A 55,132-nucleotide genomic window follows, 5' to 3' on the forward strand; every position below is an offset into this window, starting at 1 on the left:
GGCCTGCTGGAAGTGTTCATCCTGCGCGTCGGGCGTCTCGTCAGCAAGGACCAGCTCGTCGATCACCTGTGCGGCTGGGGCGAGGAAGTCTCCAGCAACGCCATCGAGGTCTATGTCCACCGCCTGCGCAAGAAGCTCGAAGACAGCGGCGTGCGCATCGTGACGGTGCGCGGCCTGGGGTACTGCCTGGAAACGGTGGATGCTGGCCAGGCGGCGAAAGCCTGACAAGTCCGCCGGGGGCGGGCGGGCGTCGACGCAGCCGAATTCGCTGTTCGGCGAGATCCTCGACTGGATGCTCGCGCCGCTGCTGTTCCTGTGGCCGATCTCCATCATCGCCACGCACAACGTCGCGGACAACATCGCCAACCAGCCCTACGACCGCGCGCTCGCCGACAGCGTGCGGGCGCTGGCGCGCCTGGTGTCGGTGGAGGAGAGCAGGGTCGCGGTGCACTTTCCCGCGCCGCCGCGGGCGCTGTTCCGCGCCGACCAGGACGACGTCGTCTACTACCAGGTGGCGCACGAGAGCGGCGAGCTCGTCACCGGCGACCGCGAAATCGGCTGGACGCCGGCGCCCCCAACCCTCGTCCCCGAAGAGGTGCTCTACCGCGACGACGTCATCCACGGCGAGGAGGTGCGCATTGCCTACCAGTTCCTGCGCCCCTGGCCGGAACCGGCCAGTCCGCTCGTGCTCGTGCAGGTCGCGGAAACGCGCAACAAGCGCAGCGACCTCGCGTCGCGTGTCGTCACCGGCGTGCTGCTGCCGCAGTTCGCGATCATTCCGCTCGCGGTGGTGCTGGTATGGGTGGGACTGTCGCGTGGCATCGCGCCGCTCAAGCGCCTGCAGAGCCTGATCCGCCGGCGCCGCCCGACCGACCTGTCGCCGATCGCCGCCGCGAGCGTGCCCGAGGAAGTGCGCCCGCTGATCGTCGCGTTCAACGACATGATGGCGCGCCTCGAGGAAAACCTGCACGCGCAGCAGCGCTTCATCGCCGACGCCGCGCACCAGATGCGCACGCCGCTCACGGGACTGCGCATGCAGACCGAGCTCGCACTGCAGGAAGCCGATCCCGTCGCGCTGCGCGAATCGCTGTCGCGCATCGCGCTGAGCACGGAGCGCGCGAGCCACCTGATCAACCAGTTGCTCTCGCTTGCCCGGGCCGAGGCAAGCTTCGAGAAGCTCTACACGGTCGAAACGATGGACCTGCGCGCGCACGTGCGTGACGTCGCGCTCGACCTGTTCCCGCGCGCGCAGGCGAAGAACATCGATCTCGGCGTCGAGGGCGGTTCCGACCCGCTGCCGATCGAGGGCAACGCGGTGCTGCTGCGTGAAATGGTCAAGAACCTCATCGACAACGCGATCAAATACACGCCGCCCGGGGGCAGCGTCACGGCGCGCACTCGCTATGCCGGGGCGCCGATCCTGGAAGTCGAGGACACTGGCGCCGGCATTCCCGAAGCCGACCGCGAACGCGTGTTCGAGCGCTTCTACCGCGTGCTGGGCAGCGGCGAGGATGGTTCCGGCCTGGGCTTGCCCATCGTGCGCGAGATCGCCGAGCTGCACCGCGCGACGGTGACGCTGAATCCCAACCCCGGCGGTCGCGGCACCATCGTCCAGGTCGTCTTCCCACGCGGCGCCGTTCCGCCGCCGGTGCCGGTGCGCGGGGACTTCCCCCTCGCCTGAAGTCGCTCGCCGGTATGCAGGCGGCCGTAAGCGCGTCGTAAGTCTCCGCCATTATGGTTACGGTAACCGGGAGAGGAATCCCGGTCTGACCACCGCTAGAAAGGAGGGAGACATGCAAAACGATATGGTGACAAAAATCGTCGCCAACCCGAAGTACCAGCGACTGGTGAGCACCCGCTCGTCGTACGGCTGGGTGCTGACGGCGATCATGATGGTCGTCTATTACGGCTACATCGCGATCATCGCGTTCGACAAGGGGCTGTTCGCCCAGAAGCTCGGTGCCGGCGTCATGACCGTCGGCATTCCCGTCGGTTTCGGCGTGATCGTGTTCACGGTCATCATCACCGGCTTGTACGTGCGTCGCGCGAACTCCGAGTTCGACGCGCTGACCCAGGAAATCGTCAAGGAGAGCAGCAAATGAGCAGCCGCTACCTGAAAATCGGCGGCGGGCTGCTGCTCGCGCTCGCATCGGGCTCCGCCCTCGCGGCGGGTGCCGATCTCGGCCAGGCCGAGAAGCAGCCGACCAACTGGACCGCGATCACGATGTTCGCGGCCTTTGTCCTGTTCACGCTGTACATCACCAAGTGGGCCGCGGCCAAGACCAAGTCGGCGGCGGACTTCTACACTGCCGGCGGCGGTATCACCGGCTTCCAGAACGGCCTCGCGATTGCGGGCGACTACATGTCGGCCGCGTCCTTCCTGGGGATCTCCGCGGCGGTGATGGCCAACGGCTACGACGGCCTGATCTACTCGATCGGCTTCCTCGTCGGCTGGCCGGTGATCACCTTCCTGATGGCTGAAAAGCTGCGCAACCTCGGCAAGTTCACCTTCGCCGACGTCGCTGCCTACCGCTTCAAGCAGACCCCGATCCGCACCTTCGCGGCGTCCGGTACGCTGGTCGTCGTCGCGTTCTACCTGATCGCGCAGATGGTCGGTGCCGGCCAGCTGATCAAGCTGCTGTTCGGCCTCGAGTACTGGATCGCGGTCGTCATCGTCGGCGCGCTGATGATGGTGTACGTGCTGTTCGGCGGCATGACCGCGACCACCTGGGTGCAGATCATCAAGGCCTGCCTGCTGCTCGCCGGCGCGTCCTTCATGGCCTTCATGGTGATGTGGAAGTACGGCTTCTCGCCCGAGCAGCTGTTCGCAGCGTCGGTCAAGGTCAAGGAAGGCGTGGCGCTGGCTGGCGGCAAGACCGCGGAAGAGGCCGGCATCATCGGCCAGGCGATCATGGGGCCGGGGTCCTTCATCAAGGACCCGATCTCGGCGATCTCCTTCGGCATGGCGCTGATGTTCGGTACTGCCGGCCTGCCGCACATCCTGATGCGCTTCTTCACCGTGCCGGATGCCAAGGAAGCGCGCAAGTCGGTGTTCTGGGCGACCACCTGGATCGGCTACTTCTACATCCTGACCTTCATCATCGGCTTCGGCGCGATCGTGCTGGTGTCGACCAACCCGCAGTTCCTCGACGCCAAGGGCGCCCTGCTGGGCGGCGGCAACATGGCGGCCATCCACCTCGCCAACGCGGTCGGCGGCAACGTGTTCCTCGGCTTCATCTCCGCAGTCGCGTTCGCGACCATCCTCGCGGTGGTGGCTGGCCTGACGCTGTCGGGCGCGTCGGCGGTGTCGCACGACCTGTATGCGACCGTGTTCAAGAAGGGCAATGCCGACTCGGCCTCGGAACTGCGCGTCTCGCGCATGACCACGATCGCCCTGGGCATCATCGCGGTCATCCTCGGCATCGCGTTCGAGAAGCAGAACATCGCGTTCATGGTCTCCCTGGCCTTCGCGATCGCCGCTTCGGCCAACTTCCCGGTGCTGTTCATGTCGGTGCTGTGGAAGGACTGCACGACGCGCGGCGCGATGATCGGCGGCTTCCTCGGCCTGATCACCGCGGTGGTGCTGACGATCGTGTCGCCGTCGGTGTGGGAAGCTACGCTCGGCAACCCGAAGGGATCGGCGCTGTTCCCCTACACCTCGCCGGCGCTCTTCTCGATGGCAGCGGGCTTCATCGGCATCTGGCTGTTCTCGATCCTCGACAACAGCGCCCGTGCCGCGGAAGACCGTGCAGGTTACCTCGCGCAGAAGGTGCGTTCGGAAACCGGTATCGGCGCGGAAGCCGCTTCCGGCCACTAAGATGCACCACCTCCGCCGGCCTTCGGGCCGGCGGTTGCAGGAAAACGAACATGGGGCGGCCGACGGCTGCCCCATGTTTTTTGCGTAGGCGCGATATTTCAGCGTCGTGACGAAAATATGTTTGACTCGTCGCCGATACCCGCTATAATGCGCGTCTTCACCGGCCAGGTAGCTCAGTTGGTAGAGCAGCGGATTGAAAATCCGCGTGTCGGCGGTTCGATTCCGTCCCTGGCCACCAGAATTCAAGCCGGTTCCAGCCTTAGTGCTCGAACCGGCTTTTCTACAAATAAACCCCGCGTTTCTACAATTCTCACCGCAGCGGCTTCACGCGCTCGCCCTTTCGTGCACGCGTGTAGTGCTCTGTCATGTCCCGTTTGGTGTGGCCGAGAAGCTTCTGAGCGTGACCGAGGTCGCCCGTGTCGGTCGCAGCCTTAGCCCGAATGTCCCGGAATTGGAAGGTCGCGCCGGCTGCTTTCCTGGCTTCGTCGAATCGGTTCCGCAGCATCCAGTAGGTCAGGGGCTGGCCGTTTTCGTCTTGAACGAGCCAAGCGCCTTTCACCTTTGCCGGGCGACTCGTAATGCGTTCGATGACCGCCGCCAACTCGCCAACGATCTCGATCGCAAGCTTCTTCCCGGTCTTGTTCTGCTTCACGTGCAGACTGCCATCCCGGATGTCGGCGCGGGTCAGCTTGAGCACATCCGCGGGGCGCTGCCCGGTGAGCAGTGCCAGGTCCATCGCGTCTTGCAGCGTGTAGTGACCTTTCGCCCGAACCGCGGCGAACTCATCGTCCTCGACATATCGGTCGCGGCCGGTTTCCTTGTGACCTTTCACGCCGGCGCAGGGGTTCGGGGCATCCGTGTAGCCCCATTCCCGCGCCTTGTTGAAGACGTGCGACAGCAGGGCCTTTTCCCGGTTGGCGCGCGTCTTCGCCTGCTGGCCGCGAAGATCGAGGTAAGTGCGCACGTCCTGCGGTCGAATGCTGTCGATCGACACCGATCCGAACACGGCGACCAGCTTTGCGAGTTCGGCCTGGTTGTCCCGCTGGGTCCGGATTGCCTTCGTGGGAATGACCTCGCGTTCATATCGCCGGGCGATGATTGCGAAGGTCTTGTCATCGGGATTCGCCGCTTCGCCTTCCAACTCGGCCCAGCGCAGCCGCGCCTGGTTCAAATCCTTCCCCAGCTTGATCCACTGCCGCGGCACCGTGGAGGTGACGTAGTAGAACGTTTCCCCCTTCCGGTGCATCCGAGGCGGCAGGTTCAGGTCTCGAGTACGACGACGGCCCATGTTCAGCGCCCTCGCAGCGCGGCAAAGTTCGGACGCCCGCCGCCCTGGACGGGCGCCGCCGCGTCGCCGCCCCCGAGGCGGCTTTTCGCATAGCTGCGGCCAATGACCGGGCGGTTGTTTCGGTTCTGCTCGAACACCCAGCCGCGATCCTTCAGCCAACGGCATTGCAGGGCTGGCACCTTGTAGCCGGTCAGCTCGATTACCTCGTCCTTGGAAAGGAACATCGGTTCCATTCGAGTGATCTCCGATCAATGCGCGCACTGCATGCGCTGGCGAGCTTTCAGCCGGCGCGCCTTGTTCCGCGAGGGGCGAAAACCCGAAACGGTCTTTCGCAGTCTCCCGAGCAGACGGGCGTAGTTGATCGCGAGAGTAAGATGCTCGGCCGGATACTGAATTGCCGTGACATCGCGAATCGGTTTCATGCGGTTGCTACCTTGCGTTGCGGCTGGGGGACTGAGTTGGCGTGGGGAAAGTCCATGATTCGGGCGGTTGCAATACGCCCGAGCAGATCGTTCAGGCGGTCTTGCATTCCGCGCAGCTCGTCTGTAATCCCGTCGGTGAGGTAGAGCGTTCGGAGGCGCGCATTCTCCGCTTGTGCTTCTTCCAGTTCCTTCCGCAGGCGGTCGGCTTCCCATTTGTGGTTGTCGCGCTCCGCGTAGAGCCGGGGCAGGGCGTTGAGCTCAGCCGGAAGCAGGGCGAGCCTGCCCACGTCGGGGGAGATCAAGGCGCCGGTTTGGCGGTTGATGAACCATCCGTCCCAGGTTTCATGCGAGAGCCGAAAGGCCGCGCTTTCCGAGAGAAGGCGAAGGGTCTCGACGGCAGCGAAGGGAACGGCTACCGCATCGGTCTCCCAGGCGGCAACGGTGCGCGCGCTTACGCGCAGGTAAGTTGCGGCCTGCGCGCGTGTCAATCCGACGACGTGCTCCCGAAGGAAACGGAAGCCGGCGCCAGTTGCCTCGCGTGCAGGATTCGACGCGATGAGCCAAGCCGGATGCTTGCGGCCGAACACCTGTGTAATGCGATCGACGCCGGCAGCATCATCGATGTCGGGATTCATGCCGTTCATGAAATAGGACCAGCGGGAGCGATCTCCTACCGACTGGACAGGCTTTGTGCTCCGCTTGGTCGTGGATGCGGGTTTAGACGTGCGTTTCATCGAAATGAGGTCCCGTAAAAGGTGGACGAGCAGTCAAATCTGATGGGAGCTGCCAGTCGGAATGGCTTCGCCCTGACAAGTCCGGCCAGTGGTGGCCGTGGTTTGATGGGAAAGGGGCTTCTCGGCGGCCGTCAGGGGCGGGCGGCTGCGTACAGTTATTCAAACGAGTCCAAGGGGTCCGGGCTCGCCGCTTGATTTCCCACTCCCGGCGCAGCGAGCGGACCAGGCGCCGCGGGTCGGCAGCGAGATAGAGGCCGCAAGGCTTCGGGGGCTGGGGCTCCATGTAGCGGCCCAGTCGGCCGGCGTCTTCCTTGGCGAGCTTGATGCGGTGGAATTTGCGCGGCGTGGTGACCCCGCCGATTGCTTCGCAGAAGGCGCCGAAGTCGGCACGGTCACCCGCTTCGGTGCGGCGATGCACAGCCTTGCACGCCTCACGGATCGCCTCGGGCGCTTCGTGCAGGGCCTCGGGAGGTACGCGGCGCGCTTCGCGCCACAGCCCGACCGGCGCGGCCCGCCATTGCTGGAACTGCCGGATTCCATGCGTAGCTGCCCAGGCCCGGACGCGTTTCGCCGCGGTGGGGGCGTCCTGGCCGTGCTCGGCGTCGTTCAGTCCGAAGCCATCAACATTCTTGGCGACATACTTTGCGACGTAGCCGACTGCCGTGCCGCGCTCCCAGTCGATCCGTTCGAATTTGCACCGCGCGCTTCGTGCGCCGCGCTCGTCCGGGGAATCCTGCATCGCGTAGTGAGTAAAGACCGCCTGAAGCTTTTCGGCTGCCGACTCCGGGCAGAAGGCCAGCAGATGCCAATGCGGCGTGCCGTCGTGGTGCGGTTCGGCCACGCGTAGGCCGTAATACTCGATGCCGTCGCGATCGAGCTTCGAGCGGATGCGAGCACCGATCTTGCACAGATAGGCTTGAGCTTCGCTTGGTGTCGTTCCGTCGAAGGCGGGGTTTCGGTTGCCGCTGGCGTGGTGAATTGCATGCATGCGGCTGGGGCAAGTGAGGGTAGCGAACAGGGCCACGTCGCAGCGCTTACGGGCTTGCTCTTCCATGCCGCGAACGCGCGTCATCAATTCCGCGCGGCGCTTATCCGGAGAAGCGACGCCAAGCGCCGACAGATCTTCCAAGGTGAAGACCTCTCCATCGTCATTGATCGCCTCGAATCCGGCGAGGAACGCAGCATTCGCGCGCTGCCGTCGTGTAAAGCGCTCGAAGCCTGGATCGCTGACATACAGCCCGCGCCGTGCCGAAACTAGGCCCAGCTCGCGCGCCAGCTCTTCGAGATTGCGGCTTGCCGTCGTGCGAAGTTGCCGAATCCACCATTGATGATCGGTCAGGCGAGCGATCAGGCCTGCCAGGTGATCCGCTTTCGGCGGTTGGGCGCCGAGGTGCCGACAGACCTTCTCGACCTGCATGCGCATTGCGTCCTGCGATCCTTCCGCAAGCGCTTGCCGCAGTTCGGCCGGTGATAGCCCATTGCGCTCGCACCACTCGCGGCCCGCCGTTGTCAGCAGCTCCGGCGCGCGGATTGCGGAGAGTTCCGCAAGCAACGTGGCGCAGCGCTTTGCCTTTCGTTCGGCAGCCGCGCCGATGTCGTCTTCTGATGCGTTGAATGGAATGTCATGCGCGCGATACCGGCCAAGGAAGCCGAGCAGCCACCGGTTTCCGTCTGCCATGTCTTCCGCCTGGCGCGCTCGCAACTCGCGAAGGACTTCCTTTCTGATGCCCCGTGGAAGGCCGTCTAGTTGTTCCTTTTCCCAGGCGTCTTGCTGCCGTTCGCGGCAGGCCTGTGCCTCAAGGGCATTAAGCTGCGCCCTCGTAGGCAAGGCTTCGGCCGGAATGTCGTGGAGGTTCATCGCGGGCCGCGCTTAGGCCTCGACGGGAACGCGTTCGAAGCGTTCGCCGTAGAAGCGTTCAGCCAGCGCGGCGACGTCGGCGGCTGCATGCTCGCAGAACGTGTCCGGCTTCATCACGTCGCCGAACATCAAGAAGGGCATGCCATCGGGCGACATGCAAACGAAGTCGCCCGATACCACCCCGCGCAGGGTGTAGAGGGTTGCGCACATGGCGTGCCTCAGCGCGGGACGGGCGTTTGAGTCGGTTTGGTGTGCTGGCTGAGATAGACCGCAAGGCCAATCAGCACAGCGAGGACGAAGCCGCCGGACTTCGAAGCAACTCCGCACATGGGGAATGCGGACAGAGGAATCGGGCCGCTCATGCTTCGCCCCCCTCTTCGGACTGCTCCTCGATCAAGCCAGCCCTGACGAAGGACTCGCGGGCTTGCTCAATCATGGCGCCAGCAATGGTGTTGTCCGCGAGTCCGATGCTATCGGCGTTCAAGCCCACTTCGGGCCACCCAGTTACGGAGCGGAGAAGCAGGTAGTTTGCGGCCAGTAGGCTATAGGCTTCGCCGATCGCGTGCTGTGTATCCGCCGACAATTCGCCGTCACCAAAGAAACTTTCATTGCGCTGCAACTCGTTGTTGAGCAGCGCCACGAGGCGAATGTCGTTGCTCTTGATGGCTTCCTTGGTTGCAGCCAGAGCTTCTTTTGATACCGACTCGACCGCGCGGAACATCAAACCGTCATCGGTGTAGCTGCGGATTTCGGGAACTTCTGTCGTGGTGATCTCGGCTTCGGCGAAGCTGAGTTCCACTTCGTCACCATTGGCCCGGGCTTCTTCGGCCTTGGCCTCGTAGAGGTCGCGCAGCTTGCGGAGTTGAGCCTTGGTGAGGCGGGTCAGATGCCCATTCTCGAAATCCGAGAGATAGGCGCGGTTGATGCTGAGTGAGGTTGCTACGTCAGCTTGCGAAAGGCCCAACTCCCGGCGTGCGTCGCGGGACCGGGAAGGGGTGATAGTAGTTTGCTGCATATTTTCTCCAATCGGATACGAAATGTTCCGTAAGGAGAATACTGAGCCGCATCGCTACTCGCTGTCAATCATTTCTGATAAAAAATTATCCGATCGGATGATTTTTCTCTACGAGGGCTCTTTTTTTTCTTTTACCTGGCCCATCTTGATGCCGTGGGCGAAGTCCCTGTTCGCACTTCGGTTGGGAAGGCGTTCGCGTGCCGTTGCGGTTCCGAGCAATGCCAGGAGCTTCCGTCCAATGTCTGCATCCTCTTGGAGGTCGGAGTCCCATTCATGTCCCAAGATCAGCCAATTCGGCGAAACGTTAAGGGAATCGGAGAGCAGTCTGAGTTCCCGAGCGCCCGGCAGCCGGTCCCCCTTTTCGTACCGGTAGAGTGTTGGAACGGAGATGCCTTCTGCTGAAGCGTATTCAAACTTGCTTGTTAGCACCGAGAGTTCTTCAACACTGAGGTCCAACTCCTTCCGTCGTTGCCGGAGGCGCTCGGCGATGCCGCGCTCGGGCTCCTGTAGAAGGTTGGCGAGTTCCTGCTTTTCGTCGTTGTTCATGCAAATGTCACTGATATACAGCGGTTGTTCAACTTTCGAAAACCCGCATGCTTCCTTGGTCTTGCAGCGGTTATCCGCCCACTACGCCAACCCCTGAAATGCTAGCGGCCGCTCTCATTGGTTCATCTTTTGTCGCAATCGGAAGTTGAAGCCGCAAGGCCAATTCCAAGTAGGCGGCGTCGTAGCTGCTCAAGTTGTACCGCAAGGCGAGTGCCAACAATTCAGACGGCCCCGGCGTGCCGGTATCGATCTCGATAGGCAGGCTGCAAATCTGCTCGATGATCTGTTGCGCGTGGGCGGCGACTAGTCGCTGCTTTCGGCACGCTGTCCGCAGGACATTGGCGAACTCCAGTTGCCACAGCGCCGGAACGATTGCCCTGTCGTCTTCGAGTAGCGCGCTGATCGCTTCAGTGTAGGGCGTCGCTTGGTCTTCCAGGAACCAGCCTGTGACGACCGAGTTATCGAGGATGAACGGCATCAGTCGCGGCCGTCCTCGATCGCCTCACGAACGTCCATGCCAAGGGTGACGCCCTGGCGAAGAGCGCGCAGCCTCGCGAAGGTGCCCGCGACTCGCTCACGTTGGGTCTGCAAGGTTGCCGAAGCAGGTTCGGCAGCGACGATCCGGGCGACCGGCCGGCCACGCCGGGTGATGGTAACTTGCTCCCCGTGCTCGACGGCCGCGAGCAGTTCGGAGAACTTGGTCTTCGCCTCGTAGATGGGAACGGTCTTCATGGTCTGGCGCCTGAACGAGTTGGTTGGCCAGATTATAGGCGGATGCGCCGTGCCGCGTGCTGACAGGCGCTCGCCATGCTTCTACAATCCGCTTCCGCGTCCATGAATGGCGAGGGTTGTAGCCCGACAGAAAGCCGGGGTTTGTAGAAGCATTTTCCCGTAAACCGCTGATATTTGGCGACATGCAGATAGATTGAAAATCCGCGTGTCGGCGGTTCGATTCCGTCCCTGGCCACCAATATTCAAACCCCAACCACTCTCGGTTGGGGTTTTTTCTTATCTGCTCCCGCCAGACCCGCGAACACGCGCGAAACGCTGAGTAGGTTTGCGGACTTCGCCAGTCTGGCTGGCTACCCATCTGTGGCCACATAGCGCTCTCTCCGGGCCATTTCTCTCCCTTTCCTCTCGGCCAAAAAACCGCCCGAAGTCCGCAGGCGTCACGCCATAGGTCCATGTAAATCAACAGGTTGCGCGTTAATTGATCAATCGGTTGTTTTTTGGCATTGGTAAGCAATCGGTGATTTCGTCTTTGGCTGGCACGTTCAGGCAATCATCTGTCGTTTGCGGTTTGTCAGAAGTAAATATACACTTCTGACAAACGGAGTCCGACCATGAGCCATCTTGCTGAAACGATCTTGTCCGCTGCGCAAGCCCTGCCCGAGGGTGGCTTGCTGTCGGCCAAAGAGTTCCTGCATCTGGCCTCCAGAGCTGCGGTGGATCAGACCCTCACCCGTTTGACGCGCGAAGGCAAGCTGATGCGCGTTGGACGCGGCGCCTACGTTGCACCGGTGGTCAGCCGCTTTGGGACACGCCCTCCCTCGACCGAAGCCGTGGTCAAGGCCATTGAGTCGGCCAGCGGCGAGGTGATCGTTGCCAACGGAGCCACTGAAGCCAACGCACTTGGTTTGACCACCCAGGTGCCCACCCGTGAGGTATTCCTGACCTCGGGGCGCTCACGCAAATTACAGCTCGGCAACCGAACCGTCGAACTCAAGCATGGCAATCGGTGGCAGCTGGTGCTGGGTGCGCGTCCGGCTGGCATGGCGATCCGTGCCCTTTCCTGGTTAGGGCCTGAGCAAGCATCCTCGGCACTGAAAGTGCTCCAGACCAAACTACCCCCGGCAGAATGGGCTGCCATGCGCTCTGCCCGAGCCGTCCTGCCCAGCTGGATGGCGCGTGCAGTAAGCGAAGTCACTGATGGGTTTTTGGTCGACTCATCAACGTAGCAAAGCTACGGAAACTTGGAAGTCGTTGACCTGGACGAGAAGGACTTGTCCTGACGACGTCCGGACGTATACAATAACGACATGAATAACTTGGAGGGCAAGTCATGAGCGCTGCCAATCTCTCAAAAACCGAACGCATCGACGTTCGTGCAAGCACGCTGATCAAGCAGTTGTTGCAGGATGCTGCACGTGCCAGCCACAAGAATGTCAGCGAGTTTCTGCTTGATGCAGGGGTGACGGCAGCCGCGCAGACGCTGGCGGATCGTCGCCAGTTCGTGCTCGACGAGACGCAGTGGCAGGCGTTCCAGGAAGCGCTGGATCGGCCGGTGCAAAGCAAGCCGCGCCTGAAGAAGTTGTTGCGTGAGCCCGGGGTGCTGGGTTGAGCGATGGCTACTCACCCGTTCGCAAGCTGCTTGCGACGGATCAGGTCGATGCTTTTGACTGCGGCCAGGCTGCGCTGAACCAGTTCCTGCAGCGCTACGCGCTCGTCAACCAGAAGGCCAACAGCGCGCAGACCTACGTCTGCTGCCAGAGCGAGGTGGTGGTCGGCTTCTACAGCCTCGCCGTCGGCAGCGTCGATCCGGAGGCGGCGCCGTCAAGAGTGATTAAGGGGCTCGCGCGTCACCCGGTGCCGGTCATGATCCTCGCCCGGCTCGCGGTAGACAAGGCGCATCATCGCCAAGGCCTAGGCCAGGCCTTACTCAAGGATGCTCTGCTGCGCACCGCACAGGCCGCCGACATCGCCGGCATTCGTTGCCTGCTGGTCCATGCTAAGGACGATGCGGCACGGCAGTGGTACGAATCCTGGGAATTCGAGCCCAGCCCGACCGATCCGTACCATCTGTTCCTGATGCTCAAGGATCTCAAGAATTTGCTGAGCTGATCCCAATCAGCGCCCGCTGCTCTGTCCGCGCGCGTTGAATTTTGACCCCCCGTGTGCACCGAATTCTGACCCCGGGGGTTTAGCCGTTCATCATTGATTGGCTGTATTGAAGTGTAGTCGTATCGACCGAGGGGGAGGAAGCGGCGAAGGGCGTAGCCCGCAGCCGCTTCCTCCCCCTCGGCTCAGAATGGCGCGTCCGGCTCCGCGGTCACATCCAGGGACTCGACGGGCCGCGTCGCCCGGCTCGCCTCGCGCGCCCGGACGCGCGCCTTGGCCGTCTGACTGCTTTGCTGGAAACGGAAGGATTCGTTGCCCGTTTCCACGATGTGGCAGTGGTGCGTGAGACGGTCGAGGAGCGCAGTCGTCATCTTCGCGTCGCCGAACACGGAGGGCCATTCGGCAAAGGTCAGGTTCGTCGTGATGATCACGCTGGTGCGCTCGTAGAGCTTGGAGATCAGGTGGAAGAGCAAGGCGCCGCCGGCCTGGCTGAAGGGCAGATAGCCCAGCTCGTCGAGGATCACGAGGTCGACGTGCATCAGCGCGTGCGCGAGCCGCCCCTGTTTGCCGGCGGCCTTCTCCAGTTCCAGACTGTTGGCGAGCTCGACGGTGGAGAAGAAGCGCACCCGCTTGCCGTGCTCGGTGATCGCCTTCACACCCAAGGCGGTCGCGAGATGCGTCTTGCCGGTCCCGGTTCCGCCGATGAACACGACGTTGGCGGCGGCGTCGGTGAAGGCCGCGGTGGCGAGTTCATCGATCAATTTTGCATCGACTTTCGACTTGTCGAAGTCGAAGCCGGCCAGATCGCGGTGCATGGGGAAACGCGCCGCCCCCATCTGATAGCGGATCGAACGCACATGGCGGTCGGTGACTTCAGCCTCGAGCAGACACTGCATGAGCCAGCCGGCACTCTGGATGCCGACGCCGCCTTCCGCGAGCAATTCCTCGTAACGCTGGGCCATGCCGTGCAACCGCAGCGATTTCAGTTCGGCGACGATCTCACGCATGATCGTTCTCCGCGTGCAGACGGTCGTAGCGGCCGGCGTCGGCAAGCGGTGCCTCGGTCACCGCGAGTGCCGTCTCGAGGGGGGCCGGTGGGGGTGCCTGGCGCAGGCGGGCGAGCACATTCTTGACGTGCTCGGCGCTGGGCGAGCCGGATTCGAGGATCACTTCGACCGCCACCAGCACGTTCTCCAGGCCATGCCGGGGGACGTGCGCCAGAATGTCGGCCATCAGGCGGTCGCCGCCCGGGCGTTTGACGAGCAGCGCCCGCAGTTGCTGCAGCGGCGCCGGCAAGCCCTCGAAGGGTGCTCCGTTGCGCAACGCGCCCGGCTTGCGTTCGAGCAGCGGCAGGTAGTGCTGCCAGTCGTAGATGACCTGGCCACGCTCGAAGCTACGCGCATGGGTGGCGACGAGACCGTCCTCGGCATGGATCTCGATCCGCTCGGGGTACAGCCGCAGGCTCACCTTCTGGTTGGCGAAGGCGCACGGGACCGAGTAGCGATTGCGCTCGTTCGTCACGAGACTGGTACTGGACACCGGTACGATCGCCTCCACGTAGCCATCGAAGCTCGGCACCATCGGCATCAAGGCATCGCGCTCAAGCGTGAGGGCGTCGGCGATGGTGAGGTGCTCGGCGTCCGGGTACGCCAGTTCCGACCACAGCGCCTGGCAGCGCACCTCAAGCCAGGCGTTCAGTTCGGTGAAACTGCCGAAGCGCCGTTGTAGCGCCTCCTGCCACAGGCGCCGCCGGCTGTCCTGCACGTTCTTCTCGACGACCCCTTTCTCCCAGCCGCTGGCAACGTTGCAGAAGTCCGGATCGAACAGGTAGTGCGCCGCCATCGCCGCGAAGCGCGTATTGACGATGCGCCGCTTGCCCACGCCAACCTTGTCGACGGCGGTCTTCATGTTGTCGTAGATGCCACGCCGGGGAATGCCGCCGAACACCCGGAACGCACGCGTGTGCGCATCGAACAGCATCTCATGGCTCTGCGTCGGGTAGGCCGCGAGCATGAAGGCGCGGCTCGCACAGAGCTTCGTATGGGCGAGCAGCACCTTGCGATGGAAGCCGCCGATCACCAGCGATTCCTCGCTCCAGTCAAACTGGAAGGCCTCGCCGAATTCGAATTTGAGCGGGATGAAGCTCGATTTCGCAGGCTTCCCACCGGCCTCGCGCCAGCGTCGCACGTACTCGCTCACCCGCGAGTAGCTGCCCGTGAAGCCCAACTCCTTCAACTGCCGAAACAGCACCAGCGCCGTGCGCCGCTCCCGCTTCGCCCGTCGGGCGTCCGCCTCGAGCCACTGCACGAGCCGCGTCTCGAAGGGCGCCAGTACCGTCTCCCGCGCCGTTCGCCGGTACTTCGGTTCGGCTCCCTCGCCAGCCCTCAGCCATTGCCGCACGGTGTTGCGTGCCAGCCCCGTGCGCCGGCAGATCTCCTTGATCGACAGACCGTCGCGAAAGTGCAACCGCCGAATCTTGCCCAGCATGTTCATGGTGATCATCTCCTCGAACCCTGCTCAAACATCGAGCAGGCAGGTTAATCACCAGGGTCAATTTTCAGCGCGCACAACCCGCGAAAGGGGGTCAATTTTCAATGCGTAGCAACACAGCATCACAAGCACATGAAGAGCACCAACATGCTCGAACGGCTCAACGAATGAAATGGACTCCCCCTGCACCTGGGGCATCGGTGTGCCAGATTGGGATTGCGAAAGTCTCAATCACGGTGAGGAGGAGTCGAAATGAACGTTACCACTGTCGGTATCGACCTGGCGAAGAATGTATTCAGTGTGCATGGGGTCGGGAGGGATGGCAAGGTGCTGCTCAGGCGAAGTGTCGGACGGGCCGATCTGCTGCCGATGTTCGCGCAGATGCCGCCGTGCCTGATCGGTATGGAAGCGTGTTCGGGGGCGCATCATTTCGCACGCGAGCTGCGCCGGCTCGGCCACGACGCGCGGATCATGGCCCCGCGCTTTGTCGCCCCGTACCGTAAGAGCGGGAAGAACGACGGCAACGACGCCGAGGCGATCTGCGAAGCGGTCGCGCGGCCAAACATGCGCTTCGTCGCGGTGAAATCGGTCGAGCAGCAGGCCATCTTGGCGCTGCATCGCGTGCGCAAGGAAGTGTCCGACCAGCGCACGGCGCTCATCAACCAGCTGCGCGGAATGCTGTGCGAATTCGGCATGGTGTTGCCGCGCGGCCGCTACAGTTTCCGCCACAAACTGCCGCCAGTGCTTGAAGACACCGGCAACGGCATCCCCGAGCTCGCGCGCCGCCTGTTCCGCGAGGTCAATGAACGCATTGGCGCGCTCGATGCGCAAATTCTCGCCTACGACCGCGAGATTGAAGCATTGGCCCGCCACAGCGAAGCGGCGCAGCGCCTAATGGAAATGCCCGGCGTTGGATCGATCACCGCCACCGCGATCGTCGCGAGCGTCGCCGACATGAAGGTCTTCAAGAGCGGGCGCGAATTCGCCGCCTGGCTCGGTTTGGTCCCGCGTCAATATTCGACCGGCGGCAAGGTGCGCCTGGGGCGCATCACCAAACAGGGCGACGTCTATCTACGAACGCTGCTGATCCACGGCACCCGCGCGGTGCTCGCAGCACTGGGTACCAAAAATGACCGGCTGAGCCTTTGGATCCGCTTGCTGATCGAACGGCGCGGCTACCGCAAGGCCACTGTTGCGCTGGCCGCCAAACATGCACGCATGATCTGGGCGATCCCCGCCAAGGGCGACGCGTATCGGCGCCCGGCCGCTGTGTAGTCTGCAAGGAAGAAAGAAGCGTCTCACTCCCTCACGCTGCGAGGACATTTCGTTGATGCGATGACGGTTCAAACCGACGCGGGCGACCCTGGTTAACTCCAAGGCGGCAAAGCCAGACCGGCTAACGAATGAGGGCCCCGCGCGGCGCATTGTCATCAGGGCCAGAGCGCATGTCGCTCACCAACAGGCCGCATGTAGAGCTGCAGTTTGTCCTTCACCGGATCGACGAAACCCCATGAGCGCGAGATCGGAGGAGTCGGTATTGAATGACGGCCTAGAAAAAGCCCCTTGAAAATCGGGGGAGTCCATGTAGAGGAGATCAAGCGGCGCACCCACGTCGTGCGCATCTTCCCCAATACCGATTCGTGCCTGCGCCTGATCCGCGCGCTGTGCGTCGAAACGCACGAGAGCTGGCTCGAGGACAACCGCTATCTGAACATGACTCTGCTCGCCCAGCAGAAGAAGGAGGCCCTGCGGCTGGCCGCGTGAGGCCGCACCCGCTTTTAGCGCCGCTTCGGGCTACGCCCTCCGCGGCGCCGAAAGCGAAATGACATCAACCAAGCCGTGCTCAACCCAAATTGCACAACTTGACGCACACAACTTCATGCGGACGCCCAAGGTCCATGCCTCGGAACTACGGGCGCCTGTTGAAATGTGAAATTTGCTCCCAAGTCTTGTGCATCAAAGGCTTGTTGAACCAAGCTGGTTTTGCGGTAGGATGGCAAACGGCCAAAGTTTTCGCATCGGCACGTAAGGGCAGACATAATCTGTTTTACGTACGTTCATGCTGCTGTGGGTGGCGGGCGAGTCTCCCACCACCAAGGGATTTTCAAGCACTTAGCCCAGCCATCGCGCTGGGCTAAGTGCTTTTGGCGTCTGGCATTTATCGACGCGTCGGGCATGTCGCCATTTCATGCGGATGACGTGATTTCCGTGGTGCGTGCGACGATCCGGGGTGGTCTGATCCGGCTGATCGAACCGCGGCGCAGTCGAGGGAGCGTTTTCCGTGCTCCCTCGACCGGCCGCCTCACCGCGAATCGGTGAGCCGCTGAACCAGATGAGATACCGTGTCCTGCAGGGACGCTTGCCTGGTATCGACGATCAGGTTCGGATGTTCCGGCGGCTCGTACGGGCTGTTGATGCCGGTCATGTTCGGTAGCTGCCCGCTGCGCGCCTTCTTGTAGAGCCCTTTCGGATCGCGCTGTTCGCACAGTTCCAGCGGCGTATCGACAAAGACCTCGACGAAGTGGTCCTGGCCGATGAGCTCGCGTGCCATCTCGCGTTCGGCGCGGAAGGGGCTGATGAAGGCGGTCATCACGATCAGGCCTGCGTCCATCATCAGCCTGGCGACCTCCGCGACGCGACGGATGTTTTCCACGCGGTCGGCATCGGTGAAGCCGAGGTCCTTGTTGAGCCCCTGGCGGACATTGTCGCCATCCAGAATGTAGGTGCGCTTGCCCTGGGCGTGGAGCTCCTTTTCCAGCGCATTGGCGATGGTGGATTTGCCCGAGCCGGACAGGCCCGTGAACCAGATGACCTTGCCCTGGTGGCCGTTGAGCCGTTCCCGGTCCGCGCGGCTGATGCTCAATGCCTGGCGGTGCACGTTCTGCGCGCGGCGCAGGTTGTGGCGGATCATGCCGGTCGCCACCGTCGCGTGGGTGAACTTGTCCACGAGGATGAAGCCGCCGAGCGTGTGCGACTGCTCGTAGGTGTCGAACACCAGCGGCTTGCTCAGCGCGAGGTTGACCACGGCAATGTCGTTCAGCCCCAGCTTCCGGCACGACTCGTGCGCCTGGGTGTTGACGTCCACGCGATACTTCAGCGCCGTGATGCTGGCGGTCGCCCATTGGTTGGCGAGCTTCAGCTCGTAGGCGCGGCCGACGAGGCCGGCGTCGTCCTGCATCCAGACCAGGGTTGCCTCGAACTGGTCGGTCATCTCGAGCGGCTGATCGGCGCGCGCCAGCACGTCCCCCCTGGAGCTATCGACTTCGCGATCCAGCACGAGGGTCACGGCGTCGCCGGCGTTGGCGGCAGCGAGGTCGCCGTCCGCGGTCACGATGCGTGCCACGCGGGCGACTTGGCCGGATGCCGTGACCCGCACTTCGTCGCCCACTGCGAGTTCGCCCGAGGCCAGGGTGCCGCTGAAGCCGCGGAAGTCGGCATGCGGCCGGTTGACCCACTGAACGGGGAAGGCGACCTTGGCATGTGCGGGCGGTTTGATCTCGATCGTCTCGAGGCGCGCCAGGAGGGTCGGGCCCTGGTACCAGGGCGTCAGCGCCGACCGCGCAGTGATGTTGTCACCCTTGAGTGCCGAGACCGGGATGGCTGTGACGCTGTCGAACCCCAGCGCCGCGGCCATGTCCTTGAACGAGGCCTGGATCGCGTCGAAAACCTGCCGATCGTATGCCGCCAGATCCATCTTGTTGATGGCGAGGATCACGTGCCGGATGCCGACCAGCGAGACGAGATAGGCGTGCCGGCGAGTCTGGGTCAGCACGCCGTGTCGGGCGTCGACGAGGAGCACCGCGACGTCGGCGGTGGAGGCGCCGGTGACCATGTTGCGCGTGTATTGCTCGTGGCCCGGGGTGTCGGCGACGATGAACTTGCGCCGTGGCGTGGAAAAGAAGCGGTAGGCGACGTCGATCGTGATGCCTTGCTCGCGTTCGGCGGCCAGGCCGTCGACCAGCAGGGCCAGGTCGATCTGGTCACCCTGGGTGCCGTGGCGCTTCGAATCCGCCGCAAGTGCCGCCAGCTGGTCATCGAAGATCTGTTGCGATTCCCACAGCACGCGGCCGATCAGGGTGCTCTTGCCGTCATCCACGCTGCCGCAGGTGATGAAGCGCAACGTGTCCTGATGGGCTTGCCGGGCCAGCCACTCGGCAACGCTCAGCGCTTCCTGCCTGGCTTGGGCGGTCTCGCCCGATTTCTTGATGCGTGCCATCAGAAATAGCCCTCCTGCTTCTTCTTTTCCATGGAGCCGGCGCTGTCGGTGTCGATCCTGCGGCCCTCGCGTTCCGACTGGCGGGCGTGGATGACTTCCAGCAGGACATCTTCCAGCGTTTCGGCTTCGGACTCGACCGCCCCGGTCAGCGGGTAGCAGCCGAGGGTGCGGAAGCGCACCTTGCGGATCTGGATCTCTTCGCCGGGCAGCAGCCTGCAGCGCTCGTCATCGACCATCATGATCATCCCGGGCCGCAGCACCACGGGCCGTGGCCGGGCGAAGTACAGCGGCACGACCGGGATGTTCTCCTGGTAGATGTACTGCCAGATGTCGAGTTCGGTCCAGTTCGACAGGGGAAACACGCGGATGCTTTCGCCCGGGTTCTTGCGCGTGTTGTAGAGATTCCAGAGCTCGGGGCGCTGATTCTTCGGTTCCCAGCGGTGGGTGGCGGTGCGAAACGAGAATACCCGCTCCTTGGCGCGCGATTTCTCCTCGTCGCGGCGGGCTCCGCCGAAGACCACGTCGAACTGGTAGTGGTCCAGCGCCTGCTTCAGCCCCTCGGTCTTCGTGATGTCGGTGTGCAGGGCGGAGCCGTGGTCGAAGGGGTTGATGTTCTTCTCGATGGCTTCCGGGTTGGTGTGCACCAGCAGGTCCATGCCGCACTCGCGTGCCATGAAGTCGCGGAACAGGTACATCTCCTGGAATTTCCAGCGCGTGTCCACGTGCAGCAGCGGAAACGGCGGGGGCGCCGGGTAGAAGGCCTTGCGCGCCAGATGCAGCATGACGCCGCTGTCCTTGCCGATGGAGTACAGCATCACCGGGTTCCGGGCTTCGGCCACGGCTTCGCGGATGATGTGGATGCTCTCGGCCTCGAGGCGCTTCAGGTGGTGCGAAACGCCGGTGCGGCCCCTGGCCGCATCCTGCCTTGGTTGCGCCTCGAGTACGGGGCGGTACGCCTGTGGACAGGTGCCGATCCGCGCGAGGTCGGGCATATCCCGCAGCTGGCCGACCAGGGCGCCATGTGGAAATGCAGCGATGGGTTTTCCGATGTGTCGCTGCAGTTCGCCGAGTGCCCGCCGGACGTGAGCGGCATCCGCGGCCGCCAGCGGCACCCAGAAGCGCGCGCCGCGGGCGTCGTTGGCGTGCAGGCAGGGCTTGCCGTTCGGTAGCGGGTGCAACTGGACGAACAGCACGCGGTCGCGCCGCTTGCGCGCCTGTTCAATCGCCCAGTCGAGCACCAGGCGATTGGGGGGGCGGTCGAGCTCGTCCAGCAGCTGATTTTCCGTGAGCTCTTGAGGAAGCACCCCGAGTGACTGCAAGCGACGTTCCGCGGTGCGCTTGGTGTCCGCCTGGCCGGTGTGCTTGAGATGCTCGTAGGCCAGTTCGGTGTCCCAGACCTGTTCCGCATCGAGCCCGAACAGGGGGTGATCAGTGCTTGTCGCGGTTTGCATTATTTGAGAATTTTATTTCAATGAAGCTAATGCTACCATGCAAAAAGTGTTTTAATTGCGAGTAATTCACAAAATGCGACATATTGATTTGGCGCCCTTGGCCGCTGCGTCGATGCTGGTCCCTCGCGCGGATGTCGTCCGCCCCGGTTTCATTGCGACGCGTCACGGCGTGTCGATCGCCGCATGATCGCCGGCGAATACACGCTGGCCGGCGCGCTGACCGGTTTCGTCATCGGCCTGACCGGCGTGGGCGGCGGCGCCTTGATGACCCCGATCCTGTTGCTGATCTTCGGGGTGTCGCCGACCACCGCCATTGCGACCGACCTGTGGTTCGCGGCCGTCACGAAGATCGTCGGCGCACGCGTTCATCACGCCAACGGCCAGGTCGACTGGCAGGTCGTCAGGCGTCTTTGGCTGGGCAGTCTGCCGATGGCCCTGTTGATCGTCGTGCTGGTGAGCCTCGGGGCGCAGGTGACGAGGGTGGGCTTCCTCTCCAGGGCGATCGGCGTGGTGATCCTGGTCACGGCGGTCGGGTTGCTGGCCGCCCCGAAACTGCTTGCGTCGGCCAGAGGCCGGCGAATCGGTCAGCCGGAGCGTTTCAAGGCCGTGCAGCCCGCGCTGACCGTGACCTCCGGCGCGATCCTGGGGCTGTGCGTGGCTCTGACATCCGTAGGGGCCGGCGCCTTGGGCAGCGTGATGCTGCTCTACCTCTATCCGCTGCGCATGACACCCCACCGCCTGGTCGCGACCGACATCGTGCATGCCATTCCGCTGGCAGTCGTCGCGGGTACCGGTTACCTGTTTGCGGGCATGGTGGACTGGTGGATGCTGGCAAGCCTGCTGATCGGGTCGATACCCGCGGTCGTCGTGGGCAGCACGCTCGCCGGCAAGGTGGCGGGGCGCGGCATTCAGGTCGCCCTGGCGACGGTGCTGATGGCCGCCGGGGTGAAGGTCCTGGTGTGACGCATGGGAAAAAGTGAGGCAGTCAGCGGGCCGCCGGATGCCGGCGCGTATCCGTTTGCGTTGCGATATCGGCAACAGAATTGACTGATTCCGCGCAATATAGGGTCGATTCCTGCGGTGCTATAATCCGCGAGATCAAGCCTCCCATTTGCGATCGCGCATGCAACTTTATGCTCTTGGTCTGAATCATCACACCGCACCGCTCAATATCCGGGAGCGTGTGGCGTTTCAGCCCGAACGGCTGGATGATGCCCTGCACGATCTGACGAATGCGCGCACGGTGCGCGAGGCCGCCATCCTGTCGACCTGCAACCGCACCGAGCTGTATTTCGCCACCGAGCAGCCGCAACACGCCGCCGACTGGTTGGCGCGCTTCCATCAGGTTTCCTTGAAGGATGTGTCGCCCTACCTCTACACCTATCCGCAGCGCGACGCCATCCGACACGTGTTCCGCGTCGCCAGCGGCCTCGACTCGATGGTGATCGGCGAGCCGCAGATCCTCGGTCAGGTCAAGGACGCGGCGCGGCGGGCGGAAGAGGCGGGGACCATGGGGACCCTGCTGCACAAGCTGTTCCAGAACACCTTCGCGGTGGCCAAGGAGGTGCGTTCGACGACGGCGATCGGCGCCAACATCGTGTCGATGGCCGCCGCCGCCGTGCATCTGTCGGAACGCATCTTCGAGCGCATTTCGGACCAGCGCGTGCTGTTCATCGGCGCCGGCGAGATGATCGAGCTGTGCGCGGCGCATTTCGCGGGCGCCACGCCGAAGGAGATGGTCGTCGCGAACCGCACCGAGGCCCGCGCCCAGGTCGTGGCGAGCCGCTTCGGCGCCAGCGTGATGCGCCTCGACGGGATCGGCGACGTGTTGCCGCAATTCGACATCGTGGTGTCCTGTACGGCCGCGCCGCTGCCCATCGTCGGCCTCGGCATGGTCGAGCGCGCGATCAAGGCCCGCCGGCACAAGCCGATGGTGATGGTGGACCTCGCCGTGCCGCGGGACATCGAGCCCGAGGTCGCCGAACTCGACGATGTCTTCCTGTACACCGTCGATGACCTCGCGCAGGTCGTCGACGCTGGGCTCGAGTCGCGCCAGCAGGCCGTGCTCGAGGCCGAGGAGATCATCAATACGCGCGTGGATGGTTTCCTGCACTGGATGCAGGCGCGCGATGCCGTGCCGACGATCAAGGCGCTGCGCCAGCACGCGGAGATGTTGCGGACCGTGGAAGTCGAGCGCGCCAGCAGGCTGCTCGCGAAAGGCGAGGATCCGCAGAAGGTGCTCGACGCGCTGAGCCATGGCCTGATCAACAAGCTGATGCACGGGCCGACCCGATTCCTGAACCAGTCCGACGGCGAGCAGCAGGTCGACGTGGCGCGGCTGGTGCAGCAACTCTTCAATCTCAACGCGCACGACTAGGCGCGTCGGCGCCGGCTGTCGGCGCGACGCCCGTCCTTGCGTTCTCCGGTCATTTCCCGATGAAGCAGAGCATCCGCGAAAAGCTCGATTTCCTGAGCAGTCGACTCGTCGAACTGGATCGCGAGCTCGCGTCCGAGGATGCGGCGCGCGACATGGATGCCTTCCGCGCGCTGGGGCGCGAGCGTGCCGAGATCGAGCCCGTGGTGGCCCTGTACGAGGCGTGGCGCCAGACGGAGAGCGATGCCGCCAGCGCGCGCGAGATGCTCGTCGATGCGGAGATGCGCGAACTGGCCGAGCTGGAGCTCGCGGCGTGCGCGGAACGCAGCGGCGCGCTGGAGGACGAACTGCAGTGTGCGCTGCTGCCGCGCGACCCCGACGACGAGCGCAACCTGTTCCTCGAAGTGCGCGCCGGCACCGGCGGCGACGAGGCGGCGCTGTTCGCGGGTGACCTGCTGCGCATGTACACGCGCTACGCCGAGCGGCAGCGCTGGAAGGTCGAGATCGTGTCGGCCAGCGAATCCGATCTCGGCGGCTACAAGGAAGTGATCGCGCGCGTCGTCGGCAGCGGCGCATACTCCCGGCTCAAGTTCGAATCCGGCGGGCACCGCGTGCAGCGGGTGCCGGCGACCGAGACGCAGGGGCGCATCCATACGTCGGCCTGCACGGTCGCCGTGATGCCTGAGGCGGACGAGCTGGAGGCGGTGAACATCAATCCGGCCGACCTGCGCATCGACACCTTCCGCGCGAGCGGGGCGGGCGGCCAGCACATCAACAAAACCGACTCGGCCGTGCGCATCACGCACCTGCCCACCGGCATCGTCGTGGAGTGCCAGGACGACCGCTCGCAGCACCGCAACAAGGCGCAGGCGATGTCGGTACTGGTCGCGCGCATCCACGACGTGCAGCTGCGCGAGCAGCAGGCGCGTGAGGCCGCCACGCGCAAGAGCCTCGTCGGCAGCGGCGACCGCTCGGAGCGCATCCGCACCTACAATTTCCCGCAGGGGCGCATCACCGACCATCGCATCAATCTCACCCTGTACAAGCTGGACGCGGTGATGGACGGGGAGCTCGACGACCTGATCGCCGCGCTCACGGCCGAACACCAGGCCGAGCAGCTGGCGGCGCTCGCGGGTGAATGACGTGAGCGCGCCTGCGCGAAGCCTATGCTCGTCCGGGCCGCGTTGCGCAGGGATGGCCCGGCTGCGGACATCGGGCCGGGTGTGGCGATGACGGAGACGCCGGAATTTGCACCGGACATTGCCGGAGCGCTGAACTGGGCGCGTGCGCGCATCGCGGTTATCGATGCGCGCATCCTGCTGCGCCACGTGCTGCAATGTTCGGCGGCCCGCCTCGCGGCCTACCCCGAAGCGCAGCTCGAGGAGCGTGAGTGGGGCGAATTCCGCAGCCTCGTCGAGCGCCGCGAGGCCGGGGAGCCGGTGGCCTACCTGATCGGCGAGCGCGAATTCTACGGCCGCTCGTTCATGGTCGGGCCCGCGGTGCTGATTCCGCGCCCGGACACCGAGCTCCTGATCGAGCTGGCGCTCGCGCATTTCGGCGACAAGCCGAGGACGCGGGTGCTCGACCTGGGCACGGGCAGCGGTGCGCTGGCGGTGACGCTGGCGCTCGAGCTGGCCGATGCGGACGTGACCGCGGTGGACCGTTCGCGCGAGGCCCTGCTGGTCGCGATGGCCAACGCCGCACGTCTCAAGGCGAGCGTGTCCTTCGTGCTCGGCGACTGGTTCTCGCAGCTCGGCGGCGACCGCTACCAGCTGATCGTCGCGAACCCCCCATACGTCGCGGCGGACGACCTGCACCTGAGCGAGGGCGACGTGCGCTTCGAACCGGGGACCGCGCTGGCCGCGGGGCCGCAGGGGCTGGACGACCTCGCGGCGATCGCCGCCGAGGCGCCGCGCCATCTCGAAGCGGGCGGCTGGCTCTTCATGGAGCACGGCTACGACCAGGCGGCGGCGGTGCGCGGCCTGCTGACCGATGCGGGGTTCTCGTCGATCGCGTCGTGGAAGGATCTCGGCGGGATCGAACGGGTGTCGGGCGGCCAGTGGCAGGGACGCGGCGAACCGCGCTGAATGCAAGTGGGCGGCAGGGCTATTGACGCGAGGGATGGCAGTCCCTAGAATTTTCCGAGTTAATTACTCAACTTTTGGAACGCGCAACATGGATATCCAGAACGTCATCCGCGAACAGGTCACCGGCAACCCGGTCGTGCTGTACATGAAGGGCACGCCCCAGTTCCCGATGTGCGGTTTCTCCGCCACCGCGGTGCAGATCCTGAAGAACCTGGGCGTCACCAACCTGTACTCGGTGAACGTGCTGGAGAACGAGGAGATCCGCAGCGGCATCAAGGAATTCGCCAACTGGCCGACGATTCCGCAGCTCTACGTCAACGGCGAGTTCGTCGGCGGCTGTGACATCATGCGCGAGATGTACGAGAACGGCGAGCTGAAGACGATGCTCGCCGAAGCCGGCGTCAAGTAATCCCCCGTCCGCGCGGCGCCTGGCCGCGCAGGAACCGGTATCAGGCCCGCCCGTCGACGGCGGGCTTGTCTTTTTTTGGGCCGCGCCACGTGCGCGCGGCGCCTGCCGCCGGGCCGGTTTCAGACGCCCGCGAGGCGCGAATTGGCGAGCGACAGGCGGCTCGCCAGGACCTCGAGGAATCCCTGATAGAAGTGCATGCGGGTCGCGTCGGAGGCCCGGTGCAGCGCCTGCGCGTCGATGCGGATCGTTTCGAGCGCCGTGGTCGCCTCGACCGAGGCCGAACGCACCGAGCCGCCGGCGGCGAACAGGGACATTTCGCCGAAGCATTCCCCTTCGCCGAGGAGGTTGAGCAGCCGGCCGCGTTTCCTGACACGTGCCTCGCCCGTGGCGAGGAAACAGAAGTGGTCACCCGGCTCCCCTTCCCGGATGACGACCGTGCCCGGTTGCACCCGGCTCCAGTGCGCCAGGCCGATCACTTCCCACAGCTCCACGTCGCTGAAGTTGCGGAAGAAGGTGAGGCGGCGCAGGGTCTGGAACTTTTCCGCGTCGGGGATGGGCGAGTGGATCGAAGCGGCGGCGCGATTGCGGAAGGCGCACGCGAGATCATGTGCGAAGTCCGGCCAGTCGCGGTAGCGACGATCGAGATCCCGGTCGATCGCGCGCCGGACGATGGCGTCCAGCGTGTCGGGGATGTCGGGCCGGAGCGACGCGGGAGCGGGCGCCTCGTCGTGCGCGATGCTGTACAGCAGGCTGAACTGGTTGTCGGCTTCGAAGGGCAGGCGGCCGGTGAGCAACTGATACATGACGACCCCGAGCGAATAGATGTCCGTCTGCTGATCCAGCGGCAGCTGGCGCACCTGCTGCGGCGACATGTATGACGGCGAACCGACCGAGGCGATCTGCGTCGCATCGCTGCCGGCGTCGAAGGCGGAGCCGAAGTCGGAAATCTTGATGTCCTGGCCGTCGCGGTCGGTCAGCAGGATGTTGGCCGGCTTGATGTCGCGATGGGTGATCCCGCGGCGAAAGGCGTAGTCGAGCGCCCGGGTGCATTTGAAGATGATTTCGATCAGGCGATCGAAGGGGAGCAGTGCCTCGGGCGTGCAGAAATCGGCGAGTGTGCCGCCGCCGACGTACTCCATGACGATCCAGGCATCCTCGTCGTCGACGTGCGCATCGAAGGTGCCGACGATGTGCGGGTGGACAAGCTTGCCGGCGAGCGCCGCCTCGTTCATCAGCAGGTGGCGGTAAACATGTCCGCGCCGCGGATCGCGCAGGATCTCGGGGTGGATGCGCTTGATCGCGACCTCGCGGCCGGCGAAGGGATCCCACGCGAGATGAACGGAGCTGGTGGCGCCCGCACCGAGCGGGCGCCTGATTTCGTATTTGCCGATCCGTTCCATCGGCAACCGGGCGTCAGGCCAGCGTGCTGCGCGCCCGCGCGATCGCCGCGCGGACCTGCTCGGGGGCCGTGCCGCCGACGTGCTTGCGCGAGGCGAGCGAGCCTTCGACGGTGAGCACGCCGAAGACGTCGTCCTTCACGCGTTCGGCCGCGCCTGGCACATGCGCCATCGCGGCGCGCAGCTCGTCGAGCGAGAACTGCGGCAGGTCGCAGCCCTTCACGTCGGCGGCGCGCACGGCGAGCGCGACCGCTTCGTGCGCGTCGCGGAAGGGCAGGCCGTTCTTGACCAGGTAGTCGGCGAGGTCGGTCGCGGTGGCGTAGCCCTGCTTGAGTGCGTCGCGCATCGCGTCGGCCTTCACGCGGATGCCGGTGATCATGTCGGCGTAGATGCGCAGCGTGTCGATCACCGTGTCGGCGGTGTCGAACAAGGGCTCCTTGTCTTCCTGGTTGTCCTTGTTGTACGCGAGCGGCTGGCCTTTCATCAGCGTCAGCAGCGCGATCAGGCTGCCGTTCACGCGGCCGGTCTTGCCGCGCACGAGCTCGGGGACGTCCGGGTTCTTCTTCTGCGGCATGATCGAGCTGCCGGTGCAGAAGCGGTCGGCGAGGTCGATGAAGCCCACGCGCGGGCTCATCCACATGATCAGCTCCTCGGAGAAGCGCGACAGGTGGGTCATCAGCAGCGCCGAAGCCGCGCAGAACTCGATCGCGAAGTCGCGGTCGCTGACGGCGTCGAGCGAGTTGTAGCAGACCTCGTCGAAGCCGAGCTCCCGGGCGACGAACTCGCGGTCGATCGGGTAGCTCGTGCCGGCGAGCGCGGCGGCGCCGAGCGGCAGGCGGTTCACGCGGCGGCGCGCGTCGGCGAAGCGTTCGGCGTCGCGGCGGCTCATCTCGTAGTAGGCCATCAGGTGATGGCCGAAGGTCACCGGCTGGGCGACCTGCAGGTGCGTGAAGCCGGGCATCGCCGTCGCGGCGTTGGCTTCGGCGACGTCGAGCAGGTTCTTCTGGAAGTCGCCGATCAGCGCGAGGATCTGGTCGATCGCGTCGCGCAGCCACAGGCGGATGTCGGTCGCGACCTGGTCGTTGCGGCTGCGGCCGGTGTGGAGACGCTTGCCGGCGTCGCCGACGAGCGCGGTGAGGCGCTTTTCGATGTTGAGATGCACGTCCTCGTCGTCGAGGTTCCACGCGAACTCGCCGCGTTCGATCTCGCCCGCGATCTGCGCCATGCCGCGCTCGATGTCGGCGAGGTCCTGCGCGCCGATGATGCCCTGGCGCGCGAGCATCTTCGCGTGTGCGAGCGAACCGCGGATGTCCTGGCGCGCCATGCGCTGGTCGAAGAACACCGAGGCGGTGTAGCGTTTCACGAGATCCGAGACCGGCTCGGTGAAGCGGCCCGACCAGGCCTTGGCCGGCTGCGAGGAGGTGGTGTCTGTCATAATGTCCGTCAGTGGTGTGGCGCGGCCGGATGCGGCCCTTGGGTGGCGAGGTACCCGGCGACGGGATCTCCCCGCGCAAACAGGCCAAAAGTATAAAGCAAAAGCCCCGCTCGCCTTTCCCGCCGGATCGCGGGGTGCAGGCAGGGCGCGCGGCGGCGGGGAGGGCGAACGAGATGTCGGTACAGGCTCTGCGGGTGTTGATCGTCGATGACGAGGCGCCGGCCCGGGCGCGCCTGCGCGATCTGCTGGCCGACGTCGCGCCGGATCAGCCGACCCTGCTGGTGGGCGTGGCGGCAAACGGCATCGAGGCGCTGCGCCTGATCGAGCAGGAGCCGGCGGACGTCGTGCTCGCGGACATCCGCATGCCGGTGATGGATGGCGTCGAACTGGCGCGCCACCTCGGCCGCCTCGAGAACCCGCCGGTAGTGATCTTCACCACGGCCTACGACGGCTATGCCGTGCAGGCCTTCGAGCTTTCCGCCGTCGACTACCTGCTCAAGCCCGTCAGGCCGCAGCGCCTCGCGGACGCACTGGCCAAGGCGCGGCGCCGCCTGCCGCTGCCGGACGCTGCGCTGGCGGCGATCGCGCCGGGCGTGCGCCAGCATTTCAGCGTCAACGAGCGCGGCCGCATCCTGCTCGTGCCGGTGGCGGACGTGCTGTGCCTGCGCGCCGAACTGAAGTACGTGACAGCGCGCACGGCCGAGCGTGAATACCTGCTCGACGAATCGCTGGTGCAACTGGAGCAGGAGTTCGCGGCCCGCTTCCTGCGCATCCACCGCAACTGCCTCGTCGCGCGCGCCGCGGTTGTCGGCGTCGAGCGTGCGGGCGAGCAGGAGGGCGAGCCGCACTGGGACATCCTGCTCGCCGGGCTGCCCGAAGGCCTGCCGGTGAGCCGCCGGCAGTGGCCAGCGGTGAAGCAGATACTCGGGATTTGAGCGGCGCTGCCCTCAGCCGCTGTTGCGCAGCCCCGCGGCGACGCCGTTGATCGAGAGGTGGATGCCCAGGCGCACGCGCGCGTCGTCGTGGCCTTCGCGGTGGCGGCGGAGCAGCTCGACCTGGACGTGGTTGAGCGGGTCGAGGTAGGGGAAGCGGTTGCGGATCGAGCGCTTGAGCAGCGGGTTGCCGTCCAGCAGTTCCGCCTGGCCGGTGATTGCGAGCAGGGCGTCGACGGTGTCCTGCCACTCGGCGCGGATGCGGCCGAAGATCGTGTCGCGCAGCGCCGGATCCTTGACGAGGCCGGCGTAGCGCGACGCGATCGCGAGGTCGGATTTCGCCATCACCATGTCCATGTTCGACAGCAGCGTCGCGAAGAACGACCACTCCTTGTGCATCGCCTGCAGCCGCGCGAGGCCGTCGTCCGGGTGCGCCGCGCGCCACGCCTTCACCGCCGCGCCGAAGCCGAACCAGCCGGGCAGCATCAGGCGGCACTGCGACCAGCTGAACACCCAGGGAATCGCGCGCAGATCCTCGATGCGCGTGCCCTTCTTGCGCGACGCGGGGCGCGAGCCGATGTTGAGTTCGGCGATCTCCGAGATCACCGTCGATTCCCAGAAGTAGCGCTCGAAGCCTTCCGTTTCATACACGAGGCCGCGATAGGCCGCGAACGCCGCGTCGGACAGCGCCTGCATGGTGTCGAGGAACTCGGCGCGCGGCGCCGGGGCGCGGTCGGCGAGGAGGCTCGCTTCGAGGGTCGCGGCGACGAGCACTTCGAGGTTGCGCCGGCCGACTTCCGGGTTGTTGTACTTCGCGGCGATGACTTCGCCCTGTTCGGTGAGGCGGATGCGGCCCTGCACGGCGCCGCCGGGCTGCGCGAGGATGGCCTGGTAGCTCGGGCCGCCGCCGCGCCCGACCGAGCCGCCGCGACCGTGGAAGAGGCGCAGGTGCACGCCGTGCCGGGCGAACACGTCGACGAGTCCGATCTCGGCCTTGTACAGCGCCCAGCCGGAGGTCAGGAAGCCGCCGTCCTTGTTGCTGTCGGAGTAGCCCAGCATGATCTCCTGCATCCGGCCGCGCGACTCCAGCAGGCTCATGTAGGCCGGCAGCGCGAACAGGCGGTCCATCACCGCCGGCGCGTTGGCGAGATCCTCGATCGTCTCGAACAGCGGAATGATGTTCACGTCGAGCGCCTGCTCGTGCGGCCGCAGGAGGCCCGCTTCCTTGAGCAGCAGTGCGAGTTCGAGCAGGTCGGAGACGTCGTCGGTCTTCGAGATGATGCAGTTGGTGATCGCTTCCTTGCCGAAACGCAGGTGCGCGCTTCGCGCGGCGCGGAAGATCGCCAGCTCGCCTTCCGTCTCGTCCGAGTAGCGCACGTGCGGCGAGGCCAAGAGGCGCGGCGTGGCCAGTTCGGCGATGAGCACCTCGCAGCGTCCGGCCTCGTCCAGCGCGCGGTAGTCGCTGCCGGGCTGGGCGGTCGCGAGGAGTTCGGCGACGACGCGCTCATGCACGTCCGAGTTCTGGCGCAGGTCGATCGGCGCAAGGTGGAAGCCGAACACGCGCACCGCGCGCCGCAGCAGGCGCAGGCGTCCGCGCGCGAGAGCGGCTGAGCCGTTGGCGACGAGCGAGCGGTGGAGGATGTCGAGATCTTCCGCGAGTTCGTGCGCGCTTGCGTAGGGCGCCGCCGGGCCGACCGGCGCGCGCGCCGGCTCGCCGCCGAGCAGCGTGCGGTGGGTGGCCGCGAGGCGTGCGTAGATGCCGGAGATCGCACGGCGGTAAGGCTCGTCCTTGCGGTGCGGCGATTTGTCGGGGGATTGCTCGGTGAGGGCGAGCAGGGCGTCGGAGGCGCTCACGAGCCCGGTCGCGAGCGACAGGCGCGCGCCGAGCGTGTGCAGTTCGGCCAGATAGAAGCCGAGCGCCGCGCTCGCCTGCATCGTCAGCGCGCGTTCCAGCACCTCGGCGGTGACGAAGGGGTTGCCGTCGCGATCGCCCCCGATCCAGCTGCCGACGCGCAGGAAGGCGGGCAGTTCCAGCGCGCCCAGCGCCGGATCGCGCTTGGCGAGCTGGTCCTCGAGGCTGGCGTAGAGGCGCGGCACTTCGCGCAGGAAAGTCGCGTCGAAGTAGGAGAGGCCGTTGGCCACCTCATCCACCACCGACAGCCTGGCCGGGCGCAGCATGCGCGTCTGCCACAGGATCAGCACCGCGCGGCGCAGGGCTTCGTCGCTGTGTTCGCGCTCCTCGGGCGTGAGCATCATGCGGTCGCGCCGGTCGAGCAGTCGCGCGATGTCAGTCTCGCAGTTGAGGATGCTCTTGCGCTGCACTTCGGTCGGGTGGGCCGTGAGCACCGGTGAGATCGACGCGGTATCGAAGAACGCGGCCAGTTCGGACGCCTCGTGGCCGCTGGCGAAGGCGCGGGCGAGCGCATGGGCGAGGCTGCCTTCGCGCGGTGCCGAGCCCGCGATCAGGTGGGCGCGGCTGCGGCGGATGTGGTGCTGGTCCTCGGCGATGTTGGCGAGGTGGGAGAAGTAGCTGAACGCGCGGGCGACCTGGATCGTCTGTTCGCGCGACAGGGCGTCGAGGATGCCTTCGAGTTCCTGGCGCGCGGCGCGGTCGTCGTCGCGGCGAAAGCGCACGGAAGTCTGGCGGATGCGTTCGACGAGGCCGAACACGGCGTCGCCCTGCTGGTCGCGCACGGTGTCGCCGAGCACGCGGCCCAGCAGTCGGATGTCTTCGCGCAGCGGTGCGTCCTTGTCCTGATTCATGGTCCTTCCGGGCGGTTCGGGGCTATGGGTTGGAATGGGGGGCGGGGGGTGTATACAGGCGCCCATGCTAGAATGCCGGTTTGCTGCGGCGCCATTGGCGCGAACCCTGATGCTGCGGCGCGGAAATGTGCCGCCCCGTTCAGGATCCTAATCCATCTGCCGACGAGTCTGTTTACCGTGAGCGCAACTTCCGCCGATTTCACCCCGCCCGAACGCATCGTCATCGCCACCCGCGAAAGCCGGCTCGCGCTGTGGCAGGCCGAACACGTCAAGGCTCGCCTCGAGGCGCTGTACCCGGGCTGCCGCGTCGAACTGCTGGGCATGACCACCCGGGGCGACCAGATCCTCGACCGCCCGCTCGCGAAGGTCGGTGGCAAGGGGCTGTTCGTCAAGGAGCTCGAGGCCGCGCTGCTCGAAGGGCGGGCCGACATCGCGGTGCATTCGATGAAGGACGTGCCGATGCAACTCGCGGAACCCTTCGCGCTGCCCTGCATTTCCGAGCGCGAAGTGCCGCTCGACGCCTTCGTGTCGCCGCGCTACGCGAGCCTCGACGAGCTGCCGCCGGGCGCCGTCGTCGGCACGTCCTCGCTGCGCCGCGAATCGCAGCTGCACGCGATGTATCCGATGCTCGCGGTGACCAGTCTGCGCGGCAACCTCGACACGCGCCTGCGCAAGCTCGACGAGGGCCAGTACGACGCGATCATCCTCGCCGCGGCCGGCCTGAAGCGCCTCGGCCTGGCGGACCGCATCCGCAGCGAACTGCCGTCGGCGGTGTCGCTGCCGGCGGCGGGACAGGGCGCGCTGGGCATCGAATGCCTCGCGAGCCGCAAGGACGTCGCCGCCTGGCTCGCGCCGCTCAACGACGCCGACACCTCGGCCTGCGTGCGCGCCGAGCGCGCCGTGTCGCGTGCGCTGGCGGGCAGCTGCGAAGTGCCGCTGGGCGCCTACGCCGAAATCCGTGCGGGCAAGCTGTGGCTGCGCGGTTTCGTCGCGCTGCCCGACGGCAGCCGCATCGTGCGTGCCGAGCTCGAAGGCGATCCGGCGGACTGCGAAACGCTGGGCCTGGCGCTGGCGGCCGACCTGCGCGGGCAGGGGGCCGAGGAAATCCTCGCCCAGATCGGCTGAGTTCGCTGCGACGGTGCCGGCGATGAGCGCGGCCACGCTGTCCGGGCGCCACATCGTGGTGACCCGTCCGTCCGGGCAGGCCGACAGCCTGTGCGAGGCGATCGAGGCGCGCGGCGGGAACGCCCTGCGCTACCCGGTGCTGGCGATCGGCGAGCCCGCCGACAAGCGGGCCCTTGACGGGATCGCCGCGCGGCTGGACGGATTCGACCTCGCCTTCTTCGTCAGTCCGAACGCCGTCAGCCACGCCCTGGCCCCCCTCCTCGCGCAGCGCACGTGGCCGGCCGGCCTGCGTGTCGCCACGGTCGGCAAGGGCAGTGAGCGGGCGCTGGCGGCCTACGGCTTCAAGGACGTGATCGCGCCGCAGGGCGGATTCGACAGCGAGGCGGTGCTTGCCTTGCCCGAGTTCCAGGCGGACGCCATTGCCGGCAGACGGGTGGTGATTTTCCGCGGCGACGGCGGGCGCGACCTGCTCGGCGAAACCCTGCGCGAACGCGGTGCCGCAGTCGAATACGTCACCTGCTACCGCCGCTATTGTCCCGCGATCGACCCCGCGCCCCTGCTGGCGCTGGCGGCGGAGGGGCGCCTCGATGCGATCACGCTGACGAGCAGCGAAGGCGTCGGCAACCTGCGCGTCATGGTCGGCGACGCCGGCTGGCCGGTGCTGCGGAAAGTCGCCGTCTTTGCCCCGCATCCGCGCATCGTTGCGCATGCGCGCGCGGCGGGCTTCGAGTTCGTCCTCGAGACGCCGCCGGGTGACGACGGCCTGATCGGCGCGCTCGAGTCTCATTTTCGGCACGCCTCGGTTACACTCAGGTCATGAACCAAGAACAACCAGCGCTTACTCCCTCCAGCACGTCCGAAACTGCCGCCGCGCCGAATCGTGAAGCGGCGGAACGTTCGCCCGTTCCTGCCGCCGCGCGTTCCGGCTCGCGCGGCGGTCTTGCCTCGACCGTCTCCGTGATCGCCCTCGTCGCGACCGGCGTGCTCGGCTGGTACGTCCATGACATGCGCGGCAGCGTCGCGACCGTGCGCGAGGAAGTCGCCCAGCGGCTCTCCGCCGGCGAGGCGGCTGCGGCGGAGTACCGCGCGCTGGGCCGCCAGCAGCAGGAGGTGATCGCCGCGCTGCAGGGCAAGCTCGGCGCACTCGAAGCCCAGGTGGCGGCCACCGAGGGCCAGGCCGCGGCGCTCGAAACCCTGTACCAGCAGTTTTCGCGCACGCGCGAGGATCGCGTCATCGCGGAGACCGAGAACGCCGTCGCGATGGCGACGCAGCAATTGCAGCTTGCAGGCAATGCCGAGGCTGCGCTGATTGCGCTGCAGGGCGCCGAGGCGCGTCTCGCCGCCCAGGATGCGGGCCAGCTGCTGCCGCTGCGCCGGGCCCTGGCGCGCGACATCGAACAATTGAAGGCGGCGCCGCAGGTGGATGTGCCAGGGATCGCGCTGCGCCTCGAAGGCCTGCTCGAGCATGCGGATGCGCTGCCGCTCGCCTTCGCGGGCGAGCTTGCCGAAAAACCGGCCGTGGAGCGTGGCGATGGTGCAGCGCCGGCCGCGGCCGCGCCGTCGCCGATGGATTTCGTCAAGCGCGTGGCGCACGAGGTGTGGCACGAGATCCTCGCGCTGGTGCGCATCGAGCGTCTCGACCAGCCCGAGCCGGTGCTGCTCGCGCCGGCACAGAGCACCTACCTGCGCGAGAACCTGAAGATCCGCCTGCTGACGGCCCGGCTGGCGCTCCTCGCGCGCGACGGGCGCACCTTCGCGGCCGATCTTGCGCAGGCGCAGGAATGGGTCGAACGCTACTTCGACAAGCGTGACACCAGGGTGCAGGAGACCTTGTCCGAACTGGCCACCCTCGCGGCGACCCCGGTCAAGGTCGCGCAGCCGGCACCGACCGAGAGCATCGCGGCGCTCCGGATGCTCCAGGCGCGCGCAGGTGAGGCGGGCCGGAGCGCGGCGGCCCTTGCCGTGCCGCCGGCGCCCGCAACGGCACCCGCCTCGGCTTCGGTCCCGGCGCCTGCGAAGGGCGGCGCCACGACTCGTCAGCCAGCCAACGGCGCGCGTTGAGGAGCGGATCATGCGTGCATTGATCTGGCTCATCGGAATCTTCGCGCTCGCGGCCGGCGTGGCGATGCTCGCGAACGTCAACAACGGTTACGTGCTCGTCGTGCTGCCGCCCTGGCGCATCCAGCTTTCGCTCAACCTGCTGATCGTCGGACTGGTCGTGGCCTTTTTCTGTGCCTACGCGATGCTGCGGATGATCCGGCGGACCATGGAGCTGCCCGGACGGGTCATCCAGTACCGCGAGCGGCGGCGCAGGGAGAAGGCCGGCCGCGCCCTGCGCGACGGGATGCGCGCGTTGTTCGAAGGACGGTTCGCGCAGTCGCTGAAATTGGCCGGAGCGGCCTTTTCGGATACCGACAACCGCTCGATGGCTGCCCTGGTCGCCGCGCGGGCCGCGCATGCGATGCGCGACGACACGCGCTATCGCATCTGGCTCGGCAAGGCTGCCGAGCAGGAAGGCGAGTCGCGCGTCGCGCGGCTGATGACCGAAGCGGAACTGGCAGTCGAGGGGCGCCGCTTCGAGGAAGCGGCCGAGCGGCTGGAGCATCTCCGCGTCGCGGGGCACCGCCACATCGCGGTCCTGCGCCTGTCGCTGCGCGTGGCCTCGGCGCTCGCACGCTGGGACGAGGTGCTGCGCACGGGGCGCCAGCTGTACAAGCACAAGGCCATGTCCGAAGAGCAGATGCGTTCCGTGCTGCGGCGCGCGCATCTGGAGCGGATGCGGGAACTCGCCGGCGATGCGGAAGGGCTGGCCGCGTACTGGAAGGGAATCCCCGCGGATGAGTTGAGCGATCGGCGCATGGTTGAACGGGCCGTGCCTTACCTCGCAGCGACCGGCCAGGGGGCGCTCGCGCGCAAGACGCTCGAACGCCTGCTCGACGCGGAATGGGACAGCGGCCTCGCGCGGCTGTACGGCAGCTGCTGCGAGGGGGACGCGGTCGATTGCCTCGCCCGCGGCGAAAAATGGCTGAGGATGCATCCCAAGGATGCCGGCCTGCTGTACGCGTTGGGCCGCCTGTGTGCGAACGCGCAGTTGTGGGGCAAGGCGCAGAGCTACCTCGAGGCGTCCCTGAATCTCGCTCCCTCCGTCGAGACCCACCTGGCGCTCGCGCGGCTGTTCGAGAGTCGTCTGGATCGTCCGGGCGAAGCGCAGGAGCACTACCGCGCGGCGGCGGAGCGATCCACCGCCTGAAAATGCGAGGGTTGCCCGCGAGGGCTGCCCTCGTTCAGCCCGAACGGCCCGCGGTGGCCGGGCCGATGGCGATTGCGCTCAGCACCAGTCGCGTGGCCTGAGGAATTCCTCGTAGAGCCTGGCCTCGGGGGTGCCTGCCTCGGGCTGCCAGTCGTAGCGCCACTTGACGATGGGCGGCAGCGACATCAGGATGGATTCGGTACGCCCGCCCGACTGCAGGCCGAACAGCGTGCCGCGGTCGAACACCAGGTTGAACTCGACGTAACGGCCGCGCCGGTAGGCCTGGAAGTCGCGCTCGCGCTCGCCGTAGGCCATATTCTTCCTGCGTTCGAGGATCGGCAGGTAGGCCGGCACGAAAGCGTCGCCGACGCTCTTCACCAGCCCGAAAGCGGCATCGAAGTCGATCTTGCCGTCGGCGCCGAGGTCGTCGAAGAACAGGCCGCCGACGCCGCGTGCCTCGTTGCGGTGCTTGAGGAAGAAGTAGCGGTCACACCATTCCTTGAGGCGCCGGTATTCCGCCTCGCCGCCGAAGGGCAGCACCGCGGCCTTGCAGCTGCGGTGGAAGTGGCGCACATCGTCTTCGAACGGATAGTAGGGCGTGAGGTCCATGCCGCCGCCGAACCACCAGATCGGTGCGGCAGCGGGCTCGTTCTCCGGCGGCAGCGCGATGAAGAAGCGCACGTTCATGTGCGCGGTGGGGCAGTAGGGGTTGCGCGGGTGCAGCACCAGCGACACGCCCATCGCCTCGAAGGAGCGGCCGGCGAGCTCGGGCCGGTGGGCCGTCGCCGAAGCCGGCATGCCGGCGCCCATCACATGCGAGAAGTTCACGCCGCCACGCTCGAAGAAGCGCCCGTCCTCGATGACACGGGTGATGCCCCCGCCGCCGCCCGGGCGGTCCCACGCGTCGGTGCGGAAGGCTTCGCCGTCCAAGGCTTCCAGCGCCGCGACGATGCCTTGTTGCAGGCCGAGGAGGTAGTCCTTGACGGCGGAACGATCGGGTGCGCTCATCGGGGCAGCCTCAGTTCTTGCGGGCGACGGCCCGATGGCCGATGTCGCGGCGGAACTGGCGGCCGTCGAAGACGATCGCGTCGGCGACATCGTAGGCGCGCTTCTGCGCGCTGCGCACGTTGTCGCCGAGGGCCGTGACGCACAGTACGCGGCCGCCGGCGGTGACGATCTGGCCGTCATGCTCGCCGGTGCCAGCATGGAACACGTGCACGTCCTCGTCGTCGGTCGTCGGCAGGCCGGTGATGGCGTCGCCCTTGCGCGGCGATTCAGGGTAGCCCGCGGCCGCGAGCACGACGCCGAGCGCGACGCGGCGGTCCCATTCGGCCTCGGCCGCGTCGAGTTTGCCGCCGATCGCGGCTTCGATCAGATCGGAGAGGTCGGTCTTGAGACGCATCATGATCGGCTGCGTCTCGGGGTCGCCCATGCGGCAGTTGAACTCCACGACGCGCGGCTGGCCAGCGTCGTCGATCATCAAGCCGGCATAGAGGAAGCCGGTGTAGGGCAGGCCGTCGGCCGCCATGCCGGCGAGCGTCGGGCCGATGATCTCGCGCATCACGCGCGCGTGCACTTCCGGCGTGACGACCGGGGCGGGCGAGTAGGCGCCCATGCCGCCGGTGTTGGGGCCTTCGTCGTTGTCCTTGAGGCGCTTGTGGTCCTGGCTGGTCGCGAGGGCCAGTGCGTGCCTGCCGTCGGCGAGCACGATGAAGCTCGCTTCCTCGCCGGCCATGAATTCCTCGATCACGACGCGTGCGCCTGCCTCACCGTAGCTCACGCCCATGCGGTTGTCGGTGAGCATCATGTCGATCGCGGCGTGCGCCTCGTCGAGCGTCATCGCGACGACGACGCCCTTGCCCGCGGCGAGCCCGTCGGCCTTGATGACGATCGGGGCGCCCTCGGCATTCACGTAGTCGTGCGCCGCCGCCGCGTCCGAGAAGGTCTGGTACTTCGCCGTCGGGATGTTGTGGCGGATCAGGAAGCGTTTGGCGAAATCCTTGGAGCTCTCGAGCTGGGCCGCGGCCTTCGTCGGGCCGAAGATCGGCAGGCCGGCGGCACGGAAGGCGTCGACGACGCCGGCCGCGAGCGGCGCCTCCGGGCCGACGACGGTGAACTGCACCTGCTCGCGCTGTGCCAGTTCGACGAGTTCGGGAATCGCCGTGACGGCGACGTTCTCGAGCAGCGGCTCGCGTGCCGTGCCCGGGTTGCCCGGCGCGACCAGGACGCGGGTCACCTTGGGCGACTGCGCGAGTTTCCAGGCCAGCGCGTGTTCGCGGCCGCCGGAACCGATGACGAGAACTTTCATGCTGTTACCTGCGCTGCGGATCAGTGGCGGAAGTGGCGGAAGCCGGTGAACACCATCGCGATGCCCTGCTCGTCGGCGGCGGCGATCACTTCGGCGTCGCGCATCGAGCCGCCGGGCTGGATCACCGCGGTCGCGCCGGCCTGGGCGAGGACGTCGAGGCCGTCGCGGAACGGGAAGAAGGCGTCGGAGGCGACGACGGTACCCTTGATCTGGAGGCCGGCGTTCTCGGCCTTGATCGCGGCGATGCGGGCGGAGTCGACGCGGCTCATCTGGCCCGCGCCGACGCCGACGGTCATGCCGTCGCGGCAGTACACGATGGCGTTCGACTTGACGTACTTGGCGACGCGCCAGGCGAAGAGGAGGTCGCCCAGTTCCTGTTCGGTCGGGGCGCGCTTGGTGACGACCTTGAGGTCGGCCGCCTGGATGCGGGCTTCGTCCGCGCTCTGCACCAGCAGGCCGCCGCCGACGCGCTTGTAATCGAGCGCGCCCGCGGGCTTGCCGAGCGGGCCGGGGATTACGCAACTGAGCACGCGCACGTTCTGCTTCGCGGTGAGGAGCGCCAGCGCATCGGCGGTGTAGGCGGGGGCGATCAGCACTTCGAGGAACTGCGCAGAGACCGCTTCGGCCGCGGCGCGGTCGACTTCGCAGTTGAAAGCGATGATGCCGCCGAAGGCCGAGGTCGGGTCGGTCGAGAAGGCCTTGCGGTAGGCGGCGACCGGCGATTCGGCGACCGCGACGCCGCAGGGGTTGGCGTGCTTGACGATGACGCAGGCGGGCGTTGCGCCCTCGAAGGCCTTCACGCATTCCCACGCGGCGTCGGCGTCGGCGATGTTGTTGTACGAGAGTTCCTTGCCCTGCAGCTGTTTGTACGACGCGATCGAACCTTCGGGAGCGTTCGGTTCGCGATAGAAGGCGGCGCTCTGGTGCGGGTTCTCGCCGTAGCGCAGGTCCTGCACCTTGTCGAAGGCGACCTGGTAGCGCTCGGGGTAGGCTTTCTTCGCCACCTCGCCCTTGTCGCCGAAAACCAGCGCGGTGAGGTGGTTGGAGATTGCGCCGTCGTAACGGGCGGTGTGGGTGAAGGCCTTCACCGCGAGGGCGAAGCGCGTCTTGTAGCTCAGTTCGCCGCCGTTCGCTTTCAGTTCGCCGATGATCGCCGCGTAGTCCTCGGGATCGGTCACGATGCCGACGCCGCCCTGCTCGTCGCCGTGGTTCTTCGCCGCCGCGCGCACCATGGTGGGGCCGCCGATGTCGATGTTCTCGATCGCGTCCTCGAGCGTGCAGCCGGGCTTGGCGATGGTCTGCGCGAAGGGGTAGAGGTTCACGACGACGAGGTCGATGCGCGTGATGCCGTGTGCGGCGATCGTCTCCATGTGCTCGGGCAGGTCGCGGCGCGCGAGGATGCCGCCGTGCACGGTCGGGTGCAGGGTCTTGACGCGGCCGTCGAGCATTTCCGGGAAGCCGGTGTGCTCGGATACGTCGGTGACGGGCAGGCCGGCGTCGCGCAGCATCGAGGCGGTGCCGCCGGTCGACAGGATCTTCACGCCGAGGCCGTGCAGGGCCTGGGCGAATTCGAGGACGCCGTGCTTGTCGGAGACGCTGATCAGGGCTTGGGAGACTTTCATCGTTCGGATCGCTGGAAGGTGTCGGAAAGGCCCGGCGCGCCGCCGCAATGCGCCGCGCCGGGGGAGTTCGGTTACAGCAGTTCGTATTCGGTGAGCTTGCGCCGCAGCGTGTTGCGGTTGATGCCGAGCATCTCCGCGGCGACCGTCTGGTTGCCGTTGGCCTGGCGCAGGACGAACTCGAGCATCGGGCGCTCGACGTTGCGGATCACCATCTCGTAGATCGCGGCGGGCTTTTCGCCGTCGAGGTCACGGAAATACTGGTCGAGGGTGCGGTGCACGGAATCGGCAATCTCGTTGGGGCGGCTCATGCGGCAAGCTCCTGCGGGAGTTCTTCTTCATAGCGCAGGCGGGTGTCCTGCTGGGCCAGCTGGCCGAAAAAATCCTCGACGGCCGCCATCTGCGAGGGGACGTCGGGGAGCTGGTTCATCGCGCGGCGGAAGGCCGCCGATCCGACCAGGCCCTTCGTGTACCAGGAGATGTGCTTGCGGGCGACCTTGACGCCGGTGTCTTCGCCGTAGAAGGCGTACAGGTCGGCCAGGTGCTCGCGGCACACCTGGAGGATCTCGCTGACGAGTGGCGGTGGCATCAGCTCGCCGGTCGCGAGGTAGTGTTCGGTCTCGCGGAAGATCCACGGCCGGCCCTGCGCGGCGCGGCCGATCATGACGCCGTCGGCGCCGGTGTAGTCGAGCACGTGCTTCGCCTTCTCGGGCGAGGTGATGTCGCCGTTGGCGATGACCGGGATCTTCACCAGGGTCTTCACGTGCGCGATCGTGTCGTATTCCGCCTCGCCCATGTACTGGTCGGCGCGCGTGCGGCCATGGATCGCGATCGCGCGGATGCCGGCTTCCTCGGCGATGCGCGCGACGGTCGGGGCGTTGCGGTGCTGGCGGTTCCAGCCGGTGCGGAACTTCAGCGTGACCGGGGTGCCGGGCACGGCGGCGACGACGGCTTCGAGGATGCGCGCGACGAGCGGTTCGTCCTGCATCAGCGCGGAGCCGGCCATCACGTTGCACACCTTCTTGGCCGGGCAGCCCATGTTGATGTCGATGATCTGCGCGCCGTTGTCGGCGTTGTAGCGCGCGGCATCGGCCATCATCTGCGGGTCGGCGCCGGCGATCTGCACCGAGATCGGATCGACCTCGCCTTCGTGGTCCGCCCGCCGGCGCGTCTTCGCGCTGCCATAGAGCAGCGAGTTCGACGTGACCATCTCGCTCACCGCGACGCCCGCGCCGAGCTTCTTGCACAGCTGGCGGAAGGGGCGGTCGGTGACGCCGGCCATGGGGGCGACGAAGAGGTTGTTGCGCAGGGTGAAACCGGCGTACTGCATGGGCGGGGGTGCGAAGCGGGGGAAAGTCCGGGATTTTACCCCATGCCGCGCCGGGCGAGCAGCGGAATGCTCGCTTCGGGTGGCGACTGGTTCACGCCGGTGTGGTATCCGCGCCTGCGCTGGTCACGGCCAGGCGCGGGCACCAAACATCATGCGGCGGGCGATGAAGTGGCGCAGCGGCGGCAGCATGTCGAGCGCGAAGAGCGCGGCGCCGCGGGCGTGGTGCAGCGGCGCGAAGTTGTTGCTGAAGATGCGCACGAGGCTGTCGGTGAAGTTGATCGCGCCGAAGCGGTCGAGGCGGCGGGCATCGCGGTAGGCCGCGAGCGTGCCGGCGAGGCCGGGGTCGCCGCCGTGGTCGAGCAGCGCGCGCGCGAGCGCCCACACGTCGCGCAGCGCGAGATTGAAGCCCTGGCCGGCGACCGGGTGCAGGGTCTGGGCGGCATTGCCGAGCCACACGGTGCGCTGGCCGACCGGGTCGCGCCGATAGCGCAGGCCGAGCGGGTAGCGCAGGCGTCCGGCGACGTGCGTGAGCCGGACCCGGCTGCCGAAATGCGCCTGCAGGCGTTCGAGGTAGGCAGCTTCGGGCAGGGCGAGGAGTTCGGTCGCGCGCGCCGGGGAGGCGACGTGGACCAGCGCGTAGTCGTCGCGATGAGGGAGCAAGGCGATCGGGCCTTCGCTGGTGAAGCGCTCGAAGGCGGTGTCGTGGTGGCCGCCGGCGATGCCGATTCGGGCGATGAGCGCGTGCTGGGCGTAGTCGCGTTCGATGACGTCCGGCGCGCCGGCCTTCAGCCCGCCTTCGGCGCAGGCGACGAGGCGGGCGGTCGCGGTGGTGCCGTGGAGGGCGGTGCCCGGTCCGGCGAGGGTTGCGGTGACCGCGTCGCGGGCCGGACTCAGCGCGGCGATCTCGGTTTCGTCCATGACCGCGATGCCGGCGCGATCGACAGCGTCGCGCAGGGCGCCGGCCAGCGCCCCCGCCTGCAGGCCGTAGCCGAGCGCGGGCAGGCCGTAGTCGTCCGCTTCGAGCCGGGTGCGGCCGAGGCCGCCCTGCTGCGAGATGTGGATGTGGCGGATCGGGGTGGCGGGCAGGTCGTGCCACACGCCCAGGCGCTCCAGGGTCAGGCGCGAGCCGTGGGCGAGCGCGAGCACGCGCGGGTCGGCGGCGACAGCGTCGCGCGGACGGGTGTCGGCGAGCGTGACCGCGAGGCCGCTGTCCTTGAGCGCGAGGGCGAGCGACAGGCCGACCGGGCCGGCGCCGACGATCAGCAGGTCAGGCTGCGCCATCGACCGCCTCGCGCATGACGTCTTCGATGTCGGCGACCGAGCGCGGCGCCGACTCGGTGAGGTACTCGCAGCCGGTGTCGGTGACGAGCGCGTCGTCCTCGATGCGCACGCCGATGTTCCAGAACGCTTCCGGCACGCCTTCGGCGGGGCGGATGTAGCAGCCCGGCTCGACCGTGAGCACCATGCCCGGCACCAGCGGACGCCAGTCGCCGCCGAGCTTGTATTCGCCGGCGTCGTGCACGTCGCGGCCGAGCCAGTGGCCGGTGCGGTGCATGTAGAAGCGCCGGTAATGGCCCTGCTCGATGACTTCGGCGAGGCTGCCGGAGAGGAGCTTGAGGTCGAGCATGCCCCGCGCGAGCACCTCGACGGCGGCGTCGTGCGGCATGTTCCAGTGGGCGCCGGGACGGATCGTGGCCTTCGCGGCGGCCTGGGCGGCGAGCACGAGTTCGTAGATGTCGCGCTGCGGGCCGCTGAAGCGCCCGTTCACCGGGAAGGTGCGCGTGATGTCCGAGGCGTAGCCGTCGAGTTCGCAGCCCGCGTCGATCAGCAGCAGTTCGCCGTCTTCCATGCGGCGCTCGTTCTCGATGTAGTGCAGCACGCAGGCGTTGGCGCCGCTCGCGACGATCGACGGGTAGGCCGGGGCCTGGCTGCCGGCGCGGCGGAAGTGATGGATCAGTTCCGCCTCGATCTCGTATTCGAAGCGGCCCGGGCGCGTCGCCGCCATCGCGCGGCGGTGGGCTTCGCCGGAGATCTCGCCGGCGCGGCGCATGATCGCGAGTTCCGAGGCGTCCTTGAGGATGCGCATCTCGTCGAGCTCGGCGCGCACGTCGCGGATCGCATGGGGCGGGATCGCGCCCGCGCGGGCATTGGCGCGCACGGTGTTGAGGGCGCGCAGCACGCAGGCGTCCCAGTCGTTGTCGTGGCCGAGGCTGCACCACAGCGCGGGCTGGCCGGCCATGAGATCGGGCAGGCGCTGGTCGAGGTCGCCGACGGTCCAGGTCTCGTCGAAGCCGAAGCGCGTGCGCGCGGCGTCGGGGCCGTGGCGATAGCCCTCCCAGATCTCCCGCTCCTCGTTCTTTTCGCGGCAGAAGAGGATCGACTTCGGCGTGTCGCCGGCGATCAGCACGACGACCGCCTCGGGTTCGCCGAAGCCGGTGAGGTAGTGGAAGTAGCTGTCGTAGCGGAACGGGTAGTGCGTGTCGCGGTTGCGCGCGTGTTCCGGGGCGGTCGGCACCACCGCGATGCCGCCGCCCAGCGCGTTCATGCGGGCGATCAGGCGCTCGCGGCGGGCGCGGAAGGGGGCGATGTCAAGCGTGAGGGGGGCGAACTTCGGGTCGAGGGGCGTGTTCATCGGCAGATTATGGCATGTGGGCTGGTGTCGGATTCGACCGGACCGGCCGGAGTGCGTTCAGCTGCGGATCCCGCGCAGCCGGACATCGAGTTCGGCGAGCCGCGCGGGGGTGCCGACGTCGAGCCAGTAGCCGGCGTGCAGGGCACCGCTCACGCGTCCGGCGTCCATCGCGTCGCGCAGCAGCGGCCCGAGCGCAGCGCCGCTGCCCGGGGTGATGCCGGCGAAGAGCGCGGGGTGGTAGGCGCCGATTCCGGAGAAGGTGAGGCGTGGTTCACCGTCGCGGAAGAGGCGGCCGTCCGCGAGATGGAAGTCGCCGGCCGGGTGGTGGTCGGGATTGGGCACCATCAGCAGGTGGGCGAGGTCGCCGTCCGCCGAGAGCGTGACGGCCCGGTCGCGCAGGGGGGCGAGCGCGGCGTCGCAGAAGACGTCGCCGTTCACGACCAGGAAGGGGGCGTCGCCCAGCAGCGGCAGCGCCTGGCGGATGCCGCCGGCGGTCTCCAGCGCCTGGGCCTCGGGCGAGTAGCGGATGCGCACGCCGAAAGTGCTGCCGTCGCCCAGCGCGGCCTCGATCATCGCGCCGAGGTGGGCGTGGTTGATCGCGATGTCGCTGAAGCCGGCGTCGCGCAGGCGCTCGATGTGCCAGACGATCAGCGGCTTGCCGCCCGCCTGCAGCAGCGGCTTGGGGCAGGTGTCCGTCAGCGGGCGCATGCGTTCGCCGCGCCCGGCGGCGAGGATCATCGCACGCATCAGAAGGTGTAGCCGACTTCGACCGGCTCGGGGTCGAGGCGGTCGAGCAGCTTCAGTAGCGGCCCGAGGTCGCGGTAGCGCTTGCAGGCGCGGCGCAGGTAATCCATCACCAGCGGCATGTCGGCGAGGTAGCCGTCCTTGCCGTCGCGGTGATAGAGGCGTGCGAAGATGCCCAGCACCTTGATGTGGCGCTGCACGCCCATCCACTCGTAGTCGCGGTGGAAGTCGGAGAAGTCGGCGCGCACGGGCAGGCCGAGCTGGCGCGCCGCTTCCCAGTAGCGCGCGAGCATGTCGAGGGTGAACTCCTCGTCCCAGTGGATGTAGGCGTCCTTGAAGAGGGAGGCAAGGTCGTAGGTGAGCGGGCCGTAGACGGCGTCCTGGAAGTCGATGATGCCGGGATTGGCCTGATCGGGGAGGTACATCAGGTTGCGCGAATGGTAGTCGCGGTGCACGAACACCTGCGGCTCGGCGAGGTTCACTTCCAGGATGCGGTCGAAGGTGTCCATCAGCGTGACGCGCTGGCGGTCGTCGAGGGTGACGCCCTTGTGGCGCCCGATGTACCACTCGGGGAACAGCATCAGCTCGCGCAGCAGCAGTTCGCGCGAGTATTCGGGCAGGACCCCGGGCCGGCTCGCGCGCTGGATCGCGATCAGCGCGCCGAGCGCGTCGGCATACAGGTGGGGGGCGTTGTCCTTGGTCAGCGCCGCGAGGTAGGTCTTGCTGCCGAGGTCCGAGAGCAGCAGGAAGCCCAGGTCGAGGTCCTGCGCGAGCACTTCCGGGACGTGCGCGCCGGCCGCGCGGAACAGCTCCTCGACCTTCAGCCAGGGGCGGCAGTCCTCGCGTTCGGGCGGGGCGTCCATGACGATGCGGCTGGCGCTGCCGTCGGCGAAGTTTACGCGGAAGTAGCGGCGAAAACTGGCGTCGGCCGATGCCGGAGTCAGCTCGAAGGCCTTGCCGGACAGTTGCGTGGTCAGCCAGTCGTTCAGTTGGGCGAGTCTTTGCACCGGGTTCTCCGCGACGCTTCGTGTAAAATCCGCGAGTTTATCAAAAGGCCGCGACCGTGCCGGGCACGGGCTGTCGGCGATGGAATCCAGGATTGGGGAAAGCGCTTTGCGCGATATGCGATTGAGGACCCAGCTGCGGGCGATCCCGCTGCTGCTGTGCTGTTTCTCGGGCTCCGCCCTGGCGGCCGGGTTGCCGCCGCTGGTCGTGTCGCCGGATCTCGTGGGCGGCGGTACGCCGCGTGCGCCGGCTCAACCGGCTCCGGTCGGGGCGCGGCAGGAGCCGTTGGCCCAGTCCGCTGGGCCAGCGGCAGGAACCCCGCCGGCCACGCCGGCGAAGACGCTTGGCGCGACTCCCGCACCGGCTGGGGCGCAGGCGCCCGCTGCCGCGGCGCCCGGGCAGGCGGCTTCCGCGCTGCCCGAGGGCGCGACCGAAGTGCGCGCCCTGCGCATCCGGGGTACGCGCTCCGTGGAGATGCTCGCCGAGGGCGAGGCCGAGCTGCAGCGCGACGACCTGCTGCTTTTCGCGGACAAGCTGACTTATCGCGAGCTGGATGACGAGGCCCATGCCGTCGGTAACGTGCGCCTCCTGCGCGGAGAGGACACCATGAGCGGACCGGAGGCGCGGCTCAAGCTCTCGGAGCGCGTCGGGTCCTTCGATTCGCCGACCTACCGCATCAAGAGCCTGTCGCCCGAGCCGGTGCAGCCCGGCGAGACGCCGCGCGAGGTTTCGGGAGGCGGCTCGGCCGACATACTGTACTTCGAAGGCGAGAACCAGTACCGCTTGAAGAATGCGACCTGGTCGACCTGCGAGGCGAGCGATCCGGCCTGGTACCTGAAGGCGAACGACCTGCAGCTCGATTACGACCGCGGGCTTGGCACCGCCCAGAATGCCACGCTCATGTTCAAGGACACGCCGATGCTGTGGTGGCCGTGGGCCGAGTTCCCGCTCGTCGGCCAGCGCCAGTCGGGTTTCCTCGCGCCCACCTTCGGCTTGTCGAACAAGGTCGGTTTCGACCTTTCGGCGCCGTACTACTGGAACATCGCGCCGAACTACGACGCGACAATCGTTCCGCGCATCATGGGCCGTCGCGGGGCGCAGCTCACGACCGAGTTCCGTTACCTCACGCCGACGCAGAACGGCCAGGCGCGCGTCGAGTACATGCCCACCGACAGCCTCACGGGCGGGTCGCGTGCGCTGGGATCTTTCCAGCACCAGCAGGTCATCGCGCCCGGCCTGTCCGCGGCGATCGACTGGAATGGTGTTTCGGACAAGAAGTATTTCGAGGACCTGAGCTCGCGCGTCACCCTCGCCTCGCGCGTGAACCTGCTGCGCCAAGGCACGCTGAGTTACGCCACCAGCGACTGGTGGAGCGCGTCTGCGACGGTGCAGGGCTACCAGTCCCTGGCGGGCGGCCAACTCTATCGCCGCCTGCCGCAGCTGCTGCTGAACGCCAACCGCGGGGAATTGTTCGGCGGTTCGGCCTTCGCGTTCCGCGGCGAGTACGTGCAATTCGTGCACCCCGACGCGAACGTTCCCGAGGGCGGCCGCTTCACGCTTTACCCCCAGATCTCGCTGCCCTTCGAGCGCGCCGGCTACTACGTCACGCCCAAGCTCGGCGTGCACTACACGCGCTACGACCTCGACCGCGACCTCGCCGGCAACAGCCGCACGCTCACCCGTTCGGTGCCGATCTTCTCCGTCGACAGCGGCATGATGTTCGAACGCGACACGGATCTCTTCGGGCGCAACCTGCTGCAGACGCTCGAACCGCGCCTGTTCTATGTCAACACCCCGTTCCGCGACCAGACCGAGATCCCGGTGTTCGATACGTCGCGCTACGATTTCGGTCTCGCGCAGATCTTCTCCGAGAACCAGTATTCCGGTGGCGACCGCATCGCCGACGCGAACCAGATCACGGCGGCGGTGACCTCGCGCCTGATCGACCCCGGCAGCGGTGCCGAGCGCATGCGCGCAACCGTAGGCCAGCGCTTCTTCTTCGAAGACCAGCGCGTGACCCTGCCCGGCGAGGTGCCGCGCACCGGGCGGCGTGCCGACATGCTGGGCCTGTTCAGCGGTTACGTGATGCAGAAGACCTGGCTCGATTCGCTCGTGCAGTACAACCCGCGCGACGGCCAGACCGAGCGCTTCAACCTCGGCGTGCGCTACCAGCCGGAATTCGCGAAAGCGCTGAACCTGTCCTACCGCTATTCGCGCGGCCGGCTCGCGGACGAGAGCGACAGGATCCAGGATGTCTCCGTGTCCGGCCAGTGGCCGCTGGGCGGCGGATGGTACGGCGTGGGCCGCATGACGCGTTCGCTGAAGGAAGACCGCATTACCGAGGCGCTCGCGGGCCTCGAGTACAACGGCGGCTGCTGGGTGGTTCGCACCGTGATGCACCGCTTCGCCACCAACGCGCAACACGTGACGCAGGCGATGTTCGTGCAGCTCGAACTGAACGACCTCACGGCCATCGGCTCCAATCCGCTCACGCTGCTCAAGCGCAGCGTCGCCGGTTATGGGAAGATCAACGATCCCGTCGCCAACCGCGTGTTCGGCGCCGAATGAGTCTTACGCAGCCCCCATTCATACCTCTACTACCATGATCCGAATTCCCTCGCGTCCGTGCCTTGCCCTGATTCTCGGCCTTGCCGGCGCTTCCGCGCTGTTTCCCGCGCATGCGGCGGCGTCGCGTGCGGTCGAGGTCGACCGCATCGTCGCAGTGGTCAATAACGAGGTCATCACGACCCTGGAACTGCGCGAGCGCGTCCAGCAGGCGCAGCGCCAGCTCGCCCGACAGGGCACGGCGCAGCCGCCGGCCGACGTGTTCGAGCGCCAGGTGCTCGAGCGGCTCGTGCTCGAGCGCGCGCAGACGCAGCTTGCGGCGGAGACCTCGCTCAAGGTCGACGATGCGACGCTGGATCGGGCGATCGGCCGCATCGCCGAGAACAACCGCATGAGCATGACCGACCTGCGCCTCGCGCTGGAGAAGGACGGCATCACGTGGAACCGCTTCCGCGACCAGATCCGCTCCGAGATCCTGCTCACCCGCCTGCGCGAGCGCGAAGTCGACAGCCGCATCGTTGTGACCGACGCGGAGATCGAGAACTTCCTCGCGAACAACGCCGATGCGCTGTCCGGCGAGGAGTTCCATGTCGCGCATATCCTCGTGCGCGTGCCTGACGGCGCGTCGATGCAGCAGCAGTCGGAACGGCTCGCGCGGGCCGAAAGCGTCGTCGAGCGCCTGCGGGCGGGCGAGGATTTCGGGCGTCTCGCGGCGTCCTATTCCGACGCGCCCGACGGGCTGAACGGCGGCGATCTCGGCTGGCGCGGCCGCGACCGGCTGCCCACGCTGTTCGCCGATACCGTGCGCCAGATGCAGCCGGGCGAGGTGTCGAAGATCATGCGCAGTCCCGCCGGCCTGCACATCGTCAAGCTCGTCGAGAAACGCGGCGGCGCGGCCGCGGGGGCACAGCAGATGCAGCAGACGCATGCGCGCCATATCCTGATCCGCACGTCCGAGATCGTGTCGGACGCCGACGCCGAGAGCCGCCTGAACGGCCTGCGCGAGCGTGTCGTCAATGGCGCGAGCTTTGCCGAACTGGCGAAGGCGAACTCCGCCGACCTGTCTGCCGCCAAGGGTGGCGACCTCGGCTGGGTCAATCCGGGCGACACGGTCCCCGAGTTCGAGCGCGCGATGGATGCGCTCAAGCCCGGCGAGGTGAGCGCGCCGGTCAAATCGCCCTTCGGCTGGCATCTCATCCAGGTCGAGGAGCGCCGCATGCAGGACGTCACCGACGAGCGCAAGCGCGCCGCCGCGCGCAACGCGCTGCGCGAGCGCAAGGCCGACGAGGCGTTCGAGGAATGGCTGCGCCAGCTGCGCGACCGGACCTACGTCGAATACCATCTGGACAAGGAGTAAGCCCGCGTGCCGGGAGGGCCTGCAGGGTTGCCCATCCTCGCCGTCACGAGCGGCGAGCCGGCCGGCGTAGGGCCGGAGCTGTGCGCGCGCCTGGCGGGGCGCAACTGGCCCGCGCGCACGGTCGTCCTGGGCGACATCGGGCTGATCCGCGCGCGCGCCGGCGACGTCGAAGTCGTGCCCTTCGAGCCCGCGCGCGATGCGGCACCGGCCGGTGCGCTCGAAGTGCTGCACCTGCCCTTGGCGATGCCGGCGCAGGCAGGCGTGCTCGACAAGGCAAATGCCGCCTACGTGCTTGCGCTGCTCGATCGCGCGCTGGCGGGCTGCCGTAGCGGGGAATTCGCCGGCATGGTGACGGCCCCCGTGCACAAGGGCGTGATCAACGACGCGGGCGTGCCGTTCAGCGGCCATACCGAATATCTCGCCGAACACACCGGCACGCCGCTGGTGGTGATGATGCTGGTCGGCGGCAGCATGCGGGTCGCGCTCGCGACGACGCACCTGCCGCTCGCCGCGGTGCCGGGGGCGATCACGCGCGCGCTGCTGGAGGCGACGCTGCGCATCCTGCACGGCGATCTGCTGCGGCACTTCGGGCTGGCGGCGCCGCGCATCCTCGTCGCCGGGCTGAATCCGCATGCGGGCGAGGGCGGCCACATGGGGCGCGAGGAGATCGAGGTGATCGCGCCGGTGCTGGAGAAGCTGCGCGCCGAGGGCATGCGGCTCGCCGGGCCGCTGCCCGCCGACACGCTGTTCGTGCCGCATACGCTGGAGCAGGGCGACGCGGTGCTGGCGATGTACCACGACCAGGGCCTGCCGGTGCTCAAGCATGCGAGCTTCGGCGGCGGCGTGAACGTGACGCTGGGGCTGCCGATCATCCGTACCTCGGTGGATCACGGCACGGCGCTGGACCTGGCGGGGACGGGCAAGGCCGATCCCGGGAGCCTGTTCGCAGCGGTCGAACTGGCGATTGCGATGGCGGCCGCGCGCGCCTGATTCGAGAGATTCCGATGACTGAGCATCACGCGCGCAAGCGCTTCGGGCAGAACTTCCTGTCCGACCCCAACATTATCCGCAAGATCGTCGATGCGATCCGCCCGGCCGCGGGCGACACGATCGTCGAGATCGGGCCGGGCCTCGCGGCGATGACCGATCCGCTGGTCGACCGCCTCGGCCACATGCACGTGGTCGAGATCGACCGTGACCTGATCGCGCGCCTGAAGGAGCGCTACGCGCCCGAGCGCCTGACGATCCATGAGGGCGACGCGCTGAAGTTCGACTTCGGCAGCCTCGGGGCGCCGCTGCGCGTGGTGGGCAACCTGCCGTACAACATTTCGACGCCGCTGCTGTTCCACCTCGCGTCCTTCGCCGACAACGTCACGGACATGACCTTCATGCTGCAGAAGGAGGTCGTGATGCGCATGGTGGCCGAGCCGGGCACGGAGGATTACGGCCGACTGTCGGTGATGCTGCAGTACCGTTTCCGCATGGCGCGGCTCTTCGACGTGCCGCCGGGGGCTTTCCGGCCGGCGCCGAAGGTGACTTCCAGCATCGTGCGCATGGTGCCGTTGCCGTCCGAGCAGCTCGGCGCCCAGGACGAGGCGCTACTGGCGCGCATCGTCGCGGCCGCGTTCGGCCAGCGGCGCAAGACGCTGCGCAACACGCTGCGCGACTTCCTCGATGAGCCGGATTTCGCGGCGCTGGCGCTCGATCCGGGCCTGCGCGGCGAACGGCTGGGGGTCGCGGACTACGTCGCTATCGCGAACCACGTCGCGAGGAAGGGTGCGTCGCCCGTCTGAACTGGCGCAGTCACTCCCTCCCCTTCAAGGGGAGGGTTGGGGTGGGGATGGGTGGACTCCGCAGCGCCTGAAAGAAACCCATCCCCATCCTGTCCTTCCCCTTGAAGGGGAAGGGACCTGCTAAGTGCGCGACGTCGCGAAGGACGCTCAGGCCTTCTTCAACGGACAGGTGTTGAGTCCGAATAGCGAGTAGGCCGGGCACCAGCCCATCAGGCCGGTGGCGAGGGGGACGACGCCGATCCAGGTCCAGGGGGTGCCGATGCCCATGATCGCGAGCACGATCAGGATCAGGCCGGCGACGATACGCAGGGTCTTGTCGATGCCGCCAACGTTTGCGCTCATGATTCTCTCCAGGGGGTGACAGGGATGTGAGCGTATTTCAGCACTTGCGCATGTTCCGGTCTGTGACTCCGGTTACATAGCCCCTCGTTCTGCCTCGTTCAGCCCGGCCGGCCGTCGCTCGCGACGCGGCGCAGGCCGGCCGGGTCGAGGATCTCGATCTGCTCGCGCGACAGCTTCACGAGGCCCTGTGCGGCGAAGCCCTTCAGCAGGCGGCTGACGAATTCGCGCACGCTGCCCAGTTCGTCGGCGAGCTGCTGGTGCGTGACGTGCAGCAGGCGCCCCTTGCCCAGCAGCAGGCCGGCGAGGCGCTGGTCGAGGCGTTGGAAGGCGACTTCCTCGATGAGCTGCATCAGGTCGGCGATGCGTTCGGCGAAGAGGTGGAAGACGAAGCCGCGGAAGGCCGGTTCGGCGAGGAGCGCGTCGAATTCCGCCTTGGGCAGCATCAGCAGCACCGTGTCGGTTTCGGCGATGCCGCGGGCGTTGTAGTCCTCGTGCCCGAGCAGGCAGGACGACGAGATGATGCAGGTTTCGCCCGGCGTGACGCGGTACAGCGGCAGTTCGCGGCCGTTCGGCGCGCATTTCACGACGCGCACCGAGCCTTCGACGACGAAGGGGAAGCCTTCGCAGGCCTGGCGGTCGTCGAACAGCAGGGCGCCGGCCGGCACGCGCGCCCAGCGGCCGGCTTCCAGCAGGCGGCGGCGCGCCGCTTCCGGCAGCGCCCCGATCATCGGGTAATGGGCAGTGGCGAGCGCGGGGTCGGGGGTCTGCATGGCGGCGGGGTGTGCTTGGTTACAGGTCCAGCTCGACGACCACCGGCGCGTGATCGGACGGGCGTTCGAGCTTGCGCGGAGTCTTGTCGACCGTGCAACTGCGGCAGGCGCCGCGCAGTGCCTGCGACACGAGCACGTGGTCGATGCGCAGGCCGAAGTTGCGGCGGAAGGCGCCCATGCGGTAATCCCACCACGAATAGCTCTTCTCGGGCTGCTCGAAGAGGCGGAAGGCGTCGGTGAGGCCCAGTCCGGTCAGCGCCGCGAAGGCGGCCCGTTCGGGCCGGGAGACGTGGATTTCCTCCTTCCAGTCGGGGTGCGCGTCGCGGTCTTCGGGGGCGATGTTGAAGTCGCCGGCGAGCACGAGACGCTCGTGCGCCTTTAGCTCCTCGCGCAGCCAGTCGGTGAGCGCGGCGAGCCAGCGGAGCTTGTACTCGAACTTGTCCGAACCGACCGCCTGGCCGTTGGGAAAGTACGCGCTGACGACGCGCACGCCGCCGAGGGTGGTGGCGATGATGCGCTTCTGTTCATCGACGAAGCCGGGGATGTCGCGCGTCGTCGCATCGGCGGCCTGCGGGCTGAGGATCGCGACGCCGTTATAGGTCTTCTGGCCGTTGAACACCGCGTGGTAGCCGGCCGCTTCGAGCTCGGCGGCGGGAAAGGCCTTGTCCTCCATCTTGAGCTCCTGTAGGCACAGGGCGTCCGGCCGGTTGGCGGCGAGCCAGTCGAGGACGTGGGGCAGGCGGACCTTGAGGGAATTGACGTTCCAGGTGGCGATCTTCATAGGCATGCGGGCAGTCGGGAGCGGAGTTCCGCGGGGCGGTGCGCCACGAGGGCGTCATCCGACGATGCCGGCATTCTGCACGAGCCGGCCGTGCCTGTGGAGAAATGCGCCCGCCGGGGGGCGGGGTGGGGAGGCGCTAGCCTTCGCGGCGCTTGCTGCAGTCGGCGGCGCCGAGCCAGTGTGCGTCGGTCTCGACCTGCATGTCCCCGCGCGGGGAGTTCATGTTGACGCGCGTCGTGAAGCGCTCGGGCGTCTGCACGTGCGCTTCGAAGTCGCCGGTAGCGGCCGGTTGCGTGCAGGTGAGGTGCCCGCGCACGGTGCTACCGGTTTTCACGACCTTTTCGAGCGTGCAGTTGCCCTCGGTCTTGCCCGAATAAATGGTGTCGGATTTCGCCTGTGACGCCGAGATGCAGCTGCGCACGCTGCCGTCGCTGCCGAGGCTGACGCCGCGCGCGGCCATCTGCTGCTCGACCATCCGCCGCATGTCCGGGGGAAGGGTGCGGAGGTACTGCTGCGCCTGCGCCATCTGCGCGGACATGTCGGGCAGGCCGGCGATGTTCAGTCGGGTCGAGCGGAACTCCCACAGGCCGGGGCGGATGTCGGTCGGTTGTGCGGCGCCGGCAAGGCCGGTCGCGGCCAGGCCGAGGACCAGGAGAAGGGAGCGGTGCAGGGAGCGAAGAAGGGCGGGGGTCATGATCGGAAGTCGTGAAAATGGCTGTTTGACGGCACGCGGCGCGGCGAGTTTCGTGCGCCTCGGCACGATCCCGTCCGTTATGCGCCGATCAGGGCGCGACGGAACGCCGGTCGCTGTCGAAGCTTCCGCGAAATCCTGCGGGTGAGATTTCGCCGCGGGTCGGAGTTTGTAAGAAAAAGAGATGCGTGCAAACGCGAACGCGACGAAGGAGGCGCTCAGCGGGGAAAGCCACGAAAGGTGATGTTTCCCCGATTTCAGCCATGGGTTGTGCGGAATGATTCATGAAAACATGAGGTTGTGGTGTCTTGCGAGTGCTTGAAGGCGCTCGTCAATGAACGCCGGCCTCGTGGCGAAGGGGATTCCTGGGCGCGAATGGCAGCGTTGATAGCGATTTAAATGTCTTACAAGCATTTTTTTCGCCCGGCTGGTTTCGACTATCCTTCTGGCGGGCTTAATGGTGCTGCGGCAGATGAGATATTCAAGGTCATGAGTAGCCCACCCGCCATGCTGCTGGCGCGCTGGTCGCAGGTCCTCAATCGTCTTGTGACCATTCCGTCCGACGAGGACGCGGCAAGGCTCGTCGATGAACTCGCGTCCGGCTGGCAGCCGCGCATGCTCGCCTTCGTCGATGCCCACGCGATGAATTCCGCCCTCGGCGACTTCGAGTTCTACCGCGCGCTGTGCGGTGCCGACGTGCTGCTGCGCGACGGTTCGGGCATGGCGATGCTGTTCCGCATGTTGGGCG

Annotated in this window: 53 protein-coding genes, 1 tRNA gene and 1 pseudogene (2 of these 55 only partly in view); 25 read left to right on the top strand and 30 right to left on the bottom strand. The window is 66.9% G+C overall.

Annotated elements, in window-relative coordinates; translation table 11 throughout:
• The 5 genes from CDA09_RS04815 to CDA09_RS04835 form a co-directional block, all read left to right on the top strand.
• Window positions 1-225, top strand: the final stretch of a protein-coding gene (locus CDA09_RS04815; RefSeq protein ID WP_121427577.1) for a response regulator transcription factor. The gene continues 462 nt to the left of window position 1, outside the view; only the last 225 of its 687 coding nucleotides appear in the window; its start codon lies beyond the left edge, outside the window; it ends in the stop codon at window positions 223-225.
• Complete coding sequence (locus CDA09_RS04820) at window positions 200-1,681, top strand: sensor histidine kinase (protein ID WP_121427578.1); 1,482 nt, start codon at window positions 200-202, stop codon at window positions 1,679-1,681. Before CDA09_RS04815 ends, CDA09_RS04820 begins: the two co-directional genes overlap by 26 nt.
• Before the next feature lie 112 nt (window positions 1,682-1,793).
• Window positions 1,794-2,102, top strand: coding sequence for a DUF485 domain-containing protein (locus CDA09_RS04825; RefSeq protein WP_121427579.1), 309 nt, complete (start codon window positions 1,794-1,796; stop codon window positions 2,100-2,102).
• Window positions 2,099-3,817 carry a cation acetate symporter gene (locus tag CDA09_RS04830; RefSeq protein ID WP_121427580.1) on the top strand — a complete coding sequence of 573 codons (1,719 nt, stop codon included), beginning with the start codon at window positions 2,099-2,101 and terminating at the stop codon, window positions 3,815-3,817. Before CDA09_RS04825 ends, CDA09_RS04830 begins: the two co-directional genes overlap by 4 nt.
• Window positions 3,818-3,979: 162 nt before the next feature.
• Window positions 3,980-4,055 (top strand) — tRNA-Phe (locus tag CDA09_RS04835).
• Window positions 4,056-4,127: 72 nt separating this feature from the next.
• Here the strand turns inward: CDA09_RS04835 and CDA09_RS04840 are convergent.
• From CDA09_RS04840 to CDA09_RS04880, 10 genes are all read right to left on the bottom strand, one after another.
• Entirely contained in the window at window positions 4,128-5,105 is a 978-nt protein-coding gene (locus tag CDA09_RS04840; protein WP_121427581.1) for a tyrosine-type recombinase/integrase, read from the bottom strand.
• A 2-nt stretch (window positions 5,106-5,107) separates the two neighbouring features.
• Window positions 5,108-5,338, bottom strand: coding sequence for a DUF4224 domain-containing protein (locus CDA09_RS04845; RefSeq protein ID WP_121427582.1), 231 nt, complete (start codon window positions 5,336-5,338; stop codon window positions 5,108-5,110).
• Between the two features lie 15 nt (window positions 5,339-5,353).
• Window positions 5,354-5,527 (bottom strand): hypothetical protein, encoded by a 174-nt coding sequence (locus CDA09_RS23260; protein ID WP_164844368.1) that lies wholly within the window; start codon window positions 5,525-5,527, stop codon window positions 5,354-5,356.
• Window positions 5,524-6,171: a hypothetical protein gene (locus tag CDA09_RS04850; RefSeq protein ID WP_121427583.1), complete on the bottom strand. Its 648-nt coding sequence runs from the start codon at window positions 6,169-6,171 to the stop codon at window positions 5,524-5,526. Before CDA09_RS04850 ends, CDA09_RS23260 begins: the two co-directional genes overlap by 4 nt.
• Before the next feature lie 73 nt (window positions 6,172-6,244).
• The gene (locus CDA09_RS04855) at window positions 6,245-8,119 is read right to left on the bottom strand and encodes a replication endonuclease (protein WP_121427584.1); all 1,875 of its coding nucleotides are present in this window, start codon (window positions 8,117-8,119) and stop codon (window positions 6,245-6,247) included.
• Window positions 8,120-8,131: 12 nt separating this feature from the next.
• Entirely contained in the window at window positions 8,132-8,329 is a 198-nt protein-coding gene (locus tag CDA09_RS04860; RefSeq protein WP_121427585.1) for a hypothetical protein, read from the bottom strand.
• A gap of 148 nt (window positions 8,330-8,477) precedes the next feature.
• Entirely contained in the window at window positions 8,478-9,134 is a 657-nt protein-coding gene (locus CDA09_RS04865) for a helix-turn-helix domain-containing protein (RefSeq protein WP_121427586.1), read from the bottom strand.
• A 108-nt stretch (window positions 9,135-9,242) separates the two neighbouring features.
• On the bottom strand, window positions 9,243-9,680 hold the full coding sequence (locus CDA09_RS04870; protein WP_121427587.1) for a helix-turn-helix domain-containing protein: 438 nt from the start codon (window positions 9,678-9,680) through the stop codon (window positions 9,243-9,245).
• A gap of 70 nt (window positions 9,681-9,750) precedes the next feature.
• The gene (locus CDA09_RS04875) at window positions 9,751-10,158 is read right to left on the bottom strand and encodes a type II toxin-antitoxin system VapC family toxin (protein WP_121427588.1); all 408 of its coding nucleotides are present in this window, start codon (window positions 10,156-10,158) and stop codon (window positions 9,751-9,753) included.
• Window positions 10,158-10,412, bottom strand: a complete 255-nt coding sequence (locus CDA09_RS04880) for a type II toxin-antitoxin system Phd/YefM family antitoxin (RefSeq protein ID WP_121427589.1) — start codon at window positions 10,410-10,412, stop codon at window positions 10,158-10,160. The genes CDA09_RS04875 and CDA09_RS04880 overlap by 1 nt, the downstream gene beginning before the upstream one ends.
• A 611-nt stretch (window positions 10,413-11,023) precedes the next feature.
• On the opposite strand from CDA09_RS04880, the gene CDA09_RS04885 reads away from it, so the two are divergent.
• The 3 genes from CDA09_RS04885 to CDA09_RS04895 all read left to right on the top strand — a co-directional run bounded on the left by CDA09_RS04885 (window position 11,024) and on the right by CDA09_RS04895 (window position 12,521).
• A complete protein-coding gene (locus CDA09_RS04885) occupies window positions 11,024-11,638 on the top strand; it encodes a DUF6088 family protein (protein ID WP_121427590.1) in 615 nt (204 codons plus the stop codon).
• A gap of 104 nt (window positions 11,639-11,742) precedes the next feature.
• Window positions 11,743-12,021 carry a type II toxin-antitoxin system TacA family antitoxin gene (locus tag CDA09_RS04890; RefSeq protein ID WP_121427591.1) on the top strand — a complete coding sequence of 93 codons (279 nt, stop codon included), beginning with the start codon at window positions 11,743-11,745 and terminating at the stop codon, window positions 12,019-12,021.
• Window positions 12,018-12,521 carry a GNAT family N-acetyltransferase gene (locus CDA09_RS04895; RefSeq protein WP_121427592.1) on the top strand — a complete coding sequence of 168 codons (504 nt, stop codon included), beginning with the start codon at window positions 12,018-12,020 and terminating at the stop codon, window positions 12,519-12,521. The genes CDA09_RS04890 and CDA09_RS04895 overlap by 4 nt, the downstream gene beginning before the upstream one ends.
• 182 nt (window positions 12,522-12,703) lie before the next feature.
• Here the strand turns inward: CDA09_RS04895 and istB are convergent, their stop codons facing one another.
• Together istB and istA are read right to left on the bottom strand one after the other, a co-directional pair.
• Window positions 12,704-13,525, bottom strand: a complete 822-nt coding sequence (gene istB / locus CDA09_RS04900) for an IS21-like element helper ATPase IstB (RefSeq protein WP_121427593.1) — start codon at window positions 13,523-13,525, stop codon at window positions 12,704-12,706.
• A complete protein-coding gene (gene istA, locus CDA09_RS04905; RefSeq protein WP_121427594.1) occupies window positions 13,518-15,011 on the bottom strand; it encodes an IS21 family transposase in 1,494 nt (497 codons plus the stop codon). The genes istB and istA overlap by 8 nt, the downstream gene beginning before the upstream one ends.
• 249 nt (window positions 15,012-15,260) lie before the next feature.
• Between istA and CDA09_RS04910 the strand changes: the two genes are divergently transcribed.
• Both CDA09_RS04910 and CDA09_RS04915 read left to right on the top strand, forming a co-directional pair.
• Window positions 15,261-16,283 (top strand): IS110 family RNA-guided transposase, encoded by a 1,023-nt coding sequence (locus CDA09_RS04910; protein WP_121427595.1) that lies wholly within the window; start codon window positions 15,261-15,263, stop codon window positions 16,281-16,283.
• Window positions 16,284-16,595: 312 nt separating this feature from the next.
• Window positions 16,596-16,772, top strand: a pseudogene (locus tag CDA09_RS04915) (transposase); the annotation flags it as partial.
• A 538-nt stretch (window positions 16,773-17,310) separates the two neighbouring features.
• Here CDA09_RS04915 and cysN read toward each other — a convergent pair.
• Both cysN and cysD read right to left on the bottom strand, forming a co-directional pair.
• The gene (gene cysN / locus CDA09_RS04920) at window positions 17,311-19,224 is read right to left on the bottom strand and encodes a sulfate adenylyltransferase subunit CysN (RefSeq protein ID WP_121427596.1); all 1,914 of its coding nucleotides are present in this window, start codon (window positions 19,222-19,224) and stop codon (window positions 17,311-17,313) included.
• Window positions 19,224-20,108, bottom strand: coding sequence for a sulfate adenylyltransferase subunit CysD (gene cysD / locus CDA09_RS23765; protein ID WP_353616647.1), 885 nt, complete (start codon window positions 20,106-20,108; stop codon window positions 19,224-19,226). The genes cysN and cysD overlap by 1 nt, the downstream gene beginning before the upstream one ends.
• 750 nt (window positions 20,109-20,858) lie before the next feature.
• On the opposite strand from cysD, the gene CDA09_RS04930 reads away from it, so the two are divergent.
• From CDA09_RS04930 to grxD, 5 genes are all read left to right on the top strand, one after another.
• Window positions 20,859-21,638: a sulfite exporter TauE/SafE family protein gene (locus CDA09_RS04930; RefSeq protein WP_121427597.1), complete on the top strand. Its 780-nt coding sequence runs from the start codon at window positions 20,859-20,861 to the stop codon at window positions 21,636-21,638.
• A gap of 160 nt (window positions 21,639-21,798) precedes the next feature.
• Complete coding sequence (gene hemA / locus CDA09_RS04935) at window positions 21,799-23,052, top strand: glutamyl-tRNA reductase (protein WP_121427598.1); 1,254 nt, start codon at window positions 21,799-21,801, stop codon at window positions 23,050-23,052.
• Window positions 23,053-23,111: 59 nt separating this feature from the next.
• The gene (prfA, locus tag CDA09_RS04940) at window positions 23,112-24,191 is read left to right on the top strand and encodes a peptide chain release factor 1 (protein WP_121427599.1); all 1,080 of its coding nucleotides are present in this window, start codon (window positions 23,112-23,114) and stop codon (window positions 24,189-24,191) included.
• An 87-nt stretch (window positions 24,192-24,278) separates the two neighbouring features.
• The gene (prmC, locus tag CDA09_RS04945) at window positions 24,279-25,136 is read left to right on the top strand and encodes a peptide chain release factor N(5)-glutamine methyltransferase (protein WP_121430738.1); all 858 of its coding nucleotides are present in this window, start codon (window positions 24,279-24,281) and stop codon (window positions 25,134-25,136) included.
• 88 nt (window positions 25,137-25,224) lie between these two features.
• Complete coding sequence (gene grxD, locus CDA09_RS04950; RefSeq protein WP_121427600.1) at window positions 25,225-25,545, top strand: Grx4 family monothiol glutaredoxin; 321 nt, start codon at window positions 25,225-25,227, stop codon at window positions 25,543-25,545.
• Window positions 25,546-25,664: 119 nt separating this feature from the next.
• Here grxD and CDA09_RS04955 read toward each other — a convergent pair whose 3' ends face one another.
• Together CDA09_RS04955 and argH are read right to left on the bottom strand one after the other, a co-directional pair.
• The gene (locus tag CDA09_RS04955; RefSeq protein ID WP_121427601.1) at window positions 25,665-26,945 is read right to left on the bottom strand and encodes a serine/threonine-protein kinase; all 1,281 of its coding nucleotides are present in this window, start codon (window positions 26,943-26,945) and stop codon (window positions 25,665-25,667) included.
• A 13-nt stretch (window positions 26,946-26,958) separates the two neighbouring features.
• A complete protein-coding gene (gene argH / locus CDA09_RS04960; protein WP_121427602.1) occupies window positions 26,959-28,377 on the bottom strand; it encodes an argininosuccinate lyase in 1,419 nt (472 codons plus the stop codon).
• A 173-nt stretch (window positions 28,378-28,550) separates the two neighbouring features.
• Here argH and CDA09_RS04965 point away from each other — a divergent pair, with 173 nt between their 5' ends.
• Window positions 28,551-29,312 (top strand): LytR/AlgR family response regulator transcription factor, encoded by a 762-nt coding sequence (locus CDA09_RS04965; RefSeq protein WP_121427603.1) that lies wholly within the window; start codon window positions 28,551-28,553, stop codon window positions 29,310-29,312.
• 12 nt (window positions 29,313-29,324) lie between these two features.
• On the opposite strand, the gene ppc is transcribed toward CDA09_RS04965, so the two are convergent.
• Window positions 29,325-32,072 carry a phosphoenolpyruvate carboxylase gene (ppc, locus tag CDA09_RS04970; protein ID WP_121427604.1) on the bottom strand — a complete coding sequence of 916 codons (2,748 nt, stop codon included), beginning with the start codon at window positions 32,070-32,072 and terminating at the stop codon, window positions 29,325-29,327.
• A 177-nt stretch (window positions 32,073-32,249) separates the two neighbouring features.
• Here ppc and hemC point away from each other — a divergent pair, with 177 nt between their 5' ends.
• From hemC to CDA09_RS04990, 4 genes are read left to right on the top strand one after another with little or no spacing between them, the layout of a single operon-like run.
• Window positions 32,250-33,197 carry a hydroxymethylbilane synthase gene (gene hemC / locus CDA09_RS04975; RefSeq protein WP_121427605.1) on the top strand — a complete coding sequence of 316 codons (948 nt, stop codon included), beginning with the start codon at window positions 32,250-32,252 and terminating at the stop codon, window positions 33,195-33,197.
• Window positions 33,198-33,219: 22 nt separating this feature from the next.
• A complete protein-coding gene (locus tag CDA09_RS04980) occupies window positions 33,220-34,017 on the top strand; it encodes a uroporphyrinogen-III synthase (RefSeq protein WP_121430739.1) in 798 nt (265 codons plus the stop codon).
• Window positions 34,014-35,258 carry a uroporphyrinogen-III C-methyltransferase gene (locus CDA09_RS04985; protein ID WP_121427606.1) on the top strand — a complete coding sequence of 415 codons (1,245 nt, stop codon included), beginning with the start codon at window positions 34,014-34,016 and terminating at the stop codon, window positions 35,256-35,258. Before CDA09_RS04980 ends, CDA09_RS04985 begins: the two co-directional genes overlap by 4 nt.
• A gap of 10 nt (window positions 35,259-35,268) precedes the next feature.
• Complete coding sequence (locus CDA09_RS04990; RefSeq protein ID WP_121427607.1) at window positions 35,269-36,447, top strand: heme biosynthesis HemY N-terminal domain-containing protein; 1,179 nt, start codon at window positions 35,269-35,271, stop codon at window positions 36,445-36,447.
• A gap of 78 nt (window positions 36,448-36,525) precedes the next feature.
• Here CDA09_RS04990 and hemF read toward each other — a convergent pair whose 3' ends face one another.
• The 9 genes from hemF to CDA09_RS05035 form a co-directional block, all read right to left on the bottom strand.
• Complete coding sequence (hemF, locus tag CDA09_RS04995; protein ID WP_121427608.1) at window positions 36,526-37,455, bottom strand: oxygen-dependent coproporphyrinogen oxidase; 930 nt, start codon at window positions 37,453-37,455, stop codon at window positions 36,526-36,528.
• Window positions 37,456-37,465: 10 nt separating this feature from the next.
• On the bottom strand, window positions 37,466-38,755 hold the full coding sequence (gene purD / locus CDA09_RS05000; RefSeq protein ID WP_121427609.1) for a phosphoribosylamine--glycine ligase: 1,290 nt from the start codon (window positions 38,753-38,755) through the stop codon (window positions 37,466-37,468).
• A gap of 20 nt (window positions 38,756-38,775) precedes the next feature.
• On the bottom strand, window positions 38,776-40,377 hold the full coding sequence (gene purH, locus CDA09_RS05005) for a bifunctional phosphoribosylaminoimidazolecarboxamide formyltransferase/IMP cyclohydrolase (RefSeq protein ID WP_121427610.1): 1,602 nt from the start codon (window positions 40,375-40,377) through the stop codon (window positions 38,776-38,778).
• A gap of 71 nt (window positions 40,378-40,448) precedes the next feature.
• Window positions 40,449-40,685: a helix-turn-helix domain-containing protein gene (locus CDA09_RS05010; RefSeq protein WP_018988172.1), complete on the bottom strand. Its 237-nt coding sequence runs from the start codon at window positions 40,683-40,685 to the stop codon at window positions 40,449-40,451.
• A complete protein-coding gene (gene dusB, locus CDA09_RS05015) occupies window positions 40,682-41,704 on the bottom strand; it encodes a tRNA dihydrouridine synthase DusB (protein ID WP_121427611.1) in 1,023 nt (340 codons plus the stop codon). Before dusB ends, CDA09_RS05010 begins: the two co-directional genes overlap by 4 nt.
• A gap of 123 nt (window positions 41,705-41,827) precedes the next feature.
• The gene (locus CDA09_RS05020) at window positions 41,828-42,985 is read right to left on the bottom strand and encodes an FAD-dependent monooxygenase (protein ID WP_121427612.1); all 1,158 of its coding nucleotides are present in this window, start codon (window positions 42,983-42,985) and stop codon (window positions 41,828-41,830) included.
• Window positions 42,972-44,336, bottom strand: coding sequence for an aminopeptidase P N-terminal domain-containing protein (locus CDA09_RS05025; RefSeq protein WP_121427613.1), 1,365 nt, complete (start codon window positions 44,334-44,336; stop codon window positions 42,972-42,974). The genes CDA09_RS05020 and CDA09_RS05025 overlap by 14 nt, the downstream gene beginning before the upstream one ends.
• Window positions 44,337-44,393: 57 nt before the next feature.
• Window positions 44,394-45,074, bottom strand: a complete 681-nt coding sequence (gene murU / locus CDA09_RS05030) for an N-acetylmuramate alpha-1-phosphate uridylyltransferase MurU (protein ID WP_121430740.1) — start codon at window positions 45,072-45,074, stop codon at window positions 44,394-44,396.
• Between the two features lie 8 nt (window positions 45,075-45,082).
• Window positions 45,083-46,087 (bottom strand): aminoglycoside phosphotransferase family protein, encoded by a 1,005-nt coding sequence (locus CDA09_RS05035; RefSeq protein ID WP_121427614.1) that lies wholly within the window; start codon window positions 46,085-46,087, stop codon window positions 45,083-45,085.
• A 115-nt stretch (window positions 46,088-46,202) separates the two neighbouring features.
• Here CDA09_RS05035 and CDA09_RS05040 point away from each other — a divergent pair, with 115 nt between their 5' ends.
• Genes CDA09_RS05040 through rsmA form a run of 4 tightly spaced genes read left to right on the top strand, consistent with a single transcriptional unit; the run spans window position 46,203 to window position 51,800 of the window.
• Window positions 46,203-48,653 (top strand): LPS-assembly protein LptD, encoded by a 2,451-nt coding sequence (locus CDA09_RS05040; RefSeq protein WP_121427615.1) that lies wholly within the window; start codon window positions 46,203-46,205, stop codon window positions 48,651-48,653.
• A gap of 34 nt (window positions 48,654-48,687) precedes the next feature.
• Window positions 48,688-50,007: a peptidylprolyl isomerase gene (locus CDA09_RS05045; protein WP_121427616.1), complete on the top strand. Its 1,320-nt coding sequence runs from the start codon at window positions 48,688-48,690 to the stop codon at window positions 50,005-50,007.
• Between the two features lie 27 nt (window positions 50,008-50,034).
• Window positions 50,035-50,997: a 4-hydroxythreonine-4-phosphate dehydrogenase PdxA gene (gene pdxA / locus CDA09_RS05050; protein WP_286164383.1), complete on the top strand. Its 963-nt coding sequence runs from the start codon at window positions 50,035-50,037 to the stop codon at window positions 50,995-50,997.
• 14 nt (window positions 50,998-51,011) lie between these two features.
• On the top strand, window positions 51,012-51,800 hold the full coding sequence (gene rsmA / locus CDA09_RS05055; protein ID WP_121427618.1) for a 16S rRNA (adenine(1518)-N(6)/adenine(1519)-N(6))-dimethyltransferase RsmA: 789 nt from the start codon (window positions 51,012-51,014) through the stop codon (window positions 51,798-51,800).
• Window positions 51,801-51,947: 147 nt separating this feature from the next.
• On the opposite strand, the gene CDA09_RS05060 is transcribed toward rsmA, so the two are convergent.
• The 4 genes from CDA09_RS05060 to CDA09_RS05075 all read right to left on the bottom strand — a co-directional run bounded on the left by CDA09_RS05060 (window position 51,948) and on the right by CDA09_RS05075 (window position 54,387).
• On the bottom strand, window positions 51,948-52,142 hold the full coding sequence (locus CDA09_RS05060; RefSeq protein WP_121427619.1) for a YgaP family membrane protein: 195 nt from the start codon (window positions 52,140-52,142) through the stop codon (window positions 51,948-51,950).
• A gap of 98 nt (window positions 52,143-52,240) precedes the next feature.
• Window positions 52,241-52,912, bottom strand: a complete 672-nt coding sequence (locus CDA09_RS05065; protein ID WP_121427620.1) for a Crp/Fnr family transcriptional regulator — start codon at window positions 52,910-52,912, stop codon at window positions 52,241-52,243.
• Window positions 52,913-52,931: 19 nt separating this feature from the next.
• Window positions 52,932-53,693 carry an exodeoxyribonuclease III gene (gene xth, locus CDA09_RS05070; RefSeq protein ID WP_121427621.1) on the bottom strand — a complete coding sequence of 254 codons (762 nt, stop codon included), beginning with the start codon at window positions 53,691-53,693 and terminating at the stop codon, window positions 52,932-52,934.
• A 136-nt stretch (window positions 53,694-53,829) separates the two neighbouring features.
• Window positions 53,830-54,387, bottom strand: coding sequence for a DUF3617 domain-containing protein (locus tag CDA09_RS05075; protein ID WP_121427622.1), 558 nt, complete (start codon window positions 54,385-54,387; stop codon window positions 53,830-53,832).
• 486 nt (window positions 54,388-54,873) lie between these two features.
• Between CDA09_RS05075 and CDA09_RS05080 the strand changes: the two genes are divergently transcribed.
• On the top strand, window positions 54,874-55,132 hold the 5' portion of the coding sequence (locus tag CDA09_RS05080; protein WP_121427623.1) for a WecB/TagA/CpsF family glycosyltransferase. The gene runs 488 nt beyond the window's last position; the window shows 259 of its 747 coding nt (coding positions 1-259); the start codon lies at window positions 54,874-54,876; its stop codon lies off the right edge, out of view.

The sequence above is a fragment of the Azoarcus sp. DN11 genome (assembly GCF_003628555.1).
In the GTDB taxonomy this organism is placed as follows: Bacteria; Pseudomonadota; Gammaproteobacteria; order Burkholderiales; family Rhodocyclaceae; genus Aromatoleum.

Bases quoted from the DNA above. Each gene is read 5' to 3' on its own strand.
- CDA09_RS05075 (WP_121427622.1), bottom strand. From the start codon at position 54,387: ATGACCCCCGCCCTTCTTCGCTCCCTGCACCGCTCCCTTCTCCTGGTC.
- purH (WP_121427610.1), bottom strand. From the start codon at position 40,377: ATGAAAGTCTCCCAAGCCCTGATCAGCGTCTCCGACAAGCACGGCGTC.
- argH (WP_121427602.1), bottom strand. From the start codon at position 28,377: ATGACAGACACCACCTCCTCGCAGCCGGCCAAGGCCTGGTCGGGCCGC.
- CDA09_RS04955 (WP_121427601.1), bottom strand. From the start codon at position 26,945: ATGGAACGGATCGGCAAATACGAAATCAGGCGCCCGCTCGGTGCGGGC.
- CDA09_RS04965 (WP_121427603.1), top strand. From the start codon at position 28,551: ATGTCGGTACAGGCTCTGCGGGTGTTGATCGTCGATGACGAGGCGCCG.
- prfA (WP_121427599.1), top strand. From the start codon at position 23,112: ATGAAGCAGAGCATCCGCGAAAAGCTCGATTTCCTGAGCAGTCGACTC.
- CDA09_RS05020 (WP_121427612.1), bottom strand. From the start codon at position 42,985: ATGGCGCAGCCTGACCTGCTGATCGTCGGCGCCGGCCCGGTCGGCCTG.
- CDA09_RS04990 (WP_121427607.1), top strand. From the start codon at position 35,269: ATGCGTGCATTGATCTGGCTCATCGGAATCTTCGCGCTCGCGGCCGGC.
- CDA09_RS04850 (WP_121427583.1), bottom strand. From the start codon at position 6,171: ATGAACGGCATGAATCCCGACATCGATGATGCTGCCGGCGTCGATCGC.
- CDA09_RS04870 (WP_121427587.1), bottom strand. From the start codon at position 9,680: ATGAACAACGACGAAAAGCAGGAACTCGCCAACCTTCTACAGGAGCCC.
- CDA09_RS04830 (WP_121427580.1), top strand. From the start codon at position 2,099: ATGAGCAGCCGCTACCTGAAAATCGGCGGCGGGCTGCTGCTCGCGCTC.
- CDA09_RS04980 (WP_121430739.1), top strand. From the start codon at position 33,220: ATGAGCGCGGCCACGCTGTCCGGGCGCCACATCGTGGTGACCCGTCCG.
- CDA09_RS04875 (WP_121427588.1), bottom strand. From the start codon at position 10,158: ATGCCGTTCATCCTCGATAACTCGGTCGTCACAGGCTGGTTCCTGGAA.
- grxD (WP_121427600.1), top strand. From the start codon at position 25,225: ATGGATATCCAGAACGTCATCCGCGAACAGGTCACCGGCAACCCGGTC.
- prmC (WP_121430738.1), top strand. From the start codon at position 24,279: ATGACGGAGACGCCGGAATTTGCACCGGACATTGCCGGAGCGCTGAAC.
- CDA09_RS04985 (WP_121427606.1), top strand. From the start codon at position 34,014: ATGAACCAAGAACAACCAGCGCTTACTCCCTCCAGCACGTCCGAAACT.
- dusB (WP_121427611.1), bottom strand. From the start codon at position 41,704: ATGCAGTACGCCGGTTTCACCCTGCGCAACAACCTCTTCGTCGCCCCC.
- hemF (WP_121427608.1), bottom strand. From the start codon at position 37,455: ATGAGCGCACCCGATCGTTCCGCCGTCAAGGACTACCTCCTCGGCCTG.
- ppc (WP_121427604.1), bottom strand. From the start codon at position 32,072: ATGAATCAGGACAAGGACGCACCGCTGCGCGAAGACATCCGACTGCTG.
- CDA09_RS04910 (WP_121427595.1), top strand. From the start codon at position 15,261: ATGAACGTTACCACTGTCGGTATCGACCTGGCGAAGAATGTATTCAGT.
- istA (WP_121427594.1), bottom strand. From the start codon at position 15,011: ATGAACATGCTGGGCAAGATTCGGCGGTTGCACTTTCGCGACGGTCTG.
- CDA09_RS04890 (WP_121427591.1), top strand. From the start codon at position 11,743: ATGAGCGCTGCCAATCTCTCAAAAACCGAACGCATCGACGTTCGTGCA.
- murU (WP_121430740.1), bottom strand. From the start codon at position 45,074: ATGATCCTCGCCGCCGGGCGCGGCGAACGCATGCGCCCGCTGACGGAC.
- CDA09_RS04855 (WP_121427584.1), bottom strand. From the start codon at position 8,119: ATGAACCTCCACGACATTCCGGCCGAAGCCTTGCCTACGAGGGCGCAG.
- rsmA (WP_121427618.1), top strand. From the start codon at position 51,012: ATGACTGAGCATCACGCGCGCAAGCGCTTCGGGCAGAACTTCCTGTCC.
- xth (WP_121427621.1), bottom strand. From the start codon at position 53,693: ATGAAGATCGCCACCTGGAACGTCAATTCCCTCAAGGTCCGCCTGCCC.
- CDA09_RS05040 (WP_121427615.1), top strand. From the start codon at position 46,203: ATGCGATTGAGGACCCAGCTGCGGGCGATCCCGCTGCTGCTGTGCTGT.
- CDA09_RS04885 (WP_121427590.1), top strand. From the start codon at position 11,024: ATGAGCCATCTTGCTGAAACGATCTTGTCCGCTGCGCAAGCCCTGCCC.
- CDA09_RS05010 (WP_018988172.1), bottom strand. From the start codon at position 40,685: ATGAGCCGCCCCAACGAGATTGCCGATTCCGTGCACCGCACCCTCGAC.
- CDA09_RS23260 (WP_164844368.1), bottom strand. From the start codon at position 5,527: ATGAAACCGATTCGCGATGTCACGGCAATTCAGTATCCGGCCGAGCAT.
- CDA09_RS05065 (WP_121427620.1), bottom strand. From the start codon at position 52,912: ATGCAGACCCCCGACCCCGCGCTCGCCACTGCCCATTACCCGATGATC.
- purD (WP_121427609.1), bottom strand. From the start codon at position 38,755: ATGAAAGTTCTCGTCATCGGTTCCGGCGGCCGCGAACACGCGCTGGCC.
- CDA09_RS04860 (WP_121427585.1), bottom strand. From the start codon at position 8,329: ATGTGCGCAACCCTCTACACCCTGCGCGGGGTGGTATCGGGCGACTTC.
- CDA09_RS05025 (WP_121427613.1), bottom strand. From the start codon at position 44,336: ATGAACACGCCCCTCGACCCGAAGTTCGCCCCCCTCACGCTTGACATC.
- hemA (WP_121427598.1), top strand. From the start codon at position 21,799: ATGCAACTTTATGCTCTTGGTCTGAATCATCACACCGCACCGCTCAAT.
- CDA09_RS05060 (WP_121427619.1), bottom strand. From the start codon at position 52,142: ATGAGCGCAAACGTTGGCGGCATCGACAAGACCCTGCGTATCGTCGCC.
- istB (WP_121427593.1), bottom strand. From the start codon at position 13,525: ATGCGTGAGATCGTCGCCGAACTGAAATCGCTGCGGTTGCACGGCATG.
- CDA09_RS04845 (WP_121427582.1), bottom strand. From the start codon at position 5,338: ATGGAACCGATGTTCCTTTCCAAGGACGAGGTAATCGAGCTGACCGGC.
- CDA09_RS04840 (WP_121427581.1), bottom strand. From the start codon at position 5,105: ATGGGCCGTCGTCGTACTCGAGACCTGAACCTGCCGCCTCGGATGCAC.
- CDA09_RS04930 (WP_121427597.1), top strand. From the start codon at position 20,859: ATGATCGCCGGCGAATACACGCTGGCCGGCGCGCTGACCGGTTTCGTC.
- CDA09_RS04825 (WP_121427579.1), top strand. From the start codon at position 1,794: ATGCAAAACGATATGGTGACAAAAATCGTCGCCAACCCGAAGTACCAG.
- CDA09_RS04820 (WP_121427578.1), top strand. From the start codon at position 200: ATGCTGGCCAGGCGGCGAAAGCCTGACAAGTCCGCCGGGGGCGGGCGG.
- CDA09_RS04880 (WP_121427589.1), bottom strand. From the start codon at position 10,412: ATGAAGACCGTTCCCATCTACGAGGCGAAGACCAAGTTCTCCGAACTG.
- cysN (WP_121427596.1), bottom strand. From the start codon at position 19,224: ATGGCACGCATCAAGAAATCGGGCGAGACCGCCCAAGCCAGGCAGGAA.
- CDA09_RS04865 (WP_121427586.1), bottom strand. From the start codon at position 9,134: ATGCAGCAAACTACTATCACCCCTTCCCGGTCCCGCGACGCACGCCGG.
- CDA09_RS05045 (WP_121427616.1), top strand. From the start codon at position 48,688: ATGATCCGAATTCCCTCGCGTCCGTGCCTTGCCCTGATTCTCGGCCTT.